This window comes from Streptomyces sp. NPDC058773, from assembly GCF_042746015.1.
In the GTDB taxonomy this organism is placed as follows: Bacteria; Actinomycetota; Actinomycetes; order Streptomycetales; family Streptomycetaceae; genus Streptomyces.
Genome location: NZ_JBHYPE010000021.1, coordinates 1 through 49,130 on the forward strand (window position 1 = coordinate 1; position 49,130 = coordinate 49,130).

Sequence of the window (49,130 nt, forward strand, 5' to 3'; positions counted from 1 at the left end):
CCCCTCACCGGGTGGGGAGGGGTGGGAGCGGGTGGGGTGTGCCGGACGTAAAGCGAAGCAGTCCGGCACACCCCACCCGCGGAGGCCCGTCACCGCACCCGACAGCCCCGCGCAGCGGACCCGCCCGCCGCAGGCGCAACGGCGAAAGACCACCACGGCGGGAAAGCCGAAAACGTGGGCTGCCAGCAAAGCGCAGCCGAAACCGTGGGCTGCCAGCAAAGCGCAGCCGAAAACGGGGAATCAGGGAGCGACGGAACGCCCTTCCGTCGCCGACCGCTTGGCGGCCTCCAGTACGCGCAGTGCGGCCGCGGCCTCCCGGGCCGTCACCGGTGGCCGGCCGCCCTCGCGGAGGGCCCGTGCGAGGGCGGTGTAGTACGCGGGGTAGTCGCCCGGCAGGGTCGGTACGGGCTCGCCGCCGCCGGTCTGCGGGGACGACCCGGCGCCGAGCCGGCCGCGGCAGGACTCCGGCTCCACGCCCCACGCCACGCCCTCGGTGCCGGGCCGCAGCCCCTCGCGCAGGGCGGCCTCCTGCGGGTCCAGGCCGTGCTTCACATAGCCGGCCCGGCTGCCCAGCACCCGGAAGCGCGGGCCCAGCATGGCGGCCGTGGCGCTCACCCACAGATGGGAGCGGACGCCGCCGGCGTGGGTGAGGGCGAGGAAGGTGTCGTCGTCGGCCTCCGCGCCCGGACGCCGGACGTCGGACTCGGCGTAGACCGAGACGACCGGGCCGAACAGGGTCAGCGCCTGGTCGACGAGGTGGCTGCCGAGGTCGTAGAGCAGGCCGCCGATCTCCGCCGGGTCGCCGGACTCGCGCCAGCCGCCCTTGGGCTGCGGGCGCCAGCGCTCGAAGCGGGACTCGAAGCGCTGGACGTCGCCGAGCGCGCCGTCCTCGATCAGCTTGCGGACGGTGCGGAAGTCGTTGTCCCAGCGGCGGTTCTGGAAGACCGAGAGCAGCAGGCCGCGGTCGTCGGCGAGCGCGGCGAGTTGCTCGGCCTCGGCGGCGGTCGCGGCCAGCGGCTTGTCGACGACCACCGGCAGACCGGCCTCCAACGCGGCGGTGGCGAGCGGCACATGGGTCTTGTTGGGCGACGCCAGCACGATCAGATCGAGGTCGGCGGCGCGGTCCAGTACCGCCTGGGGGGTGTCGACCGTACGAACCCGGGGGTGTTCGGCGCGGGCCTGCGCCTGCCGCTCCGGGGCGGACGTCGAGACGAGGTCGAGCCGCAGGCCTTCGGTGGCCGCGATCAGGGGGGCGTGGAAGACGGAACCGGCCAGGCCGTAGCCGATGAGGCCGACGCGGAGCGGGGGGTGGGCGTGGTGCGGGGCGGCGGTGCCGGGGGAGCCGCTCGTCTCGATCGTCTCGCTCATGGATGCCACTTAAGCAACGCTGTTGCCAAAGTGCAAGTGATGCGGACAATGGGTGGGTGAGCAGCGATGACATCTCCCGGGGGCGGGCCGGACAGCGGGAAAGCGGCGGCACCACGGGCGCCGCCGGGAGTCCGGGCGCGTACGGGAACCCGAGTGCCTCCGGGGGGCCGGATCTCTCCGGGAGTCCGCCCGCCGCCAAGACGCCGGGCGGGGACGGGAGCACGAGTGCCTCCGGGCGGCCGGGCGTCAACCTCCCCGCGCTGCGCGGTCACAATGCCGCGCTGGTGCTCGGGCTGCTGCGGGTGGCCGGGGAGGAGGGGGTCAGCCGGCTGGAGCTGGCCGCCCGGACCGGGCTGACCCCGCAGGCCGTCAGCAAGATCACCGCCCGGCTGCGGGCCGAGGGCCTGGTCGCCGAGGCGGGCCGCCGCGCCTCCACGGGCGGGAAGCCCGCCACCGTGCTGCGGCTGGTGCCCGGCGCCCGGCACGCCATCGGGCTGCACCTGGACCGCGACGAGCTCATCGCCGTACTCGCCGGTCTCTCCGGCGCCCCCGTTGCCGTACGCCGGGCCCCGCTCGCCTTCGAGGCGGGCGCCGGGCCGGTGCTCGACACCGCCGTACGGGAGGTCGCGGCGCTGCGTGCGGAGGCCGGCGGGCCGCCGGTGCTGGGCGCCGGGGTGGCCTGCCCGGGGCCGCTGGACCACACCGCCGGCGTCCTGCACCGGGTCACCGGCGCTCCGCAGTGGGACGGCTTCCCCCTACGGGACGCGCTCGCCGAACGCCTCGGGCTGCCCGTCGTCCTCGACAAGGACACCAACGCGGCCGCGCTCGGCCTGGCCCAGGGGATGCCGTCCGGCGCCGGCTCGTTCGGGTATCTGCACCTGGGTACCGGCCTGGGCGCCGGGCTCGTCCTGGGGGGCGGCCTCTACCGGGGCCCGCGTACCGGCGCCGGGGAGTTCGGGCACCAGACCGTGCAGTGGGACGGGCCGCTCTGCGGCTGCGGACGGCGCGGCTGCATCGAGGCGCTGTGCCTGGCGGCGGTGGCCCGTGGCGATCTGCCGGGCGCGGCCGCGGTGTTGGGGGCGGGCGCCGCCAACCTGGTCGAACTGCTGGACATCGACCGGGTGCTGCTCGGCGGGCGCACCGTACTGGAGAACCCCGACGGGTTCCGTGCCGGTGTGGCCGGGGCCCTCGACGCGCAGGCACGCGCCCGCGGCCGGAAAGCGGTCCCGGTGGCGCTCGCCCGGGGCGGCGCACGGGTGGTCGCGGACGGGGCGGCGGAGCTGGTGCTCGCGCCGCTGTTCGGGGCACGGGGGGCCACCGTGTCGCGGTGAGGACGTGCCGGGCCCGCCGTCGGCCGGGAGACGCGGTCCGGGGACGGCGCACCGGGGCGCCGCCCGGGAGGTGCGCCCCGGACGGCGCCTGGCGCGGGACCGCTCGCCCCGTAGCGGCGTGCGGTCCTTGTCACCGGCACGCATCCCCGTCGCCGGTGATCATCGTGGCCTTGTCCGCCGCCGTCGAGGAGGACATCCAGCTGTTGTGCCACATGCCCGTCACCGCCGTGGAACGCGGCGTGGACGAAGTCGTCCTCAGGCCACGGGGGGTTGAGGGCGCGAGGGCTGACTTAGGGTGGAGGCGTCGGCCGTGCGTACGGCGCGTGGGTCATGGGTGTGACCCGTGATGTGCCGGAGGCGGTCGGCGCCCCTCGTTCTCACGTACGGCAGGAGTCCGGCAGTGGCAGAGCGCAAGCCGATCGAGTCATGGCTCACCGACATGGACGGCGTCCTGATGCACGAGGGCATTCCGGTCCCCGGGGCGGATGCCTTCATCAAGCGGCTGCGTGAATCGGGCAAGCCCTTTCTCGTCCTGACCAACAACTCCATCTACACCCCACGTGATCTGCATGCCCGGCTGAACCGCATCGGCCTCGACGTGCCGTGGGAGTCGATCTGGACCTCCGCGCTGGCCACCGCCCAGTTTCTGGACGACCAGCGGCCCCACGGCACCGCGTACTGCATCGGCGAGGCGGGCCTGACCACCGCCCTGCACGACATCGGTTACGTGCTGACCGACCACTCCCCGGATTACGTGGTCCTCGGGGAGACCCGCACCTACAGCTTCGAGGCCCTGACGAAGGCGATCCGGCTGATCAATGACGGGGCCCGGTTCATCGCCACCAACCCCGACGAGACCGGCCCCTCGCCGCAGGGCGCGCTGCCCGCGACCGGGTCGGTCGCCGCGCTGATCACCAAGGCGACGGGCGTCGAACCGTACTTCGTCGGCAAGCCCAACCCGCTGATGATGCGGCACGGGCTCAATGTCATCGGCGCCCACTCCGAGACCTCCGCGATGATCGGCGACCGGATGGACACCGATGTGCTGGCCGGTCTGGAGGCGGGCATGGAGACCTTCCTCGTGCTGACCGGCCTCACCCGACCCGAGGAGATCGAACGGCATCCGTTCCGGCCGTCCCGGGTGGTGGACTCGATCGCGGATCTTATTGATCTGGTGTGAGCCCGGTCGTCGGGGGCCCGCGCCGGCCGTAGCCGGGCCCGCGGGCCCACCGGCGGCCGTGGCCCACCCGAACGGCGCAGCCGCGGAGCGCACCGGATGCGGCCGGGCTCGCGTGGGCGGACCTTCGGAGTTATCGGAGGTTCACCATGCGCTCACGGCAACTTGCTCTCTGTGCCGCGGTCGCGGCGTGCGCAGTGACGACGGCCCCCGCGTACGGCGCGGACGCTCGCGACACCGGAACCGTAACGGCCCGGACCGGAGCAGCGGTCCCGGCCGAGCCCGCCCGGGCCGTGCCCCGTGGCGCGGCCGCCCTGCGGGGCCCCGGCCGCATCGGTCCCGGACCGGCGCCCGTCCGTGCGGCACGGACAACCCGTCCCGAACGCCTCGCCGCGACCGGTTCGGGACGGGCTGAATCCGGCGCTGACGCCACGGCCCGAGCCGCCTCGGCGCCGCGGGCCGCCCAGCACACCGACGAAGCCAAGGCCGCCCCGAGCCGCGAGCTGAGCAGTACCTCGGCCGTGGGCCTGGTGCTGGCCGGCGGCGCGATCCTGGTCATCGCGGGGCAGCTGCTCCGGCTCCGGCTGAGACTGCGCCGCGAGCGACGGGGCGATGCCGATGAGCGCTGACGAAGCGGGGCGGACGGGCGCGGTCGCGGTGACCGCCCGGCCCGGTGTCTCCGCCCCGGTCGGCGACGAACCTGCCAACGGCGCCGTGCCGGGTGCGCCCGGAGGGGAGGCCGCCTCCCACTCCGTCGGCTGCGGCCTCCGTGCCGCCCGCGACCCCGGCCCCGTTGCGGGGGGCCGCCGCGCCTGCGAACCCGCCCCCGGTGCGGGGGGCCGCCGCGTCCGCGCCACCGTCCCGCCCTCCGGAACCGCTCACGCCCCCACCCGCCGCCCCGCCCAGTTGCTCGCCGGTGTGGCCTGGGCGGTGTTGCTGCTGGGGTTGTGGCTGTGGGGCCGGGATCTTGCCGATGGCGTGGCCGCGCAGCTGGCCACGACCGGTGATGTCGCCGCCGCCGGGCGTCCGTTGGGCCGGCAGGCGCCGCCGCATGCGCACGCACCGGTACCCGCCGCCGCGACCACACGGCCCGTACGGATCACCATCGACGCGCTCGGCCTACGGGGCGCCGCCCTCACCGAACGAGGCCTCGACGGCGACGGCCTCCTCACCGCGCCTCCGTACACCTCCCCCGCCCCCGTTGGCTGGTACGCCGAAGGGCCGCAACCGGGCGAGGCGGGTGCGGCGCTGCTCGTGGCGCGGGCGGGAGACGACCGCGCCGCTGCCGACCGCGGCCCCGGCGCCCGGCGGGCCGTCTTCCGCCACCTGACCCGCCTCAGGCCGGGCCAACAGGTCGTCATCCAACGGGCCGACGGCAGCACCGCGCGCTTCACCGTCGAGGACGTCCAGATGCACGACCGCCACCGGTTCGACCCCCGCAAGGCCTACGCCGCCCACGACCGGGGCCGCCCCGAACTCCGCCTCATCGCCGACGACTCCGGCGCCGATGCCGACCGTCGCCCCCGGCAGCACGGCACCGACGGGGGCAACGTGATCGTCGTCTCGGCCTACCTGACGGCGTATCAGGAGCCCACGCACCGCCGGGGGGCCGACTGAGCGGAGCCGCTCGGGGGAGAGACGGCTGACGGCATCAGCGACAGCACCACAGACGGCGTCGCCATCGGCCCGCCATCGGTTCCCGCACCACGCATTGTGCGCAGGCTGTCCACAGGCCGACCCGGGCAAGTCGGGCGTGTGCCACGATGGATGCGGCCGGTGGTCCCCCGCCGACCGTGTTCCGTGTTCGTGCTCCGAGGGGGGAGTGGATGTACGGCAATCTGCGACGGATGGCCGCGGCCGGCTCGCCGGGCGGGTCCCGCGACGGCCGGCGGCGCTCCGCGCATGCCGGTGCGGTGTCGGCGAGGGTGACCGTGGGGGCGCTGGCTCTGCTGCTGCTCGCCGGCTGCGCCGACGGCGACAGCGACGGCAGCGTGCCGGACAGACCCGGCCAACGCCCCAAATCCGTCGCGCCGTTCTGGGTCAACCCGGACAGCAAGGCGGCCCGTCAGGTGGCCGCGTACGGCAAGGACGGCAAGTCCGGCGACGCCCGCCTGGTCAACAAGATCGCGAAGCAGCCGGTCGCTGAATGGCTGGGCATCGACGACCCGCAGGGGGAGGCCCGCGGCTTCACCGAAGCGGCCGCCAAGGCCGACCGCGAGGCGCTGCTGGTGCTCTACAACATCCCGCACCGCGACTGCGGCAGCTACTCCAAGGGCGGCGCCGCCGACGGCAACGCGTACCGCGCCTGGCTGGACGGGGTGCTCAAGGGCATCGGCGACCGCGCCACGACCGTGATCCTGGAGCCCGACGCGCTGCCGCACATCGCGGACAAGTGCACCCCGCAGCAGTTCCACGAGGAGCGCTACGCCCTGCTGACCGAGGCGGTCGGCAAGCTCAAGGCGCTGCCGCACACCAAGGTCTATCTGGACGCCGGCAACCCCCACTGGATCAAGGACCCGGGCCGGATGGTCGAGCCGCTCAAGCGGGCCGGCATCGACCGCGCCGACGGCTTCGCGCTGAACATCTCCAACTACCAGACCACCGCGGAGAACACGAAGTACGGCAAGAAGCTCTCCGCCATGGTCGGCGGCAAGCCCTTCGTCATCGACACCAGCCGCAACGGCAACGGCCCGGCCCCCGGCGGCGACGACCCGGAGAACTGGTGCAACCCACCCGGCCGCGCCCTGGGCTCCCCGCCCACCACCAAGACCGACGACCCGCAGATAGCCGCCTACCTGTGGATCAAACGCCCCGGCGAGTCGGACGGCACCTGCAAGGGCGGCCCCGAGGCGGGCACTTGGTGGCCCAAGTACGCCCTGGGTCTGGCCCACGGCGCGAAGTAGCCACGACGTAGGCACGAAGCAGCCACGAAGCAGCCGCGAAGCAGCAAGGGAGTCACCACCGCGCCCTGCCGTGCCGGCGCCCCACCGGCCGCCGGCACGGCACGAACCCCACGTCACGCGCCCACGGCCGCTGCCACGCCCGGCAACGCCCCCAGGACAAAGGCCCGGCGGAAGCGCGCCACGCACTCCCACCGGGCCCGACCTACCCGGCCTGCCAGGCCAGCCAGGTCAACACCGGCGTTCCCTACTGCCGCTCAGGCTCGACCTTCACCCACACCGCCTTCGACGGCGTGCCGTGCCCGTCGACCGCGTGGAGCATGTACCACCCGGGCGGCACCAGCGAGGGGTCCTTGGGCAGGGTGACCGTCACTCCCTTCCCGTCCTTCGTCGCCGTGAAGTCCAGCGCGATGGAGCGCTGTTCGACATTGGTGACATGGGTGAACGAGCCGGGGCGCATCAGCCGCATCTTCTTGATGGCGCCGGCGTGCGGGGCGCCGTAGGTCACACGGTCGCCGAGCGACAGCGTCTTCGGCCCCCCGCCCGTCAGCTCCGGCCGCGACTTCCGGTAGAGGTACGGCGGGGTGTAGAGGTCGATCTGCTGCTGGAAAACACCCGGCTTGGTGTTGTCCTTGTCCCCGAAGAGGGAGTCGGAGCCGAAGGTCATCACCCGGCCGTCGGGCAGCAGCAGCGCACCGGAGTGGTAGTTGCGGCCCACCAGCGGATCGGCCACCTGCCGGGCGGTGTTGGCCGCCGGGTCGTACAGCTCTGCCTTGAGGACGTTGGAGGCGCTGCGCCCGCGGTAGTCACCCGAGCCGTTGGTGGTCAGCACGGTGTCGTCCGGCATGATCACGCTGCTGGGGTAGCGGGCCTTCGCGTACAGCGGCGGCCCGTCCTTGAAGCGCGGCGACGGCGCGTGCAGATCCACGATCCGGGTCTTGTCCGTGGACTTCGGGTCCTCGCCGACACCGCCCCCGCCGAGCACCATGTACCGCTGCTCCTGGGCCGGCGGCAGCAGCACCGACATCGACGTCTCCAGGATGTTCGGGTCGCTCATCCCGGGCACGTACTGGAACTTGTTGGACTTCAGGTCCCAGATGCCGGGCTTGCGGCCGATGTTGTCGGGACCGTAGCCGGCGTTGGAGCCGGTGTAGAAGATCCGGCCCTGGTCGGTGAGGAAGAGCGCCGGGTAGGTCGGGAAGAAGCGCCGCTTGGGCAGATAGCGCCACTTCTTCGTCTTCGGGTCGTAGATCTCCTGCTTGCCGGGGACGACCTGCCCGATCTCGTCCAGCCCGGAGACGGAGAGCACCTTGCCGTCCTGCAGAGTGGTGAGCGTCGGGTACCAGCGGGCCTCGTTCATCGGGTCGACGGGCATGTACCGCTCGGCCACCGGGTCGAACTCGAAGCTGTCCTTGATCCCCTGGAAGTCCTTCTTGTCGAAGGACAGCTTCTGCGCGATGCCGTAGAAGTTCCGGGCATCGGCGCCGGTCAGACCATGGATACGGTAGTTGTCCTGGGCGCCCGTGGAGTGCGACGGGCCGTCCTTGAGGGCCTCGACATAGACCCGGGCCTCGCTGTGCACGACGGTGACCTTGCCGGTCGCCGGGTCGGTCTTCTTCTTCGCCCGGGGCACCACGACGGGGTCCTTGGAGGCGAAGGTCTTGCCGTTCTCCTTGCCGGTGAAGAGCGTGCCGGCCGGGAACGTCTTCGGGCCGTCCGGGTCCTCGTTGTAGATGATCATGAGGCCGCCGGCCTTCTTCACATCGCCGTTCAGCTTCTCGTAGCGCTGGGTGCCGCCGGCCACCAGGAGCTTGCCGTCCGGCAGCTGGGTGTGCCCGGAGCAGAAGAGGTCCTTGGGGGTGGGGATGTTCTTGAAGGTGTTCTTCTCCGGGTCCCACAGCACGGTACGGAACGACTTGGCCCGGAAGTTCGCCGCGTTGTTGCCGGAGCCCGCGACCAGCAGCACCTTGCCGGTGTGCAGCAGGGCGGCGTGGATGGTGTTGATGCGGTACTTCTTCGGGACGTTGACGACGTCCCAGTGGCCGTTCGCCGCCTTGTACTCGGGCTTGTTGATCTCGTACTGGTGGTACTGCTCCGAGGCGAAGCCATAGAGAGCCGGCCCGTTCATCCCGGCCAGCGCGAGCACCACCGCCGTTGCTATCGCGACTCTGCGGGTGCGACGGCTCGGACGGTACTTCATGTGTGACGTCCCCCAAGGGCGATCTGCATGGTCTGTTCGGTGGTGGCGGCCGGGTCGGTGGCCCGGTCACCGGCCGGAGCGGCGGCCTCGTCGGCGTCGGGCGCGGGAGAAGCCCCGCTGTCGGCGGGCGCCGGAGAACCCCCGCCGTCGGCCGCGCCCCCGGAGGCCGTGGTGGCCGCATTCCCGTCGTCGGCCGCGCCCCCGGACCCGGCCGCACTCCGCTTGCGCTTCTCTTCCCGTACGGTCAGCCGCCAGGCGACGATCGGCGCGGCGGTGATCAGCATCGCCAGGCCGGCCCAGATGACCATCGCCGGATGGCTGTGCCCCAGTACGAACGAGGCGATCAGCGAGCCCCCGAAGACGAGCAGGAAGAACAGATGCACCCGGAAGGTCCCGAAGAGCGTGTCCGGGCTGGACGAGTCGCCCTTCGGTGTGACCACGAACTTGCTCTTGCGGCGCAGCGCCGCATCGAACAGCGACCGGGCGTAGATCGGCGCGGACAGCGCGGACATCACCATGCCGGCGACGCCGCCGGAGCCCTCCGGCTCGTGCGGCGAGACATTGTGCCGCCGGTTCCAGATGTACAGGCCGATCTGCAGCGCCGAGGCGTTGCCGTACAGCATCATCCACACCGCCGGGTCGATCTCCACACCGGAAGCGCCCAGACCCAGGAACAGCGCACAACTCAGCGCCGCCAGAATCCAGTTCAGCGCCGACATCGGGTAGAAGATCACCATCATGGTGTAGTTGACCAGCCGGCCGAACGGCAGGCTGAACGGCGCCTTCCAGAACTGCTTGAGGATCGTCTCGTACGTCCCGCGTGACCAGCGCAGCTGCTGGGTGAAGAAGTCTGTCCAGGCCGTGGGGCCCTCACCGACCGCGAGCACGTCCGGGGTGTAGACCGAGCGCCACTTCTTCCCGGTCTGCGGATTGCGGTGCCGGTGGATCTCGAACCCGGTCGCCATGTCCTCGGTGATCGAGTCGTACAGCCCGCCGATCTGCTTGAGGGCGCTGATGCGTACGGCGTTGGAGGTGCCGACGAACATCGGCGCGCCGTAGCGGTTGCCGGCCCGCTGGATCAGCGCGTGGAAGAGGAACTGCTGGGACTCGGCGGCCTTGGTGACGAAGGTGTCGTAATTCCCGTACACCTGGGGGCCGATGACGAAGCCCACGTCCGGATCGCGGAAGAAGCCCAGCATCCGCTCCAGGTAGTTGGGGAGCGGGACGTGGTCGGTGTCGACGGAGGCGAAGTAGTCGTAGTCGTCGCCGTGCGCCGCCAGCCAGGCGTTGTAGTTGCCGTGCTTGGTCTTGGCGCGGTGCGGTCCCTTGGGCCGGTTCCACTCCGGGACGCCCTTACGGGAGAAGTGGTGCACCCCCAGACGCCGGCAGACCTCCTTGACCTCGGGGTCGTCGCCCTCGTCCAGCAGCCAGATGTGCAGCAGCCCGCGGTGGCGGATCCTGACCGCCGCCTCCAGCGTCTTCGTGACCATCTCCAGGGGCTCCTTGCCCGGCACGAAGGAGGTGAGGAAGGCGACGCGGGTGCCGCTCTCGGGTATGACGGGTATGGGGTCCCGGGCGACCAGGGTGGCGTGCGCGTTGGACAGCACGTTCATGCAGCGGAAGAACTCGATCAGCCCGATCGAGACCAGCATGACGACGTCCAGCACCGGCAGGAAGTCATAGGCGGGGTAGTCGCGTTCGGTCCAGTTGCCCGGCTGCATCAGCCAGATCAGCAGCCCGAACGAGAGCAGCGGCGCGGCACCGAGCAGCAGGGCGGCCCGGATGCGGTGCGGCTCGCCGGCGAGCAGCGAGCGGTAGCGGACCGTGTACGGCTGGTCCGGGTCGGGCTGGGTGAGCGGCCCGGCGAGTCTGCTGTAGTGCTCGTAGTCGTAGCGTGGCAGCGGCTTGCGCTGGCTGCGCCGCTGCCGCTGCTGACGTGGCACCCGCAGGCGCGCGGTGGCGGACGAATCGTACGAGTGCTGCGGCCGGGCACCCTCAGGTGGCGACGTCATGGGTCCATCCCCCCGCACGCAACGGGCTGCGTGCCGTGTGCTGATAGCCCGATTTCTCGGTCCCCTCGACCGACTCGGGCTCACTGGTCTCTCGGCCGTCCGCACCGTCGGACGGTGCCGGCCATGTTCCGGTGGTATGAGGAACGCCCCGTAATCCTGCCAAGCAGCGGGTTCCCCGCGTTCACATCACGCCAACCGAGGTGTATCTCTTTCTTCCACTCCTGGGAACCCCGCAGCAATTCGGCCGAGTTCCCAGGTCAGGTTGCCGAACGACCCTGCCGATTGCAAGACGCATCACAAGGTATGGGCCCTGAAGAGGCAATATCCGGACGCCATATGGCGCCTCGCGCAGCGCTTTGACCTGGAACAGCGGCTGTTTTCCGGCTTGTTGACAGATAGTGTCGGGATAACTGGAATAGCATGCTCCGTGAGCGCAGAGTTACCCTGTCGGCAAAGAAAACGCCGCTCGTTCGCAAAGTCCGTCGGCAACTCGCAACGGAATAAGGAGAGTCGGCGGATTCGGGCCCGCCGGGCGCCACCATTTGCCCTCCGGGGTGACCTGGCCGGACGGCCCGGTCGGCACCTTTGTGGCCGGGCGTGCGATTTGGAACAGTATCTGAAGGAATTCACCCGCAAAACAGGGGATGGGCAGATCCGCCACGGATTCGGCATGAACCGCCGAATCCCCGTAAGTGACCTGCGAGTACCGGGAATTGGCCGAACGTCAGGCCCGGCGCCCCCGCTGTCCGCGCCGCCCTCCCGACGGCATCGGCCGGTCGGTGTCACGGTTCCGGGCTCGGGGTGGGCCCGCAGGGGGCGGCGGTGGAGCGACGTTTCGGGGGCGACGCGACCGCGAGGCTCCCGCCCTCGACTCTCGCACGGGCGTTCCAGTCCGCTCGCGGGTCGACCGGCCGGTGATGAGCACGGGCGGGTCTGCCCCTCCTGGGCGACCGCCACCCGCGTGCCCTGGCGCGGCGATGATGATCTTGCATCCGGTCCCGTGCGGGCTGCGCCGCCGGACCGGGCATACGGCTGAGGCCCCTCGCATGGCGAGGGGCCTCAGTGTGTCGTGCGCCGCCAGGGACTCGAACCCCGGACCCGCTGATTAAGAGTCAGCTGCTCTAACCAACTGAGCTAGCGGCGCCTGCTGACCTGAAGAACTTTACACGAACTCGGAGGGTGCTCCGTACCCTCGTCCGCCCTGCTCACGCGCCGGGCCCCTGTGATCCCCGCCACGCACCCCTCGGTCAACGCTCGCCCCCACCTTGAGCCCCCCGGCCAACATTCGACCGATTTATCACGTGAAGCGCGAATTCATCCACTCTCCACCTATGAGCCACTAATTGCCCCGTCAGCATGCGATATGTGTGGCCGGTTGAGAGGCTGAGCCAAGCGCTGTGACGCAAGAACTGAACATTGTCCAGAGGGCGCCGGCCATGGCGTCCGTCACTCCTCCCGTCCCCGTCGCAACCCCACCCTCCACAGCTACGTCTGCCAGGACGCGCGCCCCGGACCGGGTCCCCGGGACTCGCCCCTCCGTCGGAAAGGTTGATCGTCATGGTGTCGACAGCCAAGCGCACCCTTGAGATGCGGCTCCTCCTCGGGCCGGACGAAGCAGTTCCGGTGGCCGGCCGGTTCAGCTACCGCAGTGATCGTCCGTACGAGGTCGAGGTCGCGTTCATCAGTCGCGGTCAGACGGTCGCCACCTGGCTCTTCGCCCGCGACCTCCTGCTGGCCGGGCTGTACGACGAGGCGGGGGAGGGGGACGTCCGGGTGTGGCCCTTCCGCCGGCCGGGCGAACCGCGTCGCGTCCACATCGAGCTGTCCACCGACGACAGCGTCTGCGAGCTGTCGGTGCGGGCGACGGAACTGACCGCCTGGCTGGAGCAGACCGCGGCGATCGTGCCGCCCGGCCACGAGGCCGGCTACCTCGACATGGATGCCCACCTGGCCCGGCTGTTCGCCGGGAAGTGCTGATGGGGGACACGGGATCATGAAAACGACCACGGCCGAGCCGATGACGACGGCCGACCCGGTGACCGCGGCCGGCCCGACGGAGGCCACGGCCGGTCCCCCGGCCGCGTCCGGCTCCGGCACACCCGCCGGGCCCGCTCCCACCGCCCCGGTGCCCGCCGCCCGCCGCGCGATGGGCTCGGGCCAGGGGGAAGGGGCCGCGCAGCCGGCCGTCCAGGAGGGGGGCGGGCAGGCGCTCACCTCCCGGCCGGGGCGCGTCGAGCCGGAGGCGGACGGTGCCGCGGACCCCGCCGCGGCCGCCGCGCACGACCCCTGCGCACACGGCTTTCTGCCCGAGCGGCCCCCCGTCCGCTCCTTGATCGGCACCTGGACCCGGCTGGACGCGATGGCGCGCGCGGCCGCGGTCGCGCCGGACCGGGAGGCCGCCGTCGCGCTCGTCGAACGGGCCCGTCACGCCGGTGAGTTGGCGGCCCTGCGGCAGCGGGTCTCACGGCTCTCGCTGCGCAACGCGGAGGCCGCCGCGATGCGGATCGCGGTGATCGCGGTGTCCTGCGGCTGGTGCGGGATCGACCCGCAGGCGCCGGCCGCACGGGAGGTCGCGGACGAGGCGTTCCTCGATCTCTGGGCGGCGATCGCGCACCGTATCGATCATGACCAGTTCGTCGCGCTGCCCACCCTCGCGCTCCACAACTGGGCTCCGGAACGCAAACCCCGCCGCCATATCCCCATCGACCAGCTGGCCCGCACCGAGACGCTGGTGCCCATCGTCCGCTGGGCCCCGGAGGGCCAACCGCTCAGCCGGCTGGACCGGTTGATGCTGGCCGCGACCCGTCTGGAGGCGCACGGGATCTGGCTCTTCCGGCTCGCCGAGACCCTGGCCGGCCGTTCCCCCGACGACCGTTCCACCCCGACGGCGCTGCGCCGCCTGGTCCGGGTCCAGCACGCGCTGCGCGCCCAGCTCCAGGCGGAGGCGGCGGAACTGTGGGCCGCGCCGGCCACCCCGCAGCAGCGCGCGGTGCTCGGTGCGCTCGCCGGGCAGGGCGCCCTGGAGCCGCCGGTGCTCCAGGCGGCCGACGCCGTACTGGGCATCGGCGCCCGCCGGATACGGGAGGGCCGGCGGCAGCTGCTGCGGCGTCATCTCCCGGCGCAGCACCGTGCCTGGCTCAGCGCGATGGACCGCCACTGCGCCCCCGTACGCACCCTCGCCCACCGCGGCGGCCCCGATGCCGCCGTCTACCGCGAGGCCCAGGAATCCCTGATCGCCCTCCGCCGTACGTACACGTCACTGGTGCAGGCCGCGGCCCGCCCCACGACGGCTCCGCTCACCAGGGCCGCCTGACCCGAACGCCCGCGCGCCGCCCCGTTCCCCGGTACGTCACACGGGCGGCGCGCAGCCGGAGGCGAGAGCCCGGCACCAGGGGACCGATGGACCGACGGCCATCCGCCGCCCCCATGGGCGTGAACACAACGAAGTGGGCGTTCCCGGAGAACCGGAAACGCCCACTCGATACGTGCGCCGCCAGGGACTCGAACCCCGGACCCGCTGATTAAGAGTCAGCTGCTCTAACCAACTGAGCTAGCGGCGCGCGCTGACGAAAGAAATACTACCTGGTCGAGAGGGGTGCTTCGAACCACGGCCACGAGACGGCGCCCCCGCCCCGGCCGGCGCGGCAGCGCCCGGTCTCAGATCGCCAGCGACAGCAGGACCGGAGCGGCCTGGCGGTTGAGGGTGTCGGCGGCCTGCCGCAGCCGGTGGGCGTGCTCCAGCGGCATGGACAGGGCGAGACAGCCGACCGTCGCACCGGCGGTGATCGGCACGGCCGCGCAGACCGTGCCCACGGCGTACTCCTGGAGATCGAGCACCGGGACCGTGGGCGGCTGGCTGTCGAGCTTGTGGAACAGCACCTTCTCGTTGGTGATCGTCCGCGAGGTGAGCCGGGCGGTTTTGTGGCGGGAGATGTGGTCCTTGCGGCCGTCGTGGTCGAGCTGCGCCAGCAGGCACTTGCCGACCGCGCTGGCATGAGCGGTGCGGTGGAACTCGGCCCACTCGTTGACCTTGGGCGCCAGCGGCCCGTCGGCGTAGTGGAGGATCTTCACCTCGCCGTCGATGTACCGGCTGATGTAGACCGCCGCGCCGACCGAGTCGCGCAGCTGGTCCAGGGTGAGCTGGAGCTTGTCGCGCAGGGCCTGGTCGCGGTCGCCGCCCGAGCCGAGCAGCAGGAGCGATTCGCCGATGACGTATGCGCCGTCCGTGACCTGCTCGACATAGCCCTCGCGGCGGAGCATCGACAGCATCTGGCCGAGCTGACCAGGGGGCAGGCCGGCCTCCCGGGCGATCTGCGCGTCGGTCACGCCCTCGGCGTGCCTGGAGACCGCTTCGAGTACGCGAAGGGCGTACTGCACCGAATGGAACGGCGCGGTCGGCTCGGGCTTCAGCGCCACGGTGTCCCCCTAGCAGGTTGTTACCGCTTGCGTCGTGACCGCCGTCGGTGGTCCCGGCCGGGGCTGGCGCGGCCGGTCCCGGGCAACGGGGCTTCCCTCACGATAGCGGCCAACGGGCGTCGAGGGAGGGGGTCTTGACCGAAAAGAAGCGCGTCCGGATCAGCTGTAGAGGGCCGGAGGTGCTGGCATATGCCAAGGTCACGGTTCCGGGGCCGCCAGGGGCTTTGTGCCGTACGGCCGCCGGCGCCGGGGTGCCGGACCGGGGCAGCGGCCCGGGAGGGTACGGAACCGGCCATCGCGGTGGCCGGTTCCGCGAGGTGGCGGGCCCCCGACCGGGGCCCGCCACCCGAACTCGCACGGTGCGGCGCGCCGTTCAGAGCACGGCGCTGAGGAACTCCCGGGTGCGCTCGTGTTCCGGCTCGGTGAAGATCTTCTCCGGGGAGCCGGATTCGATGACCCGCCCGGCGTCGAACATCAGCACGTCGTCGGAGATGTCCCGGGCGAAGTTCATCTCATGGGTGACACAGAGCATGGTGATGTCCGTGGTGTGCGCGATGTCCCGCAGAACGTCGAGCACCCCGGCCACCAGCTCCGGGTCCAGCGCCGAGGTCACCTCGTCCAGCAGCAGCACCTGCGGGCGCATCGCCAGCGCCCGGGCGATGGCGACCCGCTGCTGCTGGCCGCCGGAGAGCTGGGTCGGGTACTTGTCGAGGTGCGCGGTCAGGCCCACCAGTTCGAGGAGTTCACGGGCCCGCTCCTCGGCGGCGTCCTTCTCCATCCCCAGGACGTGCACCGGCGCCTCGGTGATGTTCCGCAGCACCTTCATGTTGGGGAAGAGGTTGAACTGCTGGAACACCATGCCGATGTTCTTGCGGACCTCGCGGACGTGCTTCTCGCCGGCCGGGACGAGCTTGCCGCCCTTCTCCTCGTGCGTCAGATACTGCCCGCCGACCTTGATGGTGCCCTCGTCGGGCTTCAGCAGCGTCATCAGCAGCCGCAGGATCGTGGTCTTGCCGGAACCGGACGGGCCGATGAGCGTGACGTGCTTGCCCGAGGAGACGGTGAAGTCCAGCGCGTCCAGGACGGTGTTGCTCCCGAACCGCTTGGTCACGTGGTCGAAGCGGATCAGCTCGGTGCCGCCCCCGGACTCCGTCCGGGCGGGGCCCCCGTCGGCCGTTTCTTTCGAGGGAGTGCTGTCAGCGGACAAGGCGACGCTCCAGGGCTCGCAGGAGGAGGGAGGTGGGGTAGGAGATGACCACGAAGAGGATGCCGACGACGGTGATCGGCTCCAGGTAGTCGAAGGTGGTGGCGCTGATGCTGTTCGCCTGGAAGAGCATGTCGGCGACGGTGATACCGGCCAGCAGCGGCGTGTCCTTGAACATCGCGATGACGTAGTTGCCGAGCGCGGGCACCACCCGGCGGAAGGCCTGCGGCAGGATCACCGCGGTCCAGGTGCGCCGGGGCGGCAGGCTCAGTGCCGTGGCGGCCTCCCACTGGCCCGGCGGCACCCCGTCGATACCGGCCCGGTAGACCTCCGAGGTGTACGTCGAGTAGTGCAGGCCCAGTCCGATGACGCCCGTGGTCAGCGGCGCGAAGGTGAGCCCCCAGCCGGGCAGGACGAAGAACAGGAAGAACAGCTGCACCAGCAGCGGGGTGTTGCGGACGAACTCGACGAAGACGCTGACCGGCCAGGTCACCCAGCGGTGCCGTGAGCGCAGGGCCATCGCCCACACCAGCCCGAGGGCGAAGGACACCAGCGAGCCGTAGAACGTCGCCTGGATGGTGATCCACAGCCCCTTGAGGATCTCGGGCATGATCTCCGCGACGTAGCTCCATGACCAGTTGTTCACGGCTTTCCTCCGGTGGCCAGTGCCTCGGGACCCTGCTTCTCGACGGGCAGTTTGCGGGAGAACCAGCCCTCGCCCTTGGGCACCGCCCGGCCGACCGAGGCCTTGGCGCGGCGCTCCAGCACCCGCATGATCCGGGTCAGCACGAACGCGACCGCGAAGTACAGGACGAGGATGATTCCGTAGATCTCGGCGCTCTGGCCCGTCGACAGCCGGGCGAGCTTGGCCTGGAAGGTGAGCTCACCGATGGACAGCAGCGACGCCAGCGCGGTGCCCTTGAGCAGCTCGATCAGCAGGTTGTTGAACGGCGGCATCATCTCCGGGACGGCCTGCGGCAGGATCACCTTCCGCAGCCGCTGCGAGGGCGAGAAGCTCAGCGCGATGGCGGCCTCCCGCTGGGCGGGGGCCACCGCCTGGAGCGCACCGCGGACGACCTCGGAGCCGTACGCGCCGTACGACAGTCCCAGTGCCAGGGTGCCCGCCCAGATGCCGACCAGCTGCCAGCCCAGCAGCGGCAGCGCGAAGAACAGCCAGAACATCAGCACCAGTGCCGAGGTGCCGCGGAAGAACTCCACATAGACACCCGACAGGAAACGGACGATCCAGAATCGCGAGGTGCGTGCCAGACCGATGCCGAAGGCGACGACAGCGGCCAGCGCGGCGCTGTAGACCATCAGCTGGATCGTGATCCACAGGCCTTCGAAGAAAAGTCCCCACAGCGCTCCGGTCACTTTTTACAGAGCTCCTTCGCCGTGAGGTCGGTCATGAACTCCTCGGTGAAGCCGTACGGCTTGGCGATACGCAGGAGTTCGCCGCTCTTCTTCATCTTCTGCAGTTCGTTGTTGAAGGCGTCCCGGAGCTTGGTCTCGCCGAGCCGGAAGCCGTAGCCGCCGCCGTCCCGCTGGGGCTTCCCGTCGACCTCCGGCGTGAACGGCGGGGTCATCTCCACCTTGGGGTGGCCACCGGTCTTCAGCGCCTCGATCATGGTCAGCGCGGTACCGGCGAAGACGTCGATGCGGCCCGCCTCCAGCGCCTCCATCCCGGCGATCTGGTCACCGTAGGTCTGGATGTCGCTCTTCTTGACGCCGTTGCCGACCGCGTAGTCGATCTCCGCATAGCCGATACCGGAACCCATCCGGTATTTCCCCTTGGCGATATCGGCATAGGAATGAATCTTGTCCGGGTTCCCCTTGCGTACGAGGAAGGCGTCCTTGCTCTCGTAGTCCGGGTCGGAGAAGAGGACGGCCGCGCACCGGGCCTTGTTGATGAACATGCCCGCGACGATCACGTCGTACTGGAAGGAATGCAGTCCGGGCACCAGCGCGCCGAATTCGACCGGCACCGGCTCGAAATTCTTGACCCCCAGCCGCCGGAAGATCGTCTTGGCGACGGCCGGGGCCTCGCCGGTCAGCTCCCCCTTGCTGTTGATCGAGGCGTAGGGCGGCTCGCTGGCGATTCCCATGCGGACGGTGCCCTTTTTCCGCAGATCTTCAAGGAGATGTCCGCCGCCGGTCGCGCCCGAGACATCGACCCGTGAGCAGCCCGTGGCCGCTCCCACCGCACCCGCTGCACCGAGCGCCGCTACCCCCGCGAGCAGCGAGCGGCGGCGGATGCCGCTTGCCAATTTTCTCTTGATCATTTTGGTGTTCTCCTGTGATGGAGCCATGGGCGCGCGGCTACCCGAACGCCTCACACATATGCCGGTCGTTTCCAGCCCTTGACGGAAGAGCCGCGGACTTGTTCCGTACGCCGGTATTGCCCACCTACGATCGGGGCATGACCGATCGCTTCATCGAAGTCTCCCTGGACAAGCGCGGCGTGAGCTGCACGGCCAAGTTGCTCGACGACCGCGCGCCGATCACCTGCAATGCCGTATGGGATGCCCTCCCACTCGGCGGCGACGTCTACCACGCCAAGTACGCGCGCAACGAGATCTACGCCCTGCTGGCGCCGTTCGCTCCGGAGGAGCCGCCGCTGGAGAATCCGACGATCACCCCGATCCCCGGCGATCTGTGCTACTTCACCTTCACCGACACCCAACTGGGCACCAAGTCCTACGGTTACGAGAGCCAGGCGGCGCACCAGGGCCGCACCACCGTCGTCGATCTCGCGCTCTTCTACGAGCGCAACAATCTACTGATCAACGGCGACGCGGGCTGGGTGCCGGGCATCGTGTGGGGAAGTGTCGTCGACGGTCTGGACCGGATGGCCGACGCGTGTCAGGACCTGTGGCGGGCCGGTGCCTTGGGGGAGACCCTCAGCTTCCGGCGGGCCTGAGGGCAGGCGGTGCGGGGATCGCCGCGGTCCCCGCTTCGTAGAGGGCGTGTGCGGCGCGCAGCACCAAGGCGTCCGCGTGCCGCGCGCCGACCAGCTGGACGCCGATCGGCATGCCGTCCGCGTCCACTCCGCAGGGCAGTGACGCGGCCGGCTGCTGGGTGAGGTTGAAGGGGTAGGTGAACGGCGTCCAGCCCGTCCAGCGGGTGTGTTCCGAGCCGGGCGGGACCTCGGCGCCCGCCGCGAAGGCGGTGATCGGCTCGGTCGGCGTCACCAGCAGGTCGTACGCGCTGTGGAAGCGGCCCATGGCCTGGCCGAGCGCCATCCGGGTGTCGACCGCGGCCAGATAGTCCAGCGCGCTGTAGCGGGCGCCCTGCTCGCAGATCTCCCGCAGCCCCGGGTCGAGCAGCGCCCGGTCCGCGTCGTCGAGATGCTGCACCACCCGGGCCGCGCCGCTGAACCACAGCGTGTGGAAGGCCTCCACCGGGTCGGTGATGCCGGGGTCGATCTCCTCGACGACCGCGCCGAGCCCGGCGAGCGTGTCCACGGCCGACCGGACCGCCGACGCGACCTCCGGCGCCACCGGCACGTCCCAGCCGAGCGACGGACTGAAGGCCACCCGCAGCCCGGAGACCGGACCGGCCAGCGCCTCCCGGAACGATCCCGCGGCCGGACCGAGCTGCGACCAGTCCCGCCAGTCCGCCCCGCAGATCACCTCCATCATCAGCGCCGCGTCCGCCGCGTCCCGGGTCATCGGCCCGACATGCGCCAGGGTCCCGAAGGGGCTCGCCGGATAGAGCGGCACCCGCCCGTAGGTCGCCTTGAGCGCGAAGATCCCGCAGAACGACGCCGGGATGCGCACCGAGCCGCCGCCGTCCGTGCCCAGGCTCAGCGGGCCCGCGCCGAGCGCCACCGCCGCCGCGCTGCCGCCGCTGGAGCCGCCCGCGGTGCGCGCCGGGTCGTACGGATTGCCCGTCACGCCGTGCCGCGGACTGTCGGTGACGCCCTTCCAGCCGAACTCCGGGGTGGTGGTCTTGCCGACGAACACCGCCCCGGACTCCCGCAGCCGGGCGACCGACGGGGCGTCCTCCGGCCACGGGCCCTCGGCCCGCACCGTGCGCGAACCGCGCAGCGTCGGGATGCCCCGGGTGAGGATCAGGTCCTTGACGGTGACCGGCACCCCGTCGACCGGCCCGGCCGGCTCCTTGGCCCGCCAGCGCGCCGCCGACTCCGCGGCCTCGGACAGCGCGGTGTCCGCGTCGATCCGGGTGAAGCAGTTGGCCGAGGCCTGCGCGGCCTCGGCGCGTTCCAGCACCGCCCGGACCGCCTCGACGGGGGAGAACTCGCCGGCCGCGTACCCGGCCGTGAGACGGGTGGCGGTGAGGTCGGCCAGCTGGGTCGGTTCGGTGGTCATGCGTCCTCCGAGCATCGGCCGCCCCGGGGGACGGCGGTGGGGGAGCGCGGCCGCGGCGCGGGGCCCGGCGGCCGGCCCCGTCACTTCACCGGCACGTACCCGAGCCGTTTGTCGACGAGGTTGTCCAGCGGCTCGCCCGCCGACCACCGCTCGAAGTTGTCCTGGAACTGCTCGGCGAGGGCGTCCCGCCAGCCCAGGGTGTCGCCGCTCATGTGGGGCGAGACGATCAGATGCGGGACGTCCCACAGCGGGCTGTCCGCGGTGAGCGGCTCCTCCTCGAAGACGTCCAGCGCCGCCGCCGCGATCCGCCACTCGCGCAGCGCCGCGACCAGCGCGTCCTCGACCACCAGCGGCCCGCGCCCGACGTTGATGAACCGGGCCCGCGGCGACATCCTGGCGAACGCCGCCGCGTCGAACAGGCCGCGGGTGTCCTCGGTCAGCGGCGCCGCGCAGATCACCCAATCCGCCCGGGGCAGCAAGCCGTTCAGCGCGTCACTCGCGTGCACCAGGCCGAAGTGCGGATCGTCCGGGCGCTCCCGGCGGCCGACCAGATCGACCTTGACACCCAGTGCCAGCAGGGTGCTGCCGATGGCCCGTCCGATCGGCCCGGAGCCCACCACCACGGCCCGGCTGCCGGCCAGCCGCAGGGTCTCCCGGTGCTGCCAGCGCCGCTGCCGCTGGAGCTCCCAACTTCCGTAGAAGTCCTTGGCCATGGCGATCACGAGGCCCGCCACGTACTCTGCGATCGGCTGCTCGAAGACCCCCCGGGCGTTGGTCACCAGGGTGTCGTCGGCGACCAGCGCCGGGCACAGGAGCTGATCCACACCGGCGCTCGCGGTGTGTACCCAGCCGGGCCTGGGGCCCTTCTCCGGCCAGGCTCTGCGGATCGCATCCGAGGTGAAGTCCCAGGCCAACAGCACGTCGGCGGTGGGCAGTCGGCCGGCGAGCGAGTCCTCATCGGTGAAGATCACCCGGGCCCGGCCGGCGAGCCGGTCCAGCTTCGGCGGCGGGTCGGATCCGAGGACGAGGACGGTGTGTTCGGACATAGGTCAGAAACCGTTCTGAAACGTGAGCCCCTTTCACTGGAAAGGGGCGCCGACAGATGCCTGAGATGCGAGGATTGACCACGCTAGGAAGTCGTATCTACCGTGTCAACAACGGCTCTGTACCGACGTCCCGGCTTGCTCCGGTTGCACCTCATCCTCCGGCCACTGGCCTGGCCATCCCAGCCCTTCGTTTCTTCTAGGGGCCTTCATGGACGTCTCCTTTCTGGGTGGCCCACAGCCGCAGCTCGGCGTGGGCGTCGTCGCTCCCTTCGACTTCGCGCTGGACCGCGAACTCTGGCGCTGGGTGCCCGACGACGTGTCGCTCCACCTCACCCGCACCCCTTTTGTACCCGTCGAGGTCAGCCTGGACCTGGCCCGGCTGGTCAGTGAGCACGAAACGCTGGACGCTGCCGTCCAGGCGTTGTGCGCGGTATCACCGCAGGTCATCTCCTATGCCTGCACCTCCGGCAGCTTCGTCGGAGGGGTCGCCGGCGAGCGGGCGATGTGTGCGGCCATGGTCCAGGCGGGGGAGGTTCCCTCCCTCACGACCTCGGGCGCACTGATCGAAGCGCTGCGCGAGATCGGCGCCCGGCGCATCGCCGTGGTCACGCCCTATACGAAATCGGTCACCGACTCCCTGGAGGACTATCTCGGGGAGGCCGGCATCACGGTCACCGGCCGGGCCTACCTCGGACTGACCCGGCACATCTGGAAGGTGCCGTACCGCGATGTCGTCGACATGGCCCGCGCGGCCGTGGTCGGCGACACCGACGCGCTCTTCATCAGCTGTACGAACCTGCCGACGTACGACGTCATCCCGCAGCTGGAGGCCGAGCTGCGGATGCCGGTGCTGTCCGCCAACCAGGTCACGATGTGGGCGGCGCTGCGCGCCATCGGCGTCGAGGCGGTGGGTCCGTACCAGGCACTGCTCGATCCGGTGGCGCGGCGCGGTCCGGCCGCGATGACCGGCTCAGCGAGCGGGCCCGGGGAGGGGCTGCCGAGGGCGACGCCCGAGGCGGCCTTCGCCGGACCTCCCGCCCCACCGGAGGGCGAGCCGCTCGACGGTCTCGATCCGCCGCCGTATCCGCCGGATGACGCGGGCGGCCTGCCCCCGGTCTGAGGCCGGTCCGAACCCGGCCGCCACCCCGGATGCTGCCGGCGTCGTCCCCCTCGCCGGCAGCACTTCTGCCCGGAGTCACCCCACCACCCGTGAGCGCACCCGCACCCACGAACCCCCTGCACCCGCAGCCGAACACGCAAGGGAGAACTGCATGGCATCGGTCGGCTTCCTCTACCCCGGCCACTCCGCCGAGGACGACTACCCCCGGCTCGAAACGCTGCTGGGCGGCTCGGTCCGCCTGCCGCTCGTGCACACCGACATCGGCGAGGACGCCCACCGCGTCGACGCGCTGCTGGAGATGGGCTCCGCCGGGCGGCTGGCGGCGGGCGTCGACGAGCTCAAGGAGCGCGGCGCCGAGGCCGTCGTCTGGGCCTGTACGAGCGCCAGCTTCGTCTTCGGCTGGGAGGGCGCGCGCGTTCAGGTCAGGGAGCTGTCCGCCACCGCCGGCCTGCCCGCCTCCAGTACGTCCTTCGCGTTCGCCCATGCCGTCCAGGCGCTCGGCGCCCGGCGGGTGGCGATCGCCGCCACCTATCCCGACGATGTCGCCGAGCGCTTCCACGCCTTCCTGAAGTCCGCCGGTGCGGAGGTCGTCTCGACCCGCGGCAGCGGCATCATCACCGCCGCCGAGGTCGGCACCTGGGGCATCGACGAGGTGCTGGCGCTGGCCCGCGCCGGTGACCATCCGGACGCCGAGGTGGTGCTGCTGCCCGATACCGCGCTGCACACCGCCGCGCATCTGCCGGCCCTCGAAGCGGAGCTGCGCAAGCCGGTGCTCACCGCCAATCAGGTGACGGCCTGGGAGGGCCTCCGGCTACTGGACCGCACGCTCCACTGTCCGGCCCTCGGCACCCTCTTCTCCCGGACGGCGCACGCCTAGCGGAACCGGCGGGGCCCGGACGCAGCAGGTCCGGCGGCTCCGCCGACCGCGGTGCCGGGCCGGGGTTCTGACCCGGGAATAAGTGGAGAGTCTCTCCGGTTGTCCTCGCCGCAGACCACCGACGCGAGGAGGACCCGCACCGTGAGCGGCGAAGACGAGGAGACCCGGGGCAGCGGCGAGCCGGCCGGCGACGGGATACGGGGCACCGCCCGGGGCAGTGCGCCCGTCCCGCTGTCGGTGCTCGACCTGGTGACGGTCGGCGCCGGCAGCACCGCCTCCGCGGCGGTGCGCACCGCCGTCGACATCGCCCGTACGGCCGAACGCCGCGGCTTCCACCGCTACTGGGTAGCCGACACCACTCCATGCCCGGCGTCGCCTCGTCCTCGCCCGCGGTGCTGCTCGCCCACCTCGCCGCCCATACCGGCCGCATCCGCCTCGGCTCCGGCGGCGTCATGCTGCCCAACCACGCCCCGCTGGTCATCGCCGAGCAGTTCGGCACCCTGGAGGCGATGGCCCCCGGCCGGATCGACCTGGGCCTGGGCCGCGCGCCGGGCACCGACGGGGCCACCGCCGCGGCGCTGCGCAGGACCGGCGGCCTGCACGAGGGCGCGGAGGAATTTCCGCAGCAGCTGGCCGAGTTGACGCGCTTCCTCGACGACTCCTTCCCGGACGGCCATCCGTACGCCAAGATCCACGCCGTCCCCGGTCCGGTCCAGGCGACCTCACCGGGCGGGGTCCAGGACCCGCACCGCCCGCCCCTCTGGCTGCTGGGCTCCTCCGGCTTCAGCGCCCGGCTGGCCGGCTCCCTCGGCCTGCCGTTCGCCTTCGCGCACCACTTCTCCGCGGCCAACACCCTCCCCGCGCTCGACCTCTACCGCTCCTCCTTCCGCCCCTCCGAGGCGCTGGCGGAGCCGTACGCCCTGATCGGGGTCGCGGCGCTGGCCGCCGGGACGGAGCGGGAGGCCCGCCGCCAGGTCATGACCGGCGCGCTGTCCATGGTCCGGCTGCGCACCGGCCGCCCCGGCCTGGTGCCCGGCCCGGACGAGGCCGAGGCGTACCGCTTCAACGAGTTGGAGCGGGGCTTCGTCGACAGCTGGCTCGGCAATGTCGTTCACGGCACCCCGGACGCCGTCCGCCAGGGCCTGGACGACCTCGCCAAGCGCACCGGCGCCGACGAGCTGATGATTACCGCCAACGCCCACGGCGGCGCGGCCCGGCTGCGCTCCTACGAGCTGATCGCGGACGCGTACGGGTTGCCGGGGTAGGGCGCGGGGTCCGCGGCCCCCTCAGACCCCCGTGTGCCGCCCCGCGTCGAGGAGGGCCTCGACGCGGTCGGGGGCCACGGGGCGGGAGTAGAGCCAGCCCTGGCCGGTGTCGCAGCCGATGCGGCGGAGGCGTTCGGCCTGTTCGGCGCTCTCCACGCACTCGGCGGTGACCGTGAGGCCGAGCCGGTGCGCGAGCGCCACCAGCGCCTCCACGATCATCTCGTCCGCCGGGTTGGGGTGCTCCTGCGAGCGGAAGCCGCGGACGAAGGACCCGTCCAGTTTCAGTACGGAGACCGGGAGGCGGCTGAGGTAGGCGAGGTTGGAGTAGCCGGTGCCGAAGTCGTCGATGGCGATCCGTACGCCCATGTCGCTCAGCGCCTGGAGGGCCTGGAGCGGCCGGCCGGCCGAGCCCATCACCGCCGACTCGGTCAGCTCCAGCTGGAGCAGCTCCGGCGGCAGCCCCGTCTCGGCGAGAATTCCGGCGACATCCGCGACCAGGTCGGAGTCCCAGACCTGACGTACGGCCACATTGACGCTGACGAACAGCGGCTCGTCGGGGTGCGCCAGCTGCCAGGCGCGTGCCTGATGGCAGGCCCGCTCCAGCACCCAGCGGCCCAGCTCGACGATCGCGCCGTTCTCCTCCGCCAGAGCGATGAACCGATTCGGCGACAGCGTCCCGAACTGCGGATGCCGCCAGCGCACCAGCGCCTCCACGCCCTGCGCCCGGCCGTCGCCCAGCCCGACCAGCGGCTGGTACTCCAGGGTGAATTCGCCGCGGTCCACGGCCGGCCGCAGGGTGCTGGAGAGCGCCTGCCGGGTCATCCGGTGGGCGTTGCGCTCCGGGTCGAAGAGCGTCCAGCGGGCCTTGCCGTCCTCCTTGGCCCAGTACAGCGTGGTGTCCGCGGCCTGCATCAGACCGGTCGCGGTGGTGCCGGTGGCGGCCCGCTCCACGACCCCGATGCTCGCCGACACCGACAGCCGCTGCCCGGCCAGGTCGAACGGGCGCTGCAGCGCGTCCAGCACGCACTGGGCCAGCTCCGCGAGCTGGTCGGTGCCGGTGGAGTCCTCCACCAGCAGCGCGAACTCGTCACCGCCGAGCCGGGCGACCAGGGGCCCGCCACGGTCCGCCCCGCGCTCCTCGGCGCTCTCCGCGCAGCGCGTCAGCCGCTGCGCCACCGCGCTCAGCAGCCGGTCGCCGACGCGGTGCCCGAGGGTGTCGTTGACGGCCTTGAAGCCGTCCAGGTCGAGGTAGCAGAGGCCGATGCGGCCGGTGCCGGACGGTTCGAAGGAGGCGGTCTCCAGGGCGGCGGAGAGCCGCTCGAAGAACAGTGCCCGGTTGGGCAGCCGGGTCACCGGATCGTGCATCTGCAGATGCCGCAGCCGGGCCAGCAGGTCGTGCCGGTCGCTGATGTCCGCGACCGACAGCAGCATCCGCTCCTCGCCGCTGAGCGGCTCGGGGGTCAGCGGCTCAACGGTCACTTCCACCCAGACGGAGTGCCCTTCGGGGTGTTTGAGGCGGCGGGTGCAGCGCAGCCGGTCGCTGCGGCCGCAGAGCACCTCGCGGTAGGCGGTCCACACCCGCGGGTCGGCGCCGAGGTCGGTGAGGTCCGCGGCGGTGGCGGCGACCAGCTCGGCCGGGTCGGTGCCGAGCAGCTCACCGAAGGCCGGGTTGGCGGCGAGGACCAGGCCGTCGCGGTTGAGGACGGCCATCGCCACCCGCGCCGCGTAGAACGTGGCGCGGTAGTCGCCGAGGGAGGCCGCGCTGTCTTCGCCGGGCCCGCCCGGGGCGGGCCGGGTCTCGGCGGATTCTTTGGTCGTTTCCTCACGCTCCGTCACTGAGGGGAGCGTCGCTCCGGGCGTGCGGCCCGGGCTGTCGGGGTGTCCGCTCACTGCTCGCTCCCGCGTGGCGCTGTCTCGTGATGGAGGGGGGATCTCGCGCTGGAAAGTGTGGCGATCATAGAGGCTGGCACGACGGCCGATCCAGCGACGCTGCCGTGATCGCCCGCGCGCATGACGGAACTTCGGCCATTTCTGCCCGGCTCTGTTCGTACGGATTGCCCCGATGGTCGTTTGTGACTTTCCGTTACGGCACGGCCAAGACGCGCCGCTCACCCGTCCGGGCCTTCAAAACAGGACGAATAGCATTAAATCGCCACAGGGTAGATGAGGTCGCCGAATCCGTCCCTGGAGGTATGTGTGCCGCGCGCCCAGACACCCGACAGGGTGGACCGCCGCAGCCTGCGGCGGGTCGCGGCCGTTCTCACCTCGCTCAGCGCGCTCATCGCGACCTCCATCGTCGCCGGGCCCGCCACCGCATCCGAGGCCGTGCTCCCGTGCGCCCTGGGACGCACCGACGCGCACCACTCCGAGGGCGTCGACAGCTGGAACGGGTCCTATCCGCGCCCGGACCGCCCGCTCGACGCCGTCATGATCTATCTGTCCTTCCCGGACGCCCGCCCCCTCGCGTCGCCGCAGGAACTGTCCCGCGACTACTTCCCCGCCACCTCCGCCTTCTTCGAGCGCGCCTCGTACGGGAAATTCCGGCTGCGCCCGCACGTTCACCGCCGCTGGGTGCAGATGCCGCGCCCGTCCGCCGCCTACGGGATACAGCGTGACTGGGACGCGGGCCGGCGCTCGTCCTATCTGCACGACGCGGTCGCCGCCGCCGACCCCTCCATCGACTTCAGCCACTACGACGTGGTCTATTTCGTCGCCGACCCGGAGGCGCCCGGCGTCGACTCGGACGCCACCAAGGTCGTCAACCTCGACCGGCCGATGCACGCCGACGACCGGGACCTGCGCCGGTTCGTCACGGTCTTCGAGCAGAACCCGCCGGACCGCAACGTCCTCGCCCACGAGACGGGGCACGTCTTCGATCTGCCGGACCTCTACCACCGGCCGGAGGACGGCAAGGGCGACTGGGACACCTACGTCGGCGACTGGGACCTCATGGGGAGCCAGTTCGGACTCGCGCCCGACCCGTTCGCCTGGCACAAGTGGAAGCTGGGCTGGATCGCCGACAGCCAGGTCGACTGCGTCGCGCTGGCCGGGCCGGCCATGCACTCCCTGCGACCGCTGTCCGCCCCCAAGGAGCCCCGCGCCCAGCGCCGGCCGCGGCTCCTGGTGGTCCGCACGGGCTCCGACAGCGCCCTGGCCATCGAGGCACGCGGTGCCACCGCCAATGACCGCTCGCTGTGCACCGAAGGCGTGCTGGTCTACCGCGTGCGCAGCAGGACGGCCTCCGGGTCGGGCCCCGTGCAGGTGCTCGACGGGCATCCGGACACCTCGGCCTGCTGGGGCACCTCCGTCTACCCGCCGCTCGCGGACGCGCCGCTGGGCGTGGGGGAGAGCCTGGACGACGCCGAGGACGGCGTCCGCATCCAGGTCGAGGGCCGCACGGCCGACGGGGACTGGGCGGTGAAGGTGAACCGCGGCTGACCGCGCCGTATGCCGCCCTGCACACCGCAATGACGAAGGCCCCCACCGGAGTGGAGGCCTTCGACCGTCTGTGCGCCGCCAGGGACTCGAACCCCGGACCCGCTGATTAAGAGTCAGCTGCTCTAACCAACTGAGCTAGCGGCGCCTGCTGACGGGGAAAACATTAGCATCCTGGCCGGGGAGGGCAAAAATCGGTTTCGCTCAGCCCGCGGTCAGCATCGCGACGGGGTGCTGAGCTGCGGCTTCACGCGCCGGACCGGCCATCGAGCGGGCCGCGCGGACACAGGCCCAGAGCAGGACGTCGGGGCCGGGCAGCCAGGGATCGCGGACATCCGGCGCCACCAGCCAGCGGGAGACGGACGGGGCGGCCGGGTCCTCGTCCTCCGGGCCGCAGGCGCCCGGGGCCCGGTCCGCGGCGGGCCCGCGGCGGGGGTGCAGGGGCGGGACGGTCACCGCGTCACCGCTGCCGTGGCAGAGCAGCGGAGGGACGGCGGTGGCCCACTCCTCCCAGGCGAGCAGCGCCGGCAGCCGCTGGGCCGTGCCCGGGGTGGTGAACATCAGGATGCGGCCGCGGTGCGCCGCCACCGGGCCCGAGCCGGGGCCGTCGGACCATAAGCGGTCCACCATGCGCCGCCCGAAGAGCGCCGGGGCGTTGATCACGTCGAAGGCGGTGCCGCAGGGCAGCGCGCTGGGCGCGGCCGGACGGGTCGCCCAGAGCGTGTGCATCTCGTCGGGATGGGGGCTGGCGGAGGCGAGCCAGTCGGCGCCCGCGAGGGTGACGTATGCGGCGGTCGGAAAGGCCAGGGTGCGGGGGGTCTCAGGCAGCCAGTCGCTCATGGGGACAGGTCTACCCAGCCGGCACACCGGGACTTGCCTGATTGGCGGAAAACGGGACGGGGCGGTGGGGGAGCCGGTATCTTTCCCCCCTTGCATATGCCAGCGGCCCATGATCACGGATCATGAGCCGTCGTGGGGCGCGTCGGGCGGGCACGATTCCGGCCGCCGATGGGCGCGGACGGGGCCGGGGCGGTCAGTCCATGTCGCCCGGCAGGGAGCCGCCGCTCCGCATCAGGCTGCGGCCGAACTCGATCATTTTCCGGGCGTAGTCCTCGGTCCACTCCGCCTGCTCGGCGAGCGCGGCCAGCGGCAGCCGGTCGAACCGGCTGGGGTCGGACAGCTGGGCGGCGGCCAGCGCCTGGAACTCCGTGGCGCGGTCGGCCGCGGCGCGGAAGGCGAGGGTGAGTTCGGTGGCGCGGCCGAGCAGCTCGCGCGGGTCCTCCATCGACTCCAGGCCGAAGAAGTGCTCGGGGTCGGCGACGGCCTCGGGCGGCTCGAAGAGCAGCTGCGCGGGCTTCATCCGCCGAGGTCCCGGCGCCGTACCACGCGGGTCGGGAGCCGGTCGCGGCTCGGACATGTACCTACCTCCAGATCGTGTGCCGCATTCCATTGTCCCGCTGCGCGCAAGTGGGCCCGTGGGAGTGGCCGTACGGGCCCGCCGGAGACACGCCCTAAGGGCGCCAGCTCACCCGGTGTTCCGCGAGGTGGGCGAGGACGGCGTGGTTGGCTTCCCAGCCGTCCGGGAACTTGACCGTGACGCCGAGACGGACCGGCTCGGTCGAGGGGTGCTCGTCCAGCAGGTCGGCGACGCCCGCCCGGCAGACCACGATGCAGGCGTGCCGGTGGCGGGAGGCGAGCACGCACAGCCGGCCGGTCTCCAGATGGAAGGCGGTGGCGTCGGGCCGGCCGGACAGCGGATGCAGGACGACCGTGACGTCGAACTCGCGGCCCTGGAGACGGTTGGCGGTGTCCACCGCGACGCCGGAGACCCCGAGGCCGGCGAGCGCGGCGCGGACGGCCGCCGCCTGGTCGCGGTGGGCGGTGCCGACCGCGATCCGGGCGGCCGTCAGCGGGGCCGGGGCGGCCGGGGACCCGTGGGCCTCACCGGTCGTGGCGCCGCCGCGGTCCAGGAGCCGGCGCACGACCTGCGCCACCGCCTGCACCGCCTCCGGGTCCGTCCGCGGAGTGCGGCGGGCGGGGAGTTCCAGCAGGCCCCAGCCGGACTCGGCGGCCTCGTCCAGGACGCGGTCCGGGCCCGAGCCGTCGCCCGGCACCCCGAACGCCAGCCGGCGGTCACCGGGGCCGGTGCCGCTGCGGAACGGGGTGAACGGATAGAACGCGGCCGAGACCAGCGGCGCCGCCGACGCGGGCAGCCGCCAGGACACCGGGAGCCGGTGCTGCGGCAGATCGGGGTTGTGCGCCAGGAGCGTCGACACCGCGCTCGACGACGGGTCGTAGGCCAGCCCCGCCCACTGCTCCGCGCCGACCACGCTGAACGGGTCCAGCTGGCCCGGGTCGCCGACGAACAGCGCCCGTTCGAAGAGCCCGGCGACGCTCAGCAGCGCATCGGAGCGCATCTGATACGCCTCGTCCACGATGGCGTGCCGCCAGGGCTCGTCGACCTTGGTGTACGCCCACTTCGCGGCCGTCGAGACGACGATGTCCAACCCGGCCAGGTCGGCGATCTTCGCGGACGTACGGACCGCGGGCAGCCCGGCCAGCGCCGGGTCGAAGGAGCCGGGCTCGCTGCTGTGCAGCCGCCCGACGGGCAGCTGCGGGTCCTTCTCGGCGAGCCGCAGCACCAGGTCGTCGACCTGGGCGTTGGTCTGTGCGACCACCATCAACGGGCGTCCGGCGGCGGCCAGTTCGCGGGCCGCGCGCACCACGAGGGTGGACTTGCCGGCGCCGGGCGGGGAGTCCACGACCACCCCGCGCCGGCTGCCGTGCAGGGTGTCCCGCAGGATCTTGTCGGTCGCCTCGGCGGCCGCGGCGGCGGGGTCGAAGGGGCCGGCGGTGGTGGCTCCCCCACTGCCGGAAGGGCGTGGGAGCTCCAAGGGGTCCTGAGTGGCCGTCATACGGGAGCGTTCTCCAGGGCGGTCGAGGGCCGGGCGCGGGTCACAGGAAGTCCTCCGGGGTCACCGGGTCGGGGGCGGGCTGCGGCGCGTCCACCACCCCCGGCGGCGGGCCGCCGTGGGTCCACGGGGTGTCCTCGGGGTCCGGGAGCTCCGGGCCGCCGCGCGGGGCGTGCTCGAACAGCGTCCAGCACACCGTGTCGTCCGGCTCCGGCACCGAACCGGGCTCCGGGGTCTTCCCGCGCCCCATCCCGCCCGTCAGCCGCACCACCAGCATCCCCGGCTCCTCGGGCACGGACACCACGAACTCCGCGGTCTGGGTCCGGCCGTCCGCCACGGGGCGGTAGAGCTTGCCGCCCCCGGCCAGCTGCGGGCGGTCGGCCGTCCGCAGTGTGACCAGCGGGCGCGGCATCGGCCGCTTGCCCTCGGAGAAGGCCATCTCGACGGCGGTGACCGTGCCCTCGAACGCCTCCCCGGCCAGTCGGCGCCCCGCCATCACCAGGGGGTCGTCCAGGGCTTCCTGGGCGTCCAGTTGGGCCTGGGCGGTCTCCCGCGCGGACAGTTTCTGCGCGGCAGTGACCGCGTCGTCCTGACGGGGCTGCGGGGGTTCCCCGGCGCGGATCCGGTCCCGGTGCGCGGTGTACGACCAGCGGTCGCGCTTCCAGCGGTCGGCGACCCGGGCGCCCTCGGGGAGCGTCCGCAGCAGGTCGAGGCCCTGCCAGACGGCGTCCCAGGCCGGTCGCAGCTGCCCTTCGACGAGGGTGCGGAGCGCCTCCTCGGCGCCCGGCAGCCCGGCGTCGTAGCGGGCCATCGCCGGCGCGAGCAGCCGGTTGTCGAACGCCGGGTCGGTGGCCGGGCCGGCCGGCGGGCACAGCAGCTGCCCGTCCGCGTCCCGCGCCGACTCCGCGCGCTCGGCCGCCTCCCGGCCCGACATCCCGGGCGGCGGGTCGATCCAGGAGAGCAGCGCGCCCAGGTGCTGGTCCTCCAGCACGCTCTGGCCGGTCGCCCAATGGCGGGTCAGCAGGCCCGTCATGGACAGCAGCAGGCTCGCGCCCGGGACCCGCGCCCGCTCGCCGAAATGGGTCAGCCAGCGGCCCAGCAGCGGGACGTGCGGCGGCGCGGGATACGGGGTCTCCGGCTCCTGCTCGGCCGTCCGCCGGAACCGCATCGAGCGGCCCAGCAGCCGCACGAACTCGATACCGGCGGCGCTCGGCACGATCAACTGCGGGGCATCCGCGCACAGTTCGACCTGCACCGGGACCTTCTTGCCGGTCTCCGGGTCGGTCTCCTTGCGCTCCTCCCACTCGACGGCGTCCGCGAAGCCGTCCACGTACGGCAGCACCGACTCCGCCAGCTCGGCGAGGAAGGCGAACCGCAGATCGCGGTCGCGCGGCTGCGGCACGGCCAGCAGCACCGGCTTCTCGCGGTCCGTGCCGACCAGCGCGCCCAGCGGGGCACCGGCCTCGCCCGCGGTCGTCAACGGGACGAACACCAGGGGCCGGTCGGCCAGATGGCGGTGCCGGACCGTGCACCGCGGCTGGGCGCGGCCCGCCGTCACCGCCTCCATCCGGGCCAGCGTCTCGATCAGTGACATCCCGGCTCCTCCGCTCGCGGTCCCGGCACGGCCGGGCGGCCCAGTGCCTCGGCGCGCAGCGCGGCGGCCCGCCGCAGCGCGACGACGGCCGGGTCGTCCGGCCCTTCGGTGGCGGGGGGCTTGGGTCCGTCGGCGGACGCGGCGGATTCCGGCCCGTCGGCGCGGGCCGCCGCCAGCACCTCCCCGACGGTGCGCAGCCCGCCCAACTCGCCCCGGACACCGCGCCCCAGCGCCTCCACCGCACCGTCCTCCCGGGACCGCTTACGGCAGTGGAAAGCCAGCTCGCACGCGGCCAGGCACTCGGGGGCGTAGGCCGCGTCGACCAGCTCGACGGCCTCGGCCAGCTCCTCGGGCCGGCGGGTCGGGGTCTTCCCGTCGTCCGCGAGTGCGAGGTCGAAGGTGGTCTCCGGGGGGAGCGCGGCGGCGATCTCCTCGACCCGGGTGAGCCGGGACAGCTGCCGCCGGGTCGTGGCCAGCTGCTTGCGGACGTCGACGGCCGCGGCGGTGGGGAGGTTGGAGAAGTCCTTCGGGCAGACCAGCAGCACCCGGTCGCGGACCCGGACCGGGCGGCCGGTGTGTGCGCCGACATGACCGGCCACCGGCCCCAGGGCCAGCACGTACACCGCCGCCTGCCGGGCCGCGGCGCCCACCTTGGCGGCGTCCGCCGAACCGTCGATCATCGGGAAGGACTTGATCTCGACGACCGTCCAGCTGCCGTCCGGATGCACCACCACCGCATCCGGCTCCACATAGGCCGGCGAACCGGCCACCTCGACGACCAGCATCGGATGGTCGAGCAGCGCCCAGCCGCCGGCCGCGGTCGCCTCGCGCAGCGCCAGCGCCGTCCGCGCCGCCCGGCCCTCGGGCCCGGCCGCGGACAGATCGGGGGTGGCGACCTCCTCCGGCGCGGGCGGGGGGCCGCCGGGCGCCAGCCGCTCGTGCAGCAGCCGCAGCAGCTCCGTGCCGCCGTCGGACTTCACCCGGGACTCGAAGGAATGGCCGCGGACGATCGCGAACTGCGACTGGCCGTACGCCGCGGGCGAGCCCAGCGCCTGGGCCAGCGCGCCCTTGTCGATACCCGCACCGTCCAGCAGCGCGCGGCGCCGGCAGCCCGGGTTGGCGGCCAGCGCGGCGAGCGCGCGGGCGTCGAGGGAGCGGGGGCGGACGCCAGGGCCGCGCAGCTCGGTGAGCCTGCTCCGGCGGCCACCGGGTGGGGCGGCCCCCGGCGGCGGGGGGACCTCCCGCCGCGGGCCCGGCGTCGCCGTCGGCCGCTCCTCCGGAGGGGCGGCCGACGCGGGTCGACTGTCGCGCGAAACGTTCACCCGCGAAAGTCTCGCATCCGGCACCGACATACGGGGCGACCGCCCGCCGGCCGGCCACCGCTCCGAGCCCCCGCGCCGTAGGGGGGAGCGCCCCGGGAGCCCGGCCCCCGGGCGGGACGGTGTCCCCGGTCGGGGACAAAACGACCCGGTGCGCGATGATGGAAAGCCCGCGGTCGACGTTGCCCGCATCGAGAACGAGCAACCGAGCGATCGGCGAGAGGTACGACCATGGCAGCGCGCATCTTCCTGGCCAGGCACGGGCAGACCGAGTGGTCCCTGTCCGGCCGGCACACCGGCCGTACCGACGTCCCGCTGCTGGACGAGGGCCGGCGCGGCGCCGAGCTGCTGGGCGAGCGGCTGCACCGCGCCCCCTGGGACGGACTGCCCGGCGTCGAGGTCCGCACCAGCCCCCTGGTCCGCGCCAAGGAGACCTGCGACCTGGCCGGTTTCGGCTCCCGGGCGCAGCCGTGGGACGCGTTGATGGAGATCGACTACGGCGCGTACGAGGGTCTGACCCCGGCCGAGATCAAGGCGGGCCGGCCGGACTGGCTCATCTGGCGCGACGGGGTGCCGGAGGGCGAGACGCTCGCCGAGGTCACCGCGCGGGCGGACGAGGTGATCGGGTGGGCACGGTCCGCCGACCGCGATGTGCTGGTCTTCGCGCACGGCCACATCCTGCGCGCCCTCGGCGCCCGCTGGCTGGGCCTGGACATCTCCTTCGGTGCCCGCATCCGGCTGGAGCCGACGTCCCTGTCGGTGCTCGGCTGGGCCTACGGGGAACCGGCGATCGAGCGCTGGAACGACACCGGGCACCTGGGCTGACCGGCTGAGCAGCTGGACGACGGTCGCCGGGGGCACGGTCCGCCGACGGCGCGGGCACCCGCGAACCGGTGTGACGGGCCGCCTGACCGGCCTCCTGACGGGCCGTCGGGCCGCCGGGCAGGTCGGGCCGCCGCCCGTCAGCCGCCGGATTCCATGCCCGCCGCCCCGCCGTCGGAAGCCGCTGAGGCCCCGGAAGCCGCCGACGCCGCGTGCCGCTCCAGGAACGCGGCGACCGCGCCACCGTCGTACGCCCGCAGCGTCCGGGCCGTCTCGTCGAGCATCGTCCGGATACGGGCCGAACGGACCTGCTCCAGCAGCGTCAGCACCCGGCTCCCGGCCGCGGCGGCCTCCTCGGGCTCCCCGCCGGCCGCGAGATCGCCCGCCAGCTCCGCGGTGAACAGGGCGATATTGCGGGTGAAATGGGAATTCTGGAGCGCCACCGCCCGGCGGGCGTGTTCCGCCGCGCGGCCCGCCTCACCCAGGGCCGACCAGCACTGCGCCTCCAGACCCGCCAGCTCGGCCTCGCCGTAGAACGTCATCCACTCCGGGTCGCCGTCCCGCGGCCCGCCCGCGAACAGCCGCTCGGCCCGTGCCAGCGCCTGCTCGCAGCCGGTCCGGTCGGCCAGCCCCGCCCAGCCGCCTGCCTCCCGCAGCGCCAGCAGTGACAGCAGCCGCGGTGAGGCCAGATGCTTGGCGGCCTGCTGCGCGGCCTGCGCGGCCCGCACCGCCTCGCGCGGCCGGCCGGCGTCACGGGCCAGAAAGGCCGTGTTGCAGAAGGCGTGGGCCTCCAGGGCGGCGTCACCGCAGACCCGGGCGGTGGCCAGCGCCTCCGCGTAGTGCGAGCGGGCGTCGCCGAAGCGGCCCGAGTCATGGGCCAGCCAGCCCACGGTGATGGCGAGTTCCCCCGCCCCGGCGTGCAGCCGGTCGGACACCGAACGGCGTTGCACGCCCGCGTCCAGCAACTCGTAGGCGGCGCGCAGCGGCTGGGTGGCGCGGCGGTAGATGCCCTCCGCGCCGTGCCGGTCGTCCAGCAGCCGGATGTGCCGGACGGCTTCCTCGACGGCGGCGGCCTCGGCGGTGCCGGGCCGGCCGGTGACGGGCCCGCGTGGGCCGGGCACATGGGCGGCTGCGGCGGCGGCAGCGGCCTCGATGGGATGCAGCGCGGCGAAGCCCAGGGCTGCTGCCGGGCCGCCGGTGATGAACGCGCGACGCAGCACGTCGCTCTCCTCGCAGATCTGGATACGGGTATCGCGGTGGTCGGGGTCGGTTGCCAGGGGCGCGGCGCCGACCGCCGCCGTACGCGCCCCCCGACCGCGTACCGCCTCGCGCGGCGCGAAGCCCATGTCGGGCAGCGTCAGCCCGGGGAACATGTGCCGGAACACCCGCTCGTAGGCGTAGTTCGGACACCGGATCTCCCCGGACTCGACGCGGCCCACATAGCGGGCGTCGCACGAGACCTGTTCGCCGATCTCACGGGCGGACCGTCGGACCGCCGCCGCGAACTCGCCCGGTGACAGCCGGCCGCGCAGCTGTCGGAAGGCGAGGTTCGGGCGGGCGGGTACGGTGCGGGACGACGCTGAACTTGCTGCTGGCGACGCCATGGCGGACCCTCTCCGTGCCCTTTCCGTGCCATCAGGTGGCGTTGCCGCCTCCTGGCGGTGCGGCGGGAAGACCGTACCGGCTGTGATGGCTCCGATACGCACAGTTTGGCTACAAATCGGATATCTCGCGCGCGATCTGCCATGAACTGCCATCCTTTGCAGCGTTACGCCGCCGTAGCTGTTGACACGTCCGGCCGTTGAAGTCGGTGTAAAGGGTCGGGTACGTGCGAGGAGGGGTTCTCCGTGTGGGAGACCGGCGTGAGCAGGGGCGGCAACGGGTCCGCGGGCCGGGCCGGCGGCCGGGGGCCGGCCGTCGTGGCCGGGGCACCGGCGGTACCGGCCCAGGCCTGTGACCTCGTCACGGTGCCGGCCCGGCAGGGTCTGGAAGCCGTCGACATCCTCCGGCTGCGGGACGACGTCGGCCCCGTGCTGCACGACGGCGCGTGCGACACCCTCGGCTTCCTGGTGCCGGCGGGCACGGCGGACGGCTGGGACGTACCGGGCAGTGCCTGCACCCAGACCTCCGGGCGGGGCATCGCCCTCGGCGCACTGTGCGGGGAGGGCGAAGGAGCCCCGCTGGAGCCGCCGGTGACCGGCACCGGCTGGCTGGTGCCGCCGGAGGGCGCGGGCGCCGCCGCCACCGATCCGGCCGTCCTGCGCGCGGCGCTCGGCGAGGCGGCCCGCACCATCGAGGCCGTCGACCGCTGTCAGTGACGCCCGTCCCGTAAGGGATAGCAGTCAGTGACGCCCGTCCCGTACGGGAGAACGGGAAAGGGGCCGCCCGGGCGCTGCCGGACGGCCCCTTCGGGCGGGTGGTTGCCAGGAGGGCGGTCGCCAGGGGGTGTCTCCCTAGTGCGCGGCCGGTGTGCTGTCCCGTGCCGGGCGGGGGATGGTGGTGGCGCGGCGGCGGTCGCCGAGGCGGCGCTGTACGCCGCGCAGCAGTCGCGCCGCGGTGAAGGCCGCGCCGTGGACGAAGCGCATCGACGGGCCGAACGACGGGGCGGTCAGCAGCCCCGCGAAGAACAGTCCGGGCCAGGACGATTCGAAGCCGGCGCTCAGCTCGGGCGCCCGGCTGCCGCCCACCGTCCGCAGAGTGGTGCGTACTTGGGGGTGCAGCAGCCGCAGCCGCCCGACGTCCGGGGTGAAGCCGGTGGCCGCCACCACGTGCTGGGCGTCGAGGGTCTCGCAGTCGCCGTCCGTATGGGTGAGCCGGAGCCGCACCCCGTCATCCAGGGGAGTCGCCGCCCGGATGCGGTGCCCCAGCAGGACCGGCACCGCCGGTTCGAAGCGCTCCCGCAGCCACCAGGCACCGGCCGGGCCCGGCGTGTGCGCCGCGAGGTGCACCCGGGTCGCCGGCGGCAGCCGCCGTACCGCGCCGGGCAGCTCCGACCACAGCCAGGTCGGCCAGCCGGTACCGAGTGCGGAGTGCGGGTCGCGCAGCGCGCGCAGCCGGCCGCGCTCCAGCGGCGGCGGCGCACAGTCCCAGCGCAGCCGGTCGGCGCGGGCCACCAGGCGGGGCCTGGCGCCCTGTTCGGCCAGCAGGGTCGCGGTCTCCAGCGCGGACTGCCCGGAGCCGATCACGGCGACGTCCTGGCCGTGGAAGCGGCGCAGATCGTGGTGGTCGCTGCTGTGCGAGGCGAGTTCCGGGGGGAGTTCGAGCAGTGGCCAGGGGCGGTTGACGAACGGCAGCGCCCCGAGGGCGAGCACCACGGTCCGGGCCGCGATCTGCTCGCCGGTGTCGGTCGTGACCTGGAAGCCGTCGCCGTCCGGGCGTACGGCGGTGACGGTGACCTTGTCGATCTGTGGCACCGCCCGCTCGCCGAACCAGCTGCCGTACGCGGCGAAGGTGCTGACGGGCAGCGGGACGCCGTGCTCGGCGGTGAGGTCGTGGGCGGCGCAGTAGTCGGTCAGGGTGTGGCCGTCGGCCGGGGCGGAGAGAGCGGTGGACCTGGGCTCGGATTTGAGGAGCATGCCGTCGGGCATGTGCGCGCGCCACGAGGCCATCGGCCGGCCCAGGACCCGCAGCCGCAGTCCGGCCGCCGCCGCGTGCGCGGCGATCGAGAGTCCGTAGGGGCCGGCGCCCACCACGACGAGGTCGTACATGGAGTTTCCTGCGCTTTCTTCCGGTGTGGGGGCGGGGAGGAGCGTCCGAACCCGGGGCGGAGCGCCCGGCGCGGCCGCCGCGGCCGCGCCGGACCGCCGCTACCTGTTGGAGAGCGGCGAAGGCTCCGGCGACCGGGACGGATCCGGCAGCGACACGCTCGCCGCCGGGAGTGCGGCCGGCCGGCCCTGGGGCGGCGGCACCGCCGCCGGGCTCCCGCGCCGTGCCGGGGCCCCGGCCACGGCCTGCTCGTACACGGACATCAGCGCCTCGGCGCTGCGGGTGATGTCATAGCGCCGCACCACCGGCGGGACCGGCAGCCGGCCGGGCCCCTCGCGCCGCAGCTCCCGTAGGGCGGTGGCCAGTTCGTGGACGTGGGGGCCGAAGTGGCGGGCGCCGGGAGCCTGGTCCGCGGGTAGCTCGTCGACCGCCGGGCAGCTGCCGTAGAGCACATGCAGCCCGGACGCGAGCGCCTCCAGGACGGCCAGCCCGAACGCCTCGTCCGGGGAGGGCGAGACGAAGACGTCGATGGCCGAGAGCAGGCCGGGGATGTCGGGCCCGGTGGTCCCGGGGTCGTCGGCGGCGCCGTGGAGCGCGCCCCCGACCGCGCCGTCGCGTTCGCCCAGCAGATGGATCCGGTCGCCCGAGCCGAACTGCTGCGCCATCCGCCGCAGCATCTCCCGCTCCGGCCCCGCACCCGCCAGCAGCAGGTGTACGCCGGGCAGTTGGGTCACCGCGCGGACCAGGACGTCGAACCGTTTGCCGGGCACCAGCCGCCCGGCGCCACCGACCACGAAGGCGTCCAGCGGCAGCCCCAGCCGGGTGCGCACCAGCGCCCGCGCCGCGGGATCGAAGCCGAAGCGGTGCGCCTCGATGCCGTTGGGCACCACATGGATTCGCTGTTCCGGTACGCCCCAGCGGCGCAGCCGGGCGGCGACGGTGTCCGAGACGGCGACCGTGGCCGTCCCCAGCCGCTCGGTGGCTCGGTAGAGCGTGCGGACGCCGCGGGTCAGCCGGCGGCCCTCGATGACCGCGTCGCCCAGGGAGTGTTCGGTGGCCACCACGGCCCGTACGCCGGCCAGCCGGGCGGCGATCCGGCCGTAGACGCAGGCCCGGTAGAGGTGGGTGTGCACCAGGTCGTAGCCGCCGTCGCGGATCAGCCGGGTGAGCCGGGGGAGCGCGGTCAGGTCCCGGGTGCCGGTCATGCCGAGGTGGCCGACGGGGGTGCCGTCGGCCTCGATGCCCTCGGCGACCGGGCCCGGACCGGTCAGGGTGAGGACCTCGCAGTGCACGGGGAGCCGGCGCAGCAGCAGCCGCAGCTGCTGTTCCGCGCCGCCCACGCCGAGGTCGGTGATCACATGCAGAACCTTCACCGGATGCCTCCAGAGGTAGCGGCCGGGGTGGTGGTCCGGTCGGGGCCCGGGCGTGTCCGCCCCGGGGCACGGCGCCGCAGCGGGGGCCGGGCGCGGTAACGGGGTCCCGGCGGCCGCCGGGTGCGGTCGCCCCCGGGATCGCCGGGCGGGACGGGCCCCGCGGCGGTGCGGCCGGGGCGGCGGCGCGGCGGCGGGACGCCCGCGCTCATCCGCCCTCCAGCCGCACCACCGAGGCCACGGTCCGCAGCAGGATCAGCAGGTCCTGCCGCAGCGACCAGCTGTCGATGTAGAGGTTGTCGAAGCGGGCCCGGTCCTCGACGGAGGTGTCGCCGCGCAGCCCGTGCACCTGCGCCAGGCCGGTCATGCCGGCCGGCATCCGGTGCCGGGCGCCGTACTCCGGGCACGTACGGAGGAACTGCTCGACGAAGAAGGGGCGTTCCGGGCGCGGCCCGACCAGGCTCATCTCCCCGCGCAGCACGTTCCACAGCTGCGGCAGCTCGTCCAGCGAGGTGCGCCGCAGCAGCCGCCCGGCCCGGCTCATCCGGCGCTCGTGCGCCAGGCTCCACCGCGTCGCCGCCTCGTGCGCGTCGTCCGGCTGCCAGGTGCGGAACTTCAGCATGGTGAAGCTGCGGCCCCCGCGGCCGACGCGTTCCTGCCGGAAGAGCACTCCGGGCCCGACGGCGAGCCGCACCGCGAGGGCGCAGCCCACCAGCACCGGGGCCAGGGCCACCAGCGCCGCCGCGGCCAGCGTGAGGTCCAGCAGCCGCTTGCCCCGGCTCCCGTGCCGGGGAGGGGCGGTGTCCAGCCGTCGGCAGGCGAAGCCCCACAGGTGGTCGGTGGCGGCCTGGGGTGTCCGGCCCTCGCGGGCGGCCGCGGCGCCGGCCAGCCAGACGGCCGAGCCCTGGTCGATGAAGCGGCGCAGCAGCGCGGCGGTGTGCGGATCGCCGTACGGCGGCAGGGTGAACACCACGTCCCGCACGGTGTGCCGGATGACGGCCCGGGTGAGCTCCGGCGCGGAGCCGAGCCGCGGCAGCGGCGGTCCGGCGAGGGCCGGGGACGCCTGGGCGCCCGGCGGCAGCGACGGCGGGGTGACCACCCCGACCGGGCGCAGCCCGTACTCGGGTCGGGCCTGTAGTACGGCGGCGAGCTGCCCGGCCGCCGGGTCGGTGCCGACGATCAGCGTGGCGCGCGGCCGGCGGCGCGCGGACCGGCGGCGGGCCCGGTGCGCCGCGGCCCGGCCGCCGCAGAGCAGCGCGGTGTGCACCGCCACCGCCCCCGCCAGCAGGGCCGGTGACAGCGCCTGCCCGGGGCGTACGGCGGCGAGCACCGCGGCCGCCGCGCACCAGCAGACGGCGGACCGGCCCAGCAGCGTCGGCAGTTGCGTCAGCAGGCCCGGGGCGGGGCCGGGGCGGTAGAGACCGGCGTGCGCGTGGAGCAGCAGCAGCCCGGCCGGCAGCAGGACGAGCGCGGCCGGGGTTCCGGTGCCGAGGACGAGCAGCGCGGCGGCCGCGGTGGCCAGCGCGTCGGCGGCCGGCAGCGGGGCGACGGTCCGCCGCCGTAGGCCGCGGCCGGGCCGGGGCGGGGGCAGGGCTTCCCGCTCGGGCTCGCGGGGCGGCCGGACCGTCGCCGCCGGGCGGGGGACCGCCGACGGGGACGGGACCGGGGCGGAGCGGTGCGCGTCCGCGCTCTCCGTCGTCATCGGCTGATCCGCTCCCTGCTCTCCGGCACGGCGGTCATTCCGGGTGCGCCGCTCAGCGCCCGGTATCGGTCTGCACGAAGAGCGCGCCGAGCAGATATCCCGGTTTGCGGGTGGTGAAGCGGAAAGCGAGCCGGTCACCGCCGGACCGCAGTGCCGGGGTGATGTCGAATACATCGGAATCGAATCCGAGGGTGTTCCGGTAAGCCGGCCACCGCACCGTCGTCCGGCCGAAATCGGTGACCGTAGAATTCATCACATCATTCGCCGGATTGGCGGCATCCCGCACCGTCAGCGCGCGGTTCCGGCCGGCCCGGACGGAGAGCGTGTCATTTCCGCGGCCGCGCTCGCCGTCGTATGCCACCACGCCTGCGCGGCCCCGAGAATTCGCCGGGATGCGCAGTCCGGAAAGCCGCACCGAAAGCTCGCGGCGGTCCGCGCCCAGCGACTCGAAGCCGTCCCACAGCGCGATTCTGCGCAGCGGCTGCTTTTTGTTCTCGTACGCGGCGACCAATGTCCAGCCGCCCCACATACCGGCCGTGGAAGGGCCGCTCGCCATATTGATCCGGGCGACCGTGTAGGCGCCGCTGCCGCCGCGCCGCACCAGGCCGGTGACATCCGCGGAGGCCTGGAAACCGTCGGCCGCGGACTGCGGGCGGTGCCCGGTCAGGGTGTCCGCGCGCACCTGGCGGTACCGGCCGCCCGGCTCGGCGAGCAGCACCCGGCCGCTGCCCCCGGTGGTCTGCTGCCCCCTGCCCCGCAGGCTCCCGCCCCAGTACAGCCGGGCGTAGCTCACCCGGGAACCGGCCGGGATGCGCAGGGTGGCGCTGCTGGAGTCGGCGGTGCCGGCGTCGGCGTCGACGTCGATGGCGGCCATCCGGTACTGGCCGTTGCGGCCGGCGCCGCCCCGCTGGGCCGCGGCGCACGGGGCGGTGGTGCGACCGGATGCTGTTTTGCAGGTGACCGAGGAGTTGGCGGCGCGGACGATTCCGCCGTGCTGTGTGGCGTGATAACGCTCGGTGAATGGAATTCGTGCGGATTCCCGGACGGCCGGAGCGGCCGTCGCCGAAGACAGTGCGGCCGACAATGCCAAGGACGCCAGGGCGCATACGGCGCCGCGCCCGGTACGGTCCAGCGACTTCCGCATGTCTTCCTCTCCGACTTCAATCAGTCAAACAGGAGAGCACTCTGACAGAAATCATGTCGGAAACCGCGACAGGCACGCCGTGCCCCGGCCGGGGGCGGCCAATTGGCGGAATGCCGGAGTTCCGGTCGCCCGGCTGCTGCTGCCAGAAGGCCTAATGATTTCCCGGAAGGGGGAACGCCCGCATCCCCGACTCTTTTCGCTCGTTGTGACCGGTTGCCCCATTCGCGAACTGAAAGGAGAATGGGATGAAGCGGTTTGTTACGACCGCCGTGATGACTGCGGCCAGCTGTGCCATGGTTATGGGTGGCGCAGGCATCGCATCCGCCGGGGACCACGGGCGTCACCACCGTGGCGACCATTTCCGCCATGACCACCGCGGTCTCTACAACCACCGCAGTGGTGCCAACGCGGCGGGCTTCGCCGCGGGGTCCCCGGGCATCCTCAGCGGCAACAATGTCCAGGTTCCGATCAACATCCCGATCAACGTCTGCGGCAACAGCCTCAACGCTGCCGCGCTGCTCAACCCGGCGTTCGGGAACGTTTGCATCAATAGGTGACCCGCCCGCCGGTCCGGAAGGACTCGGGCCGGCACGGGTCATGACGTGCAGTTGGCGGATCGCCCCTGACCTCGGTCGTGGGTGGTCCGCCACTCCGCTGTCCGCGCGGGGCTCCTGGCGCTCCCGGCTCCCGCGAACGCGCTGACCAGCGGATACGGCATTCCGGGCAGCGGCCATACTGGTGGGCATGGCGAAGAGCAGACGCGGGCGCGGCGGCGCGGAATCCGTCACCGATACGGTGGACGGCGGGTTTGCCGAACTGCGGCCCGACCGGGACCGGCCGCGCGGCTGGACCCTGCTGATCGACGGCGCCCCGCAGTCCCATGTGGACCTCGACGACCCGGCATATCTGGACTTCGCCTACCAGCGGCGGCTCGGGCACGTCGCCGATCTGGCCGGACCGGCCGGCAAACCGCTGCGCGTCGTCCATCTCGGCGGCGGCGCCCTGACCCTGGCCCGCTATGTCGCGGCGACCCGCCCGCGCTCCACCCAGCAGGCCGTGGAGATCGACGCGGCCCTGGTCCAGTTCGTCCGACGGCAGTTGCCGTGGGACAGCGGCTGGCGCATACGGGTGCGCGGCGGCGACGCCCGCGCCGGTCTGGCGAAGATCCCGGACGGCTGGGCGGATCTGGTCATCGCCGATGTCTTCGCCGGCGCCCGTACGCCCGCGCATCTGACCAGCACCGAATTCGTGGCGGAGGTCCACCGGGTGCTGCGGCCGGACGGCTTCTACGCGGCGAATCTCGCCGACGGGCCGCCGCTGCGGTTTCTGCGCGGCCAGATCGCCACCGTCCGCACGGTCTTCCGCGAGCTGTGTCTGACCGCCGACCCCGCCGTGCTGCGCGGCAAGCGCTTCGGCAACGCCGTGCTGCTGGCCGCCGACGGGGAGCTGCCGGTCGCCGAGCTGACCCGGCGGGCGGCGACCGATCCCCAGGCCGGCCGGGTCGAACACGGCCGGGCGCTGCTGGACTTCACCGGCGGCGCGGCCCCGGTCACCGACGCCACCGCCACCGCCTCGCCCGCCCCGCCGCCCGACGCCTTCGACTGACGCCGTGCGGCGCGCGGCCGGGCGCTCCTCCTCGCCACCGGGCCCTTCGCGGCCGGCCCCGGCCTCAGCTCGCCCGTCAGCTGATCTGCACCGTCGGCGGATGGCCGTTCCAGGTGCAGATCACGGACTTGTGGGTGCCGTCGCCGCCGGTGAAGTCGACGCGCAGCCAGCCGACCTGCTTCCACACCTGCATCTCCCAGCCGGGGTTCGGCGTGGCCGACACCAGCTCGGCGGTCCGGTTGTCCATGTCGAGGACCACCCGGCCGCCCGACGTGGAGTAGCTCTTGACCCGGCCGTCGGAGACCGGCTTGGTGCCGCCCGGCGGGTCGGGCGCCGGGTACCGGGGCGCGGCGGAGCCGGTGTGCGACGGCGTGGCCGGAGGTGACGGTTCGTGGTCGTCGGGTGTCGTGCTGGGGGTGGCGGAGGGGGACGGCTTGGGACGGTGCGTGGCGGAGACCTGCGGGGTGGCGCGGTCCGACTGCCCTTCCGAGGAGTCGACTTGGCTGGTCAGGGGCAGGGCGCGCGGAGCGTCGTACACCGTGCCGGACAGCACGGTGTGTACGCCGAACCACGACAGGGCGACCGCGGCGCCGGTCGCCAGCGTCCAGGCCGCCACGTGAACCAGTCCTCGTTGCATTGGGCTCATACTGCACCACCGGACCGCGCGGCGGCAGTCCGGGCCGAGCACTGCGGACCGTACCGCCCCGCTGTCAACTCCGGTCCGGAGCTGTCGCCTGGATGGCGTACGGTGCCGCCCATGGCAAGTGTGCTCGTGGTCGAGGACGACCAGTTCGTACGCTCGGCCCTCATCCGGCATCTGACCGAGGCCTCCCATACGGTACGCAGTGTCGGTACCGCTCTGGAGGCGCTGCGTGAGGTGGCGCACGTCGGCTTCGACGTCGTCATCCTCGACCTCGGTCTGCCCGATCTGGACGGGGGCGAGGCGCTCAAGATGCTGCGTGGAATCACCGATGTCCCAGTGATCATCGCCACAGCCCGGGACAACGAAGCCGACATCGTCCGGCTGTTGAACGACGGCGCCGACGACTACCTCACCAAGCCGTTCTCCGTCGAGCACCTCTCGGCCCGGATGGCGGCCGTACTGCGCCGCTCCCGGGCCGCCGCGGCCGGAGCGGAACCGCCCTCGCGAGTGATCCGGGTCGGCGGCCTGTCCATCGACCCGCTGCGCCGGCAGGCCGAACTGGACGGCGTCGACCTCGACTTGACCCGCCGGGAGTTCGATCTGCTGGCCTTCCTCGCCGGCCGGCCGGGCGTCGTCGTCGCCCGCAGGGAACTCCTTGCCGAGGTCTGGCAGCAGTCCTACGGCGACGATCAGACCATCGACGTCCATCTGTCCTGGCTGCGCCGCAAATTGGGCGAAACCGCGGCGAAGCCCCGTTACCTGCACACCCTGCGGGGAGTCGGAGTGAAGCTGGAGCCGCCCCGGTGAGCCCCGTCGGCCCGGAAGTGAAGGGGCAAGCACAGTGAGATGGGCCCTGGTCAAGGTGGCGCTGGCGGTCACCACGATGGTCGTGGTCGCCTTCGCCGTACCCCTCGGGCTGGTCGTCAAGGAGCTGGCCCGCGACCGCGCGTACTCCAACGCCGAGCGGCAGGCCGCCACCATCGGCCCGGTCCTGGCCATCACCACCGACCGCGGCCAGCTCGAACGCGCCGTCGCCAGCGCCGAGACCGGCTCCGGCGGCCGGATCGGCGTCCATGTCCCGCCCGGCGGCAAGAACGACAGCCCCGCCGAGATCGGCTCCCGGCGCGCCCCGCAGGCCGATGTGGCGGCCGCCGCCAAGCTGGGCCGGGCCTCCATCTCGCCGGTCCCCGGCGGCACCTCGCTCCTCCAGCCGACCGCGGTCGCGTCCGGTATCGCCGTCGTCGAGGTGTTCGTCCCCGATGAGGCGCTCACCCGGGGCGTCGCCACCTCCTGGCTGTTGCTGGCCGGCGTCGGCCTGGCGCTGGTCATCGGCTCGGTCGCGGTCGCCGACCGGCTCGGCACCCGCATGGTGCGGCCCGCCGAACGGCTGGCCGGTGCCGCCCACGACCTCGGCAAGGGCAAGCTCGGCGTACGCGTCCCGGAGGACGGCCCCACGGAACTGCGGGCCGCGGCCAGTGCGTTCAACTCCATGGCCGACCAGGTCGTCCAACTCCTCGCCAACGAGCGGGAGCTGGCCGCCGACCTCTCGCACCGGCTCCGCACCCCGCTGACCGTGCTCCGCCTCAACACCGCCTCGCTCGGCGACACCCCCGCCGCCGAGCAGACCCGGTCCGCCGTCGAGCAGCTGGAGCGCGAGGTCGACCAGATCATCCGCACCGCCCGGGAGCAGAAGGCCCAGACCCGGCAGGCGGCCGCCGCGGCGGGCTGTGACGCCGCCGAGGTGATCCGCGAGCGGATGTCCTTCTGGTCGGCGCTCGCCGAGGACGAGGGCCGCACGGTCCGCATCGCCGGCGCGGACCACCCCGTACGCGTCCCCGTCGCCCGCCCCGACCTCGCCGCCGCCCTGGACGCGATGCTCGGCAACGTCTTCCGGCACACCCCCGAGGGGACCGCCTTCGCGGTCGACGTCCACAATGCCGAGGAGGCGGTGATCGTGCTGGTCTCGGACGCCGGGCCGGGCATCGACGACCCGGACGCGGCGCTGCGACGCGGCTGGTCGGGCGGGGGCGGCCGGGGGAACCACCCGGCGGAAGCCGGGGGCGGTTCCACCGGCCTCGGGCTGGACATCGTGCGCCGGCTGGCCGAGTCCACCGGCGGTGACGTCCGCATCGGCCGCTCGGTGTACGGCGGCACCGAGGTGCGCGTCTGGCTGGCGCTGGACGGCGGGGGCGCCCCGCGCGGCGGACGGCGCGGCCACCGGCTGAGCCGCTCGCTCTGCGCCCGGGGGCGGCGGGCCCTGCGCATCGGCACCTGAACGGGGCACATGCCAGAGGCTCTTAACCGCTCCCTTTCGCCGCCTTAAGGCGGACATAATTCCGCCAACTGCCGCTCCGTTCCCGGCATTTGTCCGTTTCGCTGTCGCTAGCGTGCGGGACGCACCACGGTGCACCCCACCCCCCTCATGTGACGACAGGCAGGCATGCGATGACTCCCTCGGTACACCGCCGGCGCACGAGCCGCACCACCAAGCTGATCGTGACCGGCGCGGCCGCCGTGGTCGCGGCGGGCGGCGCCGTCGCCGTCGCCGGTTCCGCCCTGGCGGCCAAGGCGCCGCACACCGCGGGCGGCACCGTGAAGGCGGCGGCCGGCTTCGCCCCGTACGTCGACACCTCGCTCAGCCCCGCCTACGACCTGACCGGCACCGCCGAGAAGACCGGCGTGAAGGACTTCCACCTCGCCTTCATCACCTCCGGCGGCGGCTGCGAGCCCAAGTGGGGCGGCGCGGGCGAGCTGGGCGACAACCCGGTGGCCCGGCAGATCCCCGCACTGCGCGCGGCCGGCGGCGACGTCCGGGTCTCCTTCGGCGGCGCCAACGGCTCCGAGCTCGGACTGGTCTGCGGCTCCGCGAAGGAGCTGGCCGCCGCCTACGGCAAGGTCATCGACCGCTTCAAGCTCACCAAGGCCGACTTCGACATCGAGGGCGGCGCACTGCCGGACACCGCCGCCAACACCCGCCGCGCCCAGGCCATCAACCGGCTCCAGAAGAAGCACCCCGGCCTGGACGTCTCCTTCACCCTGCCGGTCATGCCCGAGGGGCTGACCCAGGACGGGGTGAACCTGGTCGCCGACGCCAAGAAGAACGGCGTCAAGATCTCCGCCGTCAACATCATGGCGATGGACTACGGCCCCTCCTACAGCGGCGACATGGGCACCTACGCCACCCGGGCCGCCAAGGCCACCCAGGGCCAGCTGAAGAAGGCCCTGGGCCTGAGCGAGGCGGCCGCCTGGAAGACCGTGGCCGTGACCCCGATGATCGGCGTCAACGACGTCCAGGGCGAGGTCTTCAAGGCCGACGACGCCACCCAGCTGGTGCGGTTCGCCGAGAAGAAGCACCTGGGCGGGCTGTCGATGTGGTCCTCGACCCGCGACCAGGCCTGTCCGGGTGGCGCGGGCACCTCCGCGCAGCCCACCTGCAGCTCCATCGAGCAGCGCCCGCTGGACTTCACCAAGGCCTTCGGCGCGTACAAGGGCTGACCCCCACCGGGCGGTCCGGTTCCCCCTGCCCGGACCGTCCGCCCCCGAGGCGGGGGGGGGGGGGGGGGCCCCCCCCCCCCCGCGCCCCCCCCCCCCCCCGGGGGGGGGGGGAGACCCCCGCCGCCCCCAGCGCGGCG

The 49,130-nt window shown here is 73.1% G+C and carries 39 protein-coding genes, 3 tRNA genes and 2 pseudogenes; 19 read left to right on the forward strand and 25 right to left on the reverse strand.

From position 1 onward, the window contains the following. Positions 1-240: 240 nt before the first annotated feature. Positions 241-1,368 carry a Gfo/Idh/MocA family oxidoreductase gene (locus ACFW5B_RS19465; RefSeq protein ID WP_386440636.1) on the reverse strand — a complete coding sequence of 376 codons (1,128 nt, stop codon included), beginning with the start codon at positions 1,366-1,368 and terminating at the stop codon, positions 241-243. A gap of 56 nt (positions 1,369-1,424) precedes the next feature. Here ACFW5B_RS19465 and ACFW5B_RS19470 point away from each other — a divergent pair, with 56 nt between their 5' ends. The 5 genes from ACFW5B_RS19470 to ACFW5B_RS19490 all read left to right on the forward strand — a co-directional run bounded on the left by ACFW5B_RS19470 (position 1,425) and on the right by ACFW5B_RS19490 (position 6,779). Beyond that, entirely contained in the window at positions 1,425-2,699 is a 1,275-nt protein-coding gene (locus ACFW5B_RS19470) for an ROK family protein (RefSeq protein ID WP_386440639.1), read from the forward strand. Between the two features lie 400 nt (positions 2,700-3,099). Then, on the forward strand, positions 3,100-3,879 hold the full coding sequence (locus ACFW5B_RS19475) for an HAD-IIA family hydrolase (protein WP_386440641.1): 780 nt from the start codon (positions 3,100-3,102) through the stop codon (positions 3,877-3,879). A gap of 194 nt (positions 3,880-4,073) precedes the next feature. After that, positions 4,074-4,505: a hypothetical protein gene (locus ACFW5B_RS19480; RefSeq protein ID WP_386440644.1), complete on the forward strand. Its 432-nt coding sequence runs from the start codon at positions 4,074-4,076 to the stop codon at positions 4,503-4,505. Beyond that, positions 4,495-5,493, forward strand: coding sequence for a sortase domain-bontaining protein (locus tag ACFW5B_RS19485; protein WP_386440647.1), 999 nt, complete (start codon positions 4,495-4,497; stop codon positions 5,491-5,493). The genes ACFW5B_RS19480 and ACFW5B_RS19485 overlap by 11 nt, the downstream gene beginning before the upstream one ends. Positions 5,494-5,702: 209 nt before the next feature. Then, the gene (locus tag ACFW5B_RS19490) at positions 5,703-6,779 is read left to right on the forward strand and encodes a glycoside hydrolase family 6 protein (protein WP_386440650.1); all 1,077 of its coding nucleotides are present in this window, start codon (positions 5,703-5,705) and stop codon (positions 6,777-6,779) included. A 244-nt stretch (positions 6,780-7,023) separates the two neighbouring features. Here the strand turns inward: ACFW5B_RS19490 and ACFW5B_RS19495 are convergent, their stop codons facing one another. From ACFW5B_RS19495 to ACFW5B_RS19505, 3 genes are all read right to left on the reverse strand, one after another. Further along, on the reverse strand, positions 7,024-8,976 hold the full coding sequence (locus ACFW5B_RS19495; RefSeq protein WP_386440654.1) for a galactose oxidase-like domain-containing protein: 1,953 nt from the start codon (positions 8,974-8,976) through the stop codon (positions 7,024-7,026). Further along, the gene (locus ACFW5B_RS19500; RefSeq protein ID WP_386440657.1) at positions 8,973-10,988 is read right to left on the reverse strand and encodes a glycosyltransferase family 2 protein; all 2,016 of its coding nucleotides are present in this window, start codon (positions 10,986-10,988) and stop codon (positions 8,973-8,975) included. Before ACFW5B_RS19500 ends, ACFW5B_RS19495 begins: the two co-directional genes overlap by 4 nt. A gap of 1,070 nt (positions 10,989-12,058) precedes the next feature. After that, positions 12,059-12,132 (reverse strand) — tRNA-Lys (locus tag ACFW5B_RS19505). 413 nt (positions 12,133-12,545) lie between these two features. On the opposite strand from ACFW5B_RS19505, the gene ACFW5B_RS19510 reads away from it, so the two are divergent. Together ACFW5B_RS19510 and ACFW5B_RS19515 are read left to right on the forward strand one after the other, a co-directional pair. Further along, a complete protein-coding gene (locus ACFW5B_RS19510; RefSeq protein WP_386440660.1) occupies positions 12,546-12,965 on the forward strand; it encodes an SsgA family sporulation/cell division regulator in 420 nt (139 codons plus the stop codon). A gap of 16 nt (positions 12,966-12,981) precedes the next feature. Continuing rightward, positions 12,982-14,301, forward strand: coding sequence for a hypothetical protein (locus ACFW5B_RS19515; protein WP_386440663.1), 1,320 nt, complete (start codon positions 12,982-12,984; stop codon positions 14,299-14,301). Positions 14,302-14,474: 173 nt separating this feature from the next. Here ACFW5B_RS19515 and ACFW5B_RS19520 read toward each other — a convergent pair. The 6 genes from ACFW5B_RS19520 to ehuB all read right to left on the reverse strand — a co-directional run bounded on the left by ACFW5B_RS19520 (position 14,475) and on the right by ehuB (position 18,890). Next, positions 14,475-14,548 (reverse strand) — tRNA-Lys (locus ACFW5B_RS19520). A gap of 97 nt (positions 14,549-14,645) precedes the next feature. Further along, positions 14,646-15,404 (reverse strand): IclR family transcriptional regulator, encoded by a 759-nt coding sequence (locus ACFW5B_RS19525; protein ID WP_386440666.1) that lies wholly within the window; start codon positions 15,402-15,404, stop codon positions 14,646-14,648. Between the two features lie 373 nt (positions 15,405-15,777). Beyond that, complete coding sequence (gene ehuA, locus ACFW5B_RS19530; RefSeq protein WP_386440669.1) at positions 15,778-16,611, reverse strand: ectoine/hydroxyectoine ABC transporter ATP-binding protein EhuA; 834 nt, start codon at positions 16,609-16,611, stop codon at positions 15,778-15,780. Continuing rightward, positions 16,601-17,218, reverse strand: a complete 618-nt coding sequence (gene ehuD, locus ACFW5B_RS19535; RefSeq protein ID WP_386440903.1) for an ectoine/hydroxyectoine ABC transporter permease subunit EhuD — start codon at positions 17,216-17,218, stop codon at positions 16,601-16,603. Before ehuD ends, ehuA begins: the two co-directional genes overlap by 11 nt. A 32-nt stretch (positions 17,219-17,250) precedes the next feature. Further along, positions 17,251-17,982: an ectoine/hydroxyectoine ABC transporter permease subunit EhuC gene (gene ehuC, locus ACFW5B_RS19540; protein WP_386440672.1), complete on the reverse strand. Its 732-nt coding sequence runs from the start codon at positions 17,980-17,982 to the stop codon at positions 17,251-17,253. Further along, positions 17,979-18,890, reverse strand: a complete 912-nt coding sequence (gene ehuB / locus ACFW5B_RS19545; protein WP_386440675.1) for an ectoine/hydroxyectoine ABC transporter substrate-binding protein EhuB — start codon at positions 18,888-18,890, stop codon at positions 17,979-17,981. The genes ehuC and ehuB overlap by 4 nt, the downstream gene beginning before the upstream one ends. A 137-nt stretch (positions 18,891-19,027) precedes the next feature. Between ehuB and ACFW5B_RS19550 the strand changes: the two genes are divergently transcribed. Beyond that, on the forward strand, positions 19,028-19,528 hold the full coding sequence (locus tag ACFW5B_RS19550; RefSeq protein ID WP_362605150.1) for a DUF3830 family protein: 501 nt from the start codon (positions 19,028-19,030) through the stop codon (positions 19,526-19,528). On the opposite strand, the gene ACFW5B_RS19555 is transcribed toward ACFW5B_RS19550, so the two are convergent. Further along, positions 19,509-20,939 carry an amidase gene (locus tag ACFW5B_RS19555; RefSeq protein WP_386440678.1) on the reverse strand — a complete coding sequence of 477 codons (1,431 nt, stop codon included), beginning with the start codon at positions 20,937-20,939 and terminating at the stop codon, positions 19,509-19,511. The genes ACFW5B_RS19550 and ACFW5B_RS19555 overlap by 20 nt on opposite strands. A gap of 80 nt (positions 20,940-21,019) precedes the next feature. After that, positions 21,020-21,985 (reverse strand): D-2-hydroxyacid dehydrogenase, encoded by a 966-nt coding sequence (locus ACFW5B_RS19560; RefSeq protein WP_386440681.1) that lies wholly within the window; start codon positions 21,983-21,985, stop codon positions 21,020-21,022. Between the two features lie 208 nt (positions 21,986-22,193). Here ACFW5B_RS19560 and ACFW5B_RS19565 point away from each other — a divergent pair, with 208 nt between their 5' ends. The 3 genes and pseudogenes from ACFW5B_RS19565 to ACFW5B_RS19575 all read left to right on the forward strand — a co-directional run bounded on the left by ACFW5B_RS19565 (position 22,194) and on the right by ACFW5B_RS19575 (position 25,247). Next, positions 22,194-23,105, forward strand: coding sequence for a decarboxylase (locus ACFW5B_RS19565; RefSeq protein WP_386440684.1), 912 nt, complete (start codon positions 22,194-22,196; stop codon positions 23,103-23,105). Positions 23,106-23,256: 151 nt separating this feature from the next. Beyond that, positions 23,257-23,982, forward strand: a complete 726-nt coding sequence (locus ACFW5B_RS19570; protein WP_386440686.1) for a decarboxylase — start codon at positions 23,257-23,259, stop codon at positions 23,980-23,982. A 141-nt stretch (positions 23,983-24,123) separates the two neighbouring features. Continuing rightward, positions 24,124-25,247 (forward strand): annotated as a pseudogene (locus ACFW5B_RS19575) (LLM class flavin-dependent oxidoreductase). Positions 25,248-25,268: 21 nt separating this feature from the next. On the opposite strand, the gene ACFW5B_RS19580 reads toward ACFW5B_RS19575, so the two are convergent. Beyond that, on the reverse strand, positions 25,269-27,083 hold the full coding sequence (locus ACFW5B_RS19580) for a putative bifunctional diguanylate cyclase/phosphodiesterase (RefSeq protein ID WP_386440689.1): 1,815 nt from the start codon (positions 27,081-27,083) through the stop codon (positions 25,269-25,271). A 360-nt stretch (positions 27,084-27,443) separates the two neighbouring features. On the opposite strand from ACFW5B_RS19580, the gene ACFW5B_RS19585 reads away from it, so the two are divergent. After that, entirely contained in the window at positions 27,444-28,685 is a 1,242-nt protein-coding gene (locus ACFW5B_RS19585) for a M6 family metalloprotease domain-containing protein (RefSeq protein ID WP_386440692.1), read from the forward strand. 71 nt (positions 28,686-28,756) lie between these two features. Here ACFW5B_RS19585 and ACFW5B_RS19590 read toward each other — a convergent pair. The 6 genes from ACFW5B_RS19590 to ACFW5B_RS19615 form a co-directional block, all read right to left on the reverse strand. After that, a tRNA-Lys gene (locus ACFW5B_RS19590) sits at positions 28,757-28,830 on the reverse strand. Between the two features lie 56 nt (positions 28,831-28,886). After that, entirely contained in the window at positions 28,887-29,522 is a 636-nt protein-coding gene (locus tag ACFW5B_RS19595) for a bifunctional DNA primase/polymerase (RefSeq protein WP_386440695.1), read from the reverse strand. A 193-nt stretch (positions 29,523-29,715) separates the two neighbouring features. Further along, entirely contained in the window at positions 29,716-30,042 is a 327-nt protein-coding gene (locus ACFW5B_RS19600; RefSeq protein WP_386440698.1) for a hypothetical protein, read from the reverse strand. Between the two features lie 151 nt (positions 30,043-30,193). Next, a complete protein-coding gene (locus ACFW5B_RS19605; RefSeq protein ID WP_386440701.1) occupies positions 30,194-31,597 on the reverse strand; it encodes an AAA domain-containing protein in 1,404 nt (467 codons plus the stop codon). Positions 31,598-31,637: 40 nt separating this feature from the next. Next, positions 31,638-33,188, reverse strand: a complete 1,551-nt coding sequence (locus tag ACFW5B_RS19610; protein ID WP_386440703.1) for a hypothetical protein — start codon at positions 33,186-33,188, stop codon at positions 31,638-31,640. Beyond that, the gene (locus ACFW5B_RS19615) at positions 33,179-34,510 is read right to left on the reverse strand and encodes a hypothetical protein (RefSeq protein ID WP_386440706.1); all 1,332 of its coding nucleotides are present in this window, start codon (positions 34,508-34,510) and stop codon (positions 33,179-33,181) included. Before ACFW5B_RS19615 ends, ACFW5B_RS19610 begins: the two co-directional genes overlap by 10 nt. A 228-nt stretch (positions 34,511-34,738) precedes the next feature. Between ACFW5B_RS19615 and ACFW5B_RS19620 the strand changes: the two genes are divergently transcribed. Continuing rightward, positions 34,739-35,332, forward strand: a complete 594-nt coding sequence (locus ACFW5B_RS19620; protein WP_386440709.1) for a histidine phosphatase family protein — start codon at positions 34,739-34,741, stop codon at positions 35,330-35,332. A gap of 137 nt (positions 35,333-35,469) precedes the next feature. Here ACFW5B_RS19620 and ACFW5B_RS19625 read toward each other — a convergent pair whose 3' ends face one another. Continuing rightward, entirely contained in the window at positions 35,470-36,933 is a 1,464-nt protein-coding gene (locus ACFW5B_RS19625; protein WP_386440712.1) for a tetratricopeptide repeat protein, read from the reverse strand. A gap of 243 nt (positions 36,934-37,176) precedes the next feature. Here ACFW5B_RS19625 and ACFW5B_RS19630 point away from each other — a divergent pair, with 243 nt between their 5' ends. Next, positions 37,177-37,647, forward strand: coding sequence for a hypothetical protein (locus tag ACFW5B_RS19630; RefSeq protein ID WP_386440715.1), 471 nt, complete (start codon positions 37,177-37,179; stop codon positions 37,645-37,647). 135 nt (positions 37,648-37,782) lie between these two features. Here ACFW5B_RS19630 and ACFW5B_RS19635 read toward each other — a convergent pair whose 3' ends face one another. The 4 genes from ACFW5B_RS19635 to ACFW5B_RS19650 all read right to left on the reverse strand — a co-directional run bounded on the left by ACFW5B_RS19635 (position 37,783) and on the right by ACFW5B_RS19650 (position 43,250). Then, positions 37,783-39,036 carry an NAD(P)-binding domain-containing protein gene (locus ACFW5B_RS19635; RefSeq protein WP_386440718.1) on the reverse strand — a complete coding sequence of 418 codons (1,254 nt, stop codon included), beginning with the start codon at positions 39,034-39,036 and terminating at the stop codon, positions 37,783-37,785. Between the two features lie 99 nt (positions 39,037-39,135). Continuing rightward, positions 39,136-40,407, reverse strand: coding sequence for a glycosyltransferase (locus tag ACFW5B_RS19640; protein ID WP_386440721.1), 1,272 nt, complete (start codon positions 40,405-40,407; stop codon positions 39,136-39,138). A 205-nt stretch (positions 40,408-40,612) separates the two neighbouring features. Next, positions 40,613-42,106: an exopolysaccharide biosynthesis polyprenyl glycosylphosphotransferase gene (locus tag ACFW5B_RS19645; RefSeq protein WP_386440724.1), complete on the reverse strand. Its 1,494-nt coding sequence runs from the start codon at positions 42,104-42,106 to the stop codon at positions 40,613-40,615. A 52-nt stretch (positions 42,107-42,158) separates the two neighbouring features. Further along, positions 42,159-43,250 carry a hypothetical protein gene (locus tag ACFW5B_RS19650; protein WP_386440727.1) on the reverse strand — a complete coding sequence of 364 codons (1,092 nt, stop codon included), beginning with the start codon at positions 43,248-43,250 and terminating at the stop codon, positions 42,159-42,161. Between the two features lie 245 nt (positions 43,251-43,495). Between ACFW5B_RS19650 and ACFW5B_RS19655 the strand changes: the two genes are divergently transcribed. Both ACFW5B_RS19655 and ACFW5B_RS19660 read left to right on the forward strand, forming a co-directional pair. After that, positions 43,496-43,807 (forward strand): chaplin, encoded by a 312-nt coding sequence (locus ACFW5B_RS19655; RefSeq protein ID WP_386440729.1) that lies wholly within the window; start codon positions 43,496-43,498, stop codon positions 43,805-43,807. 187 nt (positions 43,808-43,994) lie between these two features. After that, positions 43,995-44,855 (forward strand): spermidine synthase, encoded by an 861-nt coding sequence (locus tag ACFW5B_RS19660; protein ID WP_386440732.1) that lies wholly within the window; start codon positions 43,995-43,997, stop codon positions 44,853-44,855. A gap of 76 nt (positions 44,856-44,931) precedes the next feature. On the opposite strand, the gene ACFW5B_RS19665 is transcribed toward ACFW5B_RS19660, so the two are convergent. Further along, on the reverse strand, positions 44,932-45,492 hold the full coding sequence (locus ACFW5B_RS19665) for a hypothetical protein (RefSeq protein ID WP_386440735.1): 561 nt from the start codon (positions 45,490-45,492) through the stop codon (positions 44,932-44,934). Positions 45,493-45,612: 120 nt separating this feature from the next. On the opposite strand from ACFW5B_RS19665, the gene ACFW5B_RS19670 reads away from it, so the two are divergent. The 3 genes and pseudogenes from ACFW5B_RS19670 to ACFW5B_RS19680 form a co-directional block, all read left to right on the forward strand. Further along, entirely contained in the window at positions 45,613-46,305 is a 693-nt protein-coding gene (locus tag ACFW5B_RS19670) for a response regulator transcription factor (RefSeq protein ID WP_386440737.1), read from the forward strand. Positions 46,306-46,339: 34 nt separating this feature from the next. Beyond that, positions 46,340-47,773: an ATP-binding protein gene (locus tag ACFW5B_RS19675; protein WP_386440739.1), complete on the forward strand. Its 1,434-nt coding sequence runs from the start codon at positions 46,340-46,342 to the stop codon at positions 47,771-47,773. Between the two features lie 323 nt (positions 47,774-48,096). Further along, positions 48,097-48,993: pseudogene (locus ACFW5B_RS19680) on the forward strand (chitinase); the annotation flags it as partial. Between the last annotated feature and the right edge of the window lie 137 nt (positions 48,994-49,130).

Coding starts and splice junctions, on each gene's coding strand:
- ACFW5B_RS19465 (WP_386440636.1), bottom strand. CDS start 1,368: ATGAGCGAGACGATCGAGACGAGCGGCTCCCCCGGCACCGCCGCCCCG.
- ACFW5B_RS19485 (WP_386440647.1), top strand. CDS start 4,495: ATGAGCGCTGACGAAGCGGGGCGGACGGGCGCGGTCGCGGTGACCGCC.
- ACFW5B_RS19490 (WP_386440650.1), top strand. CDS start 5,703: ATGTACGGCAATCTGCGACGGATGGCCGCGGCCGGCTCGCCGGGCGGG.
- ACFW5B_RS19495 (WP_386440654.1), bottom strand. CDS start 8,976: ATGAAGTACCGTCCGAGCCGTCGCACCCGCAGAGTCGCGATAGCAACG.
- ACFW5B_RS19500 (WP_386440657.1), bottom strand. CDS start 10,988: ATGACGTCGCCACCTGAGGGTGCCCGGCCGCAGCACTCGTACGATTCG.
- ACFW5B_RS19510 (WP_386440660.1), top strand. CDS start 12,546: ATGGTGTCGACAGCCAAGCGCACCCTTGAGATGCGGCTCCTCCTCGGG.
- ACFW5B_RS19515 (WP_386440663.1), top strand. CDS start 12,982: ATGAAAACGACCACGGCCGAGCCGATGACGACGGCCGACCCGGTGACC.
- ehuD (WP_386440903.1), bottom strand. CDS start 17,218: ATGCCCGAGATCCTCAAGGGGCTGTGGATCACCATCCAGGCGACGTTC.
- ehuB (WP_386440675.1), bottom strand. CDS start 18,890: ATGATCAAGAGAAAATTGGCAAGCGGCATCCGCCGCCGCTCGCTGCTC.
- ACFW5B_RS19550 (WP_362605150.1), top strand. CDS start 19,028: ATGACCGATCGCTTCATCGAAGTCTCCCTGGACAAGCGCGGCGTGAGC.
- ACFW5B_RS19555 (WP_386440678.1), bottom strand. CDS start 20,939: ATGACCACCGAACCGACCCAGCTGGCCGACCTCACCGCCACCCGTCTC.
- ACFW5B_RS19560 (WP_386440681.1), bottom strand. CDS start 21,985: ATGTCCGAACACACCGTCCTCGTCCTCGGATCCGACCCGCCGCCGAAG.
- ACFW5B_RS19565 (WP_386440684.1), top strand. CDS start 22,194: ATGGACGTCTCCTTTCTGGGTGGCCCACAGCCGCAGCTCGGCGTGGGC.
- ACFW5B_RS19570 (WP_386440686.1), top strand. CDS start 23,257: ATGGCATCGGTCGGCTTCCTCTACCCCGGCCACTCCGCCGAGGACGAC.
- ACFW5B_RS19595 (WP_386440695.1), bottom strand. CDS start 29,522: ATGAGCGACTGGCTGCCTGAGACCCCCCGCACCCTGGCCTTTCCGACC.
- ACFW5B_RS19600 (WP_386440698.1), bottom strand. CDS start 30,042: ATGAAGCCCGCGCAGCTGCTCTTCGAGCCGCCCGAGGCCGTCGCCGAC.
- ACFW5B_RS19605 (WP_386440701.1), bottom strand. CDS start 31,597: ATGACGGCCACTCAGGACCCCTTGGAGCTCCCACGCCCTTCCGGCAGT.
- ACFW5B_RS19610 (WP_386440703.1), bottom strand. CDS start 33,188: ATGTCACTGATCGAGACGCTGGCCCGGATGGAGGCGGTGACGGCGGGC.
- ACFW5B_RS19620 (WP_386440709.1), top strand. CDS start 34,739: ATGGCAGCGCGCATCTTCCTGGCCAGGCACGGGCAGACCGAGTGGTCC.
- ACFW5B_RS19625 (WP_386440712.1), bottom strand. CDS start 36,933: ATGGCGTCGCCAGCAGCAAGTTCAGCGTCGTCCCGCACCGTACCCGCC.
- ACFW5B_RS19635 (WP_386440718.1), bottom strand. CDS start 39,036: ATGTACGACCTCGTCGTGGTGGGCGCCGGCCCCTACGGACTCTCGATC.
- ACFW5B_RS19645 (WP_386440724.1), bottom strand. CDS start 42,106: ATGACGACGGAGAGCGCGGACGCGCACCGCTCCGCCCCGGTCCCGTCC.
- ACFW5B_RS19650 (WP_386440727.1), bottom strand. CDS start 43,250: ATGCGGAAGTCGCTGGACCGTACCGGGCGCGGCGCCGTATGCGCCCTG.
- ACFW5B_RS19655 (WP_386440729.1), top strand. CDS start 43,496: ATGAAGCGGTTTGTTACGACCGCCGTGATGACTGCGGCCAGCTGTGCC.
- ACFW5B_RS19660 (WP_386440732.1), top strand. CDS start 43,995: ATGGCGAAGAGCAGACGCGGGCGCGGCGGCGCGGAATCCGTCACCGAT.
- ACFW5B_RS19665 (WP_386440735.1), bottom strand. CDS start 45,492: ATGCAACGAGGACTGGTTCACGTGGCGGCCTGGACGCTGGCGACCGGC.
- ACFW5B_RS19670 (WP_386440737.1), top strand. CDS start 45,613: ATGGCAAGTGTGCTCGTGGTCGAGGACGACCAGTTCGTACGCTCGGCC.